Below are 54,729 nucleotides of genomic sequence, written 5' to 3'. Positions count from 1 at the left end.
ATCTAAAAAATATAGAGATTACTGGAAAACTATTGCCGATAAGAAAAACCAGACTGCTTAACCCAAAGCAACCTGGTTCCTCACATTTTATTTATTTCAATTGTCTACTTGACACGGTACGTATCAACCATTGAGATGGTTAAAGCAGCTTTTTGTGTACTTCTATATATTGCTTTATTGAGGAATAAATCGTAGAAGAAAGTCTGTCATTTCTTGAGGAGATTCTTTTTTTCCTTTATTTATCCAGGCTTGACAAGCGCCAAAAATAGCATGCGCAAAATAAATACTGGCATAGTCTTTCTCGAATCCTTTGAGAGCCCTTTCTTCAGCAGTAGGGACAATGAAGTCCTCAGCTATCATACGCTGAAGTTTATGTATCAGAAAATCTTGAATTTCTTTTGATCCATTTGTAGACAATAGAGCTGACAGGAGCTTTTCACGAGTGAGAAAATCAAAGATTTCGAGAAAGGCTCCCTCTTTCTTTCCTTCATATTTATCAAAGATGTATTCTAGTTTATGAAAAAGCTCTTTTTGATAACTATCAATCATCTCATACTTATCTTTGTAGTGAGTATAGAAACTAGAACGGCTAATCCCAGCTGTTTGAACTAGACGAATAGTTGTAATCTCATTGAAATCTTGGTCCTTAAGACATATTACTAAAGCATCTAAAAGTGCTTTTTTAGTTTGCTCGCGCCGTTGATCTTGTGTCATATGTTTCTCCTTTTATACACTTTTAGACGTTGTGTCCAAAAAATAATTCTTTAATATTGATTTTCATATAAATGAGTTTATAATTGATTATATCATAAAAATAAACACACTGTCTAAAAAGGAGAAATATGTTAGCAGAATTAAAGGCTCTTCTTAAAAGTCCAAAGCTATGGATAACTATTATTGGGGTCTCATTGATACCCGCTTTGTATAATCTAATCTTTTTATCTTCTATGTGGAATCCTTATGGCAATGTCAAACATTTGCCAGTGGCGGTAGTAAATAAAGATAAGAGTGCTAGTTTTCAGAATAAAACTCTAAATATTGGTCATGATATGGTAGACAATATGTCTAAAAATAAAAATCTGGACTATCATTTTGTGACTGAAAAGGAGGCACAAAAAGGAATAGATGATGGTAATTACTATATGGTGATTACTTTCCCAGAAAACCTCTCAAGTAATGCAGCAAGCCTTTTGACTAATGATCCTAAGAAACTGGAAATTTCTTATCAAACAACAGCAGGACATAGCTTCGTTTCTTCAAAAATGAGCGATTCTGCCATATCTAAGTTAAAGGATACCGTTTCTAAAAATATTACATCAACTTATGTTGGAGCTGTCTTTAAGAGCATGTCTCAACTTCAGGGTGGTATGGGAACTGCAGCGAATGGGGCCAGTCAATTATATGCAGGTGCAGGTGCACTTCAATCTGGAAGTCAAACCTTATCAAATGGCCTAGGAACTCTTGCTGGTTCGACACAAACATTGGCGACAGGTGTAGATACCTTGAGTTCAGGCGCATCTGCTTATACTTCAGGTGTGTCAACTTTGTCAGGTGCTTTGTCACAGTTAAATAGTAACTCTGAGGCTGTCAATTCTGCTGCAGGTCAATTTGCTTCAGGTGCAGAAGCTATGAACGCTCTGGTAACTGGTGCAGATTCTTTGTCTACAGCACTTAGTCAAATGGCTACAGCAACAAGTTTATCTGAAGAACAGCAAGCACAGTTGTCAACCTTGTCAACTAATTTAACTGATTTGAATACAGCAATTCAAAATCTTAATACAGCAGTAAGTAATACATCATTACCTAGTGGAACATCAACAACATCAGTAGATACAAGTTCAATAGCGACTTATCTTTCAAATATCTCTTCTGCAGCTAGCTCTATAGCCACAGCTAGTGCCACTGACAAAGCGAACGATTTAGCTGCGGTACAAGGAACAGCTGCATATCAGAGCTTGACAGCAGATCAACAAGCAGAGATTACATCAGCAATTAGTAATGCAGGATCGACAGCTAGTAGTTATGCTTCAACTATTGCAACAGATGTGTCAAGTATGTCAACAGCTTTATCTAGCTTGACAGGTACGACAACTACAGGTAGTGGAGATTCAAGTAATTTAGCTACTTTACAAACGTCGATTTCAGGTATTGCTAGTTCAGCCAATGCCCTTCTTCCAGCAGCCTCATCGACTGTATCATCAATGCAATCTAATATTGCTAGTCTCAATTCAGTACTTGTCAATCAATTGTCACCTGGAGCAAGTCAGGTTGCCTCAGGTGTGTCAACAGCTCAAAGTACTTTAGCTACAGGTGCAAGCAATCTCTCAACAGGTTTGTCAACCTACACAGGTGCTGTGTCAACAATTGCCAGTGGCGCTCAAACTCTAGATGCTAATAGTAGTAGCTTGTTGTCTGGATTTGCCAGTCTTCAAAATGGTACAAATGCTCTCAATACAGGTGCCCAACAATTAGCAACCGGAGGAAATACTTTGACAAGTGGATTGACAAGTCTGTCAACAAACCTATCTACATTGTCTGACTCGTTAAATAAGGCTAATCAGCAACTATCTCTTGTTTCGGTAAAATCAGACAATGCAAAAATGGTTAGTGCTCCGCTCAATGAGAAGAAAACAGATAAGGATAAGGTTGACACAAATGGTGTGGGAATGGCTCCGTATATGATTTCTGTTTCTCTTATGGTTGTAGCTCTTTCAACCAATGTCATCTTTGCTAAGAGTTTGACAGGAAGAAACTTTACTAGCCGTTTTGACTGGGCTAAGAATAAGTTATTTATCAATGGTATTATTACGACAATGGCTGCTATTGCCCTTTATATTGCTATTCGATTTGTGGGGGTTGTACCAAATCATCCATTAGCTACATTTGGTATGATTCTCCTTGCAGCATGGACTTTGATGGCTCTGGTTACAGCCCTTGTAGGTTGGGATGATAGATATGGTGCATTTGCTTCCATGATTATGCTACTTTTGCAGCTAGGTTCTAGTGCAGGAACTTATCCGATTGAACTAAGTCCTAAGTTCTTTAAGGTCGTTCAACCATTCCTACCAATGTCTTACTCCGTGTCAGGTCTTCGTCAAACGATTTCTATGACAGGACAAATCTCAAATCAGGTACGCATGCTATTCATTTTCTTACTTATTTTTGTAGTTGTAGGTATTGTTATTTATAGACCAAAGTCTGAGAATGTATAAACTAAAAGTCAGCTCTAATTAGAGCTGACTTTTTTACGTTATTCGATGTAGATATCACCTAGATCAGAGGTAATGGTAAGTGTGTTGTCTTTTGAGTTCTTAAGGTTATTCGTAATCTCTGTTTCTCCCGAATGACTGTCAGCTTGAACATTAACAGTATGATTTTTAAGACTTATTTCAACGTCACCTGAAGTAACATCAAGCTTGTTATGCCCATTAAATACCAAGTTGTTACCGGTATAATCCCCTAATGTAATAGATAAATCAGAGTTAGCGAAAAGCGTATCATTACTTTCAACACTACCGACAGCAAGATGGGCCTTTAAGTTATTAACAGTCATCTCGGTAAATGTTAGGTCACCTACTTTAAGGTCAATATTTGACTGTTTAATTGTGCTATTATTTAAATCTAAATTTCCAGATGCCAAATCTGCCTTTAGAAAATCAATCGTTTGTTTTTTAGGGAGTGTAATGATTATGGTATTGCTTTCGTTGAGAGTAGATAGATTTATTAAATCTTTTAATCCGAATAAGTTGAAATGATTATGGGAAGTTAGAGATTTATCAGAATAATTCTCGTTGATGCTTAATTGACGTTCCTTTACAGTAATGTCAATTGGATTTTTCTTTTTTTGATAATAAGTGATAGTTGCTTTACTAACATTTCCAGTTTTAATAAGGATATTGTAGCTGTTACTTTTTATATCCATTCGATTGAAGTCGTTAACTTCTTTCTTTACAAAATCCAGATCATTTTTGGGCTGATTTTGTAAATCAGTTAAGGCTCCATGGCTGTAGCCCCAAATTGCTAATCCCCCACCTAAGAATACAGAAATGAGAGATATTCCAAGGACGACTTTTTTCCAAGTTTTCATGATTTTCTTCCTTTCCTGATGAGCCATTTAATCAATAGAGTAATTAGCTTTACAATAAGTTTACAGATTTCAAATGAAACCAAAAGTAGTAAGAGCGCTCCCCCAAACATCAACAGTCCTAGACCTACTCCAAACAGTGTTGAAGCCAGTGAAACACTTAAGAGAGAGAAGCTTGTAAAGAAAGTGTAAACACCACTAATGAGTAAGGCAAAGGTAAGAGCTAAGGCAGTCACTATGACTGCGAAAATAATCATAAGAAGTGTCATTAGCATAGCTAAGAAGAATAGTAAAATTGGTAAGGCGACTGGACTGGCTAAAACAGCTAGGATAGCAATCCAAAGGATAGTCGTTTTATTGCGTAAGCTGCTCTTATCCTCAATAATCTTTTCATCAAGCAGACGAGTGATGACTTCATGAGCGGCTTCCTTAGGTGTACCCAATTCTGCAATAACTTGAGCTTCATTTTCAGGTCCAGCCTCCTCAAAGTACTCCATAAAATATTCTAGAGCTTCTTCGTAGTCCTTTTGTGGTAATTTTCGTAGATATTTTGTTAATTTGGCTAGATATTCAGTCTTTGTCATGTCTTAATCTCCCTTCCACAATACCGTCCAGAGTTTCTTTATAGGTTAACCATTCCTTATTAAGAAATTCTAACTGTTCTTTTCCCTCCGAGGTAATACTGTAGTATTTACGTTTTCTACCTTGATATTCTTGACTATAGGTCGTCATATAGCCGGCCTTTTCAAGTTTTTTAAGAATAGGATAAAGTGTTGATTCCTTGATATTAGCTGCAAGTTTTATGGTTTGACTGATCTCATAACCATAGGAGTCTTCTCTATCGATAATAGCCAGTATTAAGAACTCTATCAGGATTGATGATGTTGGAAAATACATAGTCTACTCCTTCGCTTTTAGGATATGTATAAAAATTATATATAATTATTTTACATATTGAGTGTACCTCTTTTAGAAATATATGTCAATATTTTATATATAAAAATTTTATATAATAGGGCTATCTTGTTTTTTATGATAAGATGAAGTTAAGGAGTTCTTATGATTATTAAAGATAAATTGGCTCACTATGAGCCTAAGCCCTTGGGAGAAACTGGTCGCTATGCAGTACTCTTACCTTTGCTATACAATGAAAAAAATGAGAAGTATCAGGTTCTTTATCAAGTACGAAGTGAACATATTTCTCAGCCGGGAGAAGTTTCTTTTCCAGGTGGACATGCCGAAGATGGCGAGACTTTTCAAGAAGCCGCCATACGAGAAACTTGTGAGGAATTAAATATAGTTCCTAATCAAATTGATATTTGGGGAGAGATAGACTATCTTGTTCATCAGGGGAGAACCGTTCATTGCTTTGTAGGAAAACTGAATATAGATAATTGGGAAGATATTTCACCTAATGAAGAAGTGGCTCGTCTGTTTACAGTAGATATTGACACCCTGTTGACAGAAAATCCAGTTTATTATACAGTGACTTCTACCTTGAGTGATGCGAAAGATTTCCCATTTTTCCTGGTAAAAAACAGAGATAGATATAATTTTGGGTACAGTGAACGTCATATTCCTTTTTACAGAAACTTGACAGAAAATATATGGGGGATGACAGCTATGTTTACACATAGATTTACAGATATTTTGAAAGATTTAGATTGAAAATAAAAGATCAACATATTATTGTTGATCTCAGAATGAAGACAAACATCGTTTTTGATGTTTGTCTTTTTTATATTCTTACCTAATTCTCCTATAATCCAATAATATTGAGATATTTGGGTAAAATAACAGGTCTTTCCTACCATCATTTTTACCAATTTTTTGATATTTAGACATGCCAAAGTAAGCCCAACCTTATCTTCCATTTTGGACTTTCCTTTTTCTCTGGTATAACGCAAGTTATGATATTCTTTAGCTGTTCCGAATAAACGTTCTATCGTTTCTTTCCGGTGTTGGTACCGTTCCTTCATCCCACTTTGATGACGGATATCTTCACAGATTTCTAAGGCATCTTTCCAAATATGACTCACAACAACTTTTTGGTGCTGGCGACTTTCAGTACAAATCGCTAACAAGGGACAGGTCTTACAAATTTCGGGATTACTTTTATATTCTCTATAACCTTCACGTGTCGTTGTACGGTAAGTTAATACCTGGTTCTCTGGACAAAGATAGCAGTCAAAATGCTCGTCATAGACAAAGAAAGCCTCTCTTACCTCTTGGCCTAGTGTAAGGGAATACTGGCGTAATCTCTTTTTCTAAAAGAAACTTGGCAATACTAGGTGTTTTGTAGCCTGAATCCGCAATAATGAATTCAGGGGAGAAGGGTTCTAACTTGGCAAACAGAGCAGGGAAGGCCTGACTATCATGGATGTTACCTGCTTCAACTGTATAAGCCAAGGCCCAACCATGTTTATCACAAGCTACCTGAGCATTATAAGCGAAGACTTCCTTGTGTTCTCCCTTGTGAAACCAACCACTATCTGGATCAGTCGTTGATTGTTTCTTAGATTTAGCCTCGCCTTTTTTGGCGGGCTTTAAGAACTTTTTTGCATGCTTCTTCCTGTCTAAATTAATCTCAACATCCAGTTGTTCACTCATGAATTTAGCTTTTTGATCAACAACAACATTTTTGTACTTATGATTATTAGCAGCTGCCTTGATATGTGTCCCATCGATGAAGATTTCTGAGGGATCAATGAGCCCCGCTTCCAAAACTTGATGAAGCACATGACTAAAAATGTGGGCTAACAATTCTTTATTTTGAAAGCGTCGGCTATAGTTCTTACCATAAGTTGTAAAATGAGGTACCTTATCGTCCAGAGATAAGCCAAGAAACCAACGGTAAGCTGTATTTACTTCAATGTCCTTGATAGTTTGGCGCATAGAACGAATGCCATAAAAACATTGAATCAAAGGAATCTTAACTAACAAAACAGGGTCTAGACTAGGGCGACCATTATCTGAAGAATAACTATCCTCAACAACATCATAAATAAAAGAAAAATCAATCGTTTCTTCAACTTTTCTTAGAAAATGGTCTTTAGGCACAAGTTCATCAAGTGTATAGAAACCTACTTGACGACGATTATATTCAGGATTATCTTTGTGAAACATAGGAGTACCTCATCAAATACCTTTTCTTTCATTATACTCCTTTGAAGTAAGAAAAGTCCCCAGAAGTATAACTTCTGAGGACTTTGTCTTCAATCTGAGATCAACATATTATTGTTGATCTTTTTGTTATTAGTTAGATTGTTTAATAGGGGAAAAGAAGTGAAATTCATTTCTGAAATAGGCCATCGGGTAGGTATTTAGCAAGTTTGTCAACTTCATAGTTAGGAGTGACTGTTTATACTTCATTTGATACGAGGAGAGTAGTGTGTTAATAGAGGTTATGATGTTTTGGTTCCATTTTTCCTAAGACTGATAATTCTATTAATTTTTCTTAGGTAGCTCATTATGTTGAAGAGTAAGTAGAGCATATAACTATAAATAGTAATGCTCCAAAAATCTGGGACAATACTGAGACTATAGACAAATAAGACTGTCGCACTAACAAAAATTAAACAGCTGCATATCATTGAAAGTAGAAGATATCCTTTTGAAAATAATAGGCTTTCTACGATTAATGCAAAAGCAGGTAGTAACAGAGTTAAGATGATAATAATAAAGATGAAGCGTTGTGTATCATCCAGCATTAAGTTACCCAATGATTTCCCTAGGTAAGAACGGGAATCACTCCCCCCAGGATAAATCAATTCTCTTGTCAAAGGACTGACTAGGATTAGAGTGTCAAATAGTGAAAAAGCCGCCCATCTCCAAATAGGGAAAGACCATTCTTCCTCAGATAAATCTCTCTGAGTTCTTTCTTCATTTACTTCTAATTTGATTGTCATCAATATGTACCTCATTTGGGAAGTCGTTTTTTTGCTTTAAGATATACCATCCATCTGGTAATTCTGATTTTTTAAGTACCTGTTCTAATTGAGAATGTAAGTCAATTTCTTTAGAAGTGGAACCAGAAGGAAAACTCAATCGGATAGTAAGTTTTTTGTTTCGTAGAGCATCTTTAAGTGAAAAATCATAATAGCCACCTAGCGCTTTAGAATGTTCTTTTTTATAAGAATAGAGCGTTGTGTCTGGTACAGGTTCAATCTGAACAATAATATTTTTCAAATTGTTCTCGCTCCTTAAAGCTTTGGAGATACCACTGATAAATTTTTTATTTCTAGGGTTGATTTTAATAGACTTTTTAACAAAATCGTCCCAATATTCTCTGTCATCAGGTAAAATCTTATATTCACTATTTTGGCGATTAGAATCTGAGTCGCTTTCTGTTGGGCTAGCGATGTAAGGATAGAGTAAATCTTGAATATGGAGAGGCAGTTGAGTTTTTACATGTACTTTTTTGTTATTAATGGTTTCTTGATAGTCAATATGGAAAATCAGGTAATGTTTAACATCATTTTCTTCATTCATACGATAAGTAATTTTATCTGCCCATCCGATGCCTACTATTTGTACTTTTCCTTGAAATCCACGAGTTTTATAAAATCCTTTAATATTTTCTTGAGCATTGTGATAGAAAAAGATGGCAATCATGGTCAATAATAAAATAAAGGGCATAGTGATTTTAAGGTATTTGAAGCTATTTTTTACCATATTAGTTATGACTCTCCTTAACTAGTAGGTTGTAATCTTTTTGACTTTTAACTTCCTCGAGTCGTCCAGTAGTTGTATTAGTACTTGTAAAATACCAATAGATATCCTCGTTATCTGGCGTTAACTCTTTTTGTAGTTTAATAGCGTCATCCAAATTAAGTGAATCAGTTGTTACGATAATTAGGCTAAATCTTTTTTTGAGAGATTGGTCACTGTATTCGTTATCACCTTGATCTTTGTAATCATCAAAATTTCTTTCTTTGGTCCAAATAAGGGGCATGGAGTTGATAGTGAGGGGGGTCATCTTTATTACCTATAGAAAAATTATCCTTTGAAAGGAGATAGCGGTAAGGTTTAGTAAATCCGTGGTATTGACTGACTATCGTTGGTTTGGTTTTAGTTGCCTTATGGGTTCGTAAATTAACATAGAATACCTTTTTGTTGTCATAAGATGAAAATTTAACGAACTCATCTTTACCATCTGAGTACATGGTATTATCCATGGAACCGGGATAGTCATACCCTAGTTTTTTAGCGAGGTCGAGTACATTAATGGTATGTCCTTTTCCAGTGTCTTTACCGAGTTTATAATAGTGGATAATATCATAATTTTTAGAGTTCTTCTTGTGTTTAGGTAGTTTATACCTTGATTCTTGGAAGGCTAAATAGGTGCGACCGACGGCTAATTGACTTCTCTCAAGTGCTTTTTCATTTCCAAACTGAACACCCAAAACGTTAAAGTTTCCAATTTTGATGTTTTGAAAGGATTTTATGGAAACTTTTTTATTAGTATAGTCGTAAAGTCTATCGTCTAATGAATAAGCAGCTTGAATTCTATAACCATAGCGAATGACTGTACCTGTAAGTAGAATGGTTATAAAAATAAGGAGGTAAATATGCCACATACGCCATCTAAACGTTTCTATTTTTGTCATAGGGAGATCCTCTTTGAGTAATAGAAAAACCATGAAAATCTTATTTTCATGGTTTTTAATTCAATTATTTTACTTCAGTAAAGATTACGTGTTTACGCAATTTTGGTGAGTATTTTTTCAATTGAAGACGGTCTGGAGTGTTACGTTTGTTTTTTGAAGTAAGGTACAAGCGTTCACCAGATTCTTTGTGTTCAAGTGTAATATTTACGCGCATGGTATCTCCCTTCTATTATTTAGCTGCGTTAGCTTTAGCGATTTTACGTCCTTTGTAGTATCCTTTAAGTGATACACGGTGTGAACGTGAGTAATCTCCAGTTGTTTCGTCAAATTGTACTGATGGAGCAGTCAATTTGTAGTGTGTACGACGTTTGTTTTTCTTCGCTTTTGAAGTGTGACGTGCAGGTACTGCCATTTCTTTATTTCCTCCGAATTAATATTTATGTTCTTGATTTTAAATCAACTATAACAGAATAACATATCTTTTTTGTAAAGTAAAGTTACTTGACAAAAAACTTTTTAGGAAGTCTCATAGTTAATAGCTATATCAATGGATAATATTTATATATTTCACAGCTATAACTGTAAGTGCTAGAATAGGATTATTATAGTAAGAGAATCAAAAGGAGTAAATAGATATGAGTAAAGTACATTATCATTTTGACCATGTTGGGTCTTACCTTCGTCCGCAAGCTTTAAAAGAAGCACGTGAAAAATTTGCAGATGGGGACATTTCTCAAGATGAATTGTTGAAAGTACAAGATGAGTTGGTTAAAGATTTGGTACACCATGAGGTGGAAAATGGTCTTCAAGTGGTCTCTGATGGTGAATTTGGTCGTTCTTGGTGGCATCTTGACTTCCTTTGGAATTTGACTGGTTTTGAAGCCTATCAACAAGAAGATTCATATAAATTCCATGGAGCTAAGACACGTACAACCAACGTTCGTATCAATGGTAAGATTGCTGAAAACCCTAATCATCCTTTCTATCGCGACTTTGAATATCTTAAATCAGTGACTCCTGAAGGAATTACTCCAAAAGTAACTATTCCAAGTCCATCACTCATCATTAATCGTGACCACCGTAGTGATCTTTATGCTGATTACTATGATTCATGGACAGATTTCCTTGATGATTTGGCTAAAGCTTACCATGATACCATCCAACATTTTTACGATTTGGGTGCACGTTATGTACAGTTGGATGATACGACTTGGGGTTATTTGATTCAACAGTTTGAGAATGAAAAAAATAATCCTGAAAAAACAGCTGAGTTGGCAAAAATTGCTGAAGACGATGTGTATACTATCAACAAAGCCTTAGAAGGTCTTCCAGAAGATTTGACTTTGGCTACACATATTTGCCGTGGAAACTTTAAATCTACATACCTTTTTGAAGGCGGCTATGATTCAGTGGCTAAATATCTTGGTCAATTAAACTATGATATCTTCTTTTTGGAATACGACGATGCGCGTTCAGGTAGCTTCGCTCCACTTCCAACAATTTGGAATAATCGTGATCATGTTGAATTGGTCCTTGGTGTGATTACTTCTAAGGATCCTGCTTTGGAAGATGTAGATGCTGTTATTGCTCGTATCCATGAAGCAGCAAATCTTGTACCACTTAAGAACCTCGGTATTTCAACTCAATGTGGCTTTGCATCGACTGAAGAAGGTAATATTTTGACAGAGCAAGATGAGTGGAATAAGTTGCAACTGATTAAATCAATTACTGATAAAGTTTGGTCATAATAGAACAAGTGTATAGGATGGGGTTAGCCTGTCCTATTTTTAATAGCAAGAAAGGCATCATGGAAGACAAAGAGATAAAACAAAGAATTCTATAGGTTTTTGGAAAAAGGAGAGCCCCTCATAATTTCACTACTTATTTGTTGATGAGTAAGATTAACCATTATACATACCGGGAGTTTTGTTTCTTCTTTCAAAAATCCTCGACCATTTCCCAAATGCCATGCAATTTATGTTAGAATAGAGTGATTATATCTGTAATAACGGAAAAGGAGGGCAGGCCCATTTGAGGTCTGTATCATTATTATGAAACTTCAAAAACCTAAGGGCACGCAAGATATTTTGCCTGCTGATAGTGCCAAATGGCAGTACGTGGAAAATGTTGCACGTGAAACATTTAAAAAATACAATTATGGTGAGATTCGTACACCTATGTTTGAACATTATGAGGTTATTTCACGTTCAGTAGGTGATACAACTGATATTGTGACTAAGGAAATGTACGATTTTCATGATAAGGGAGATCGTCACATCACTCTGCGTCCGGAAGGAACAGCGCCCGTTGTACGTTCTTATGTAGAAAATAAACTTTTTGCGCCAGAGGTTCAAAAACCTGTTAAAGTATATTATATTGGTTCAATGTTCCGTTATGAACGTCCTCAGGCAGGTCGTTTGCGTGAGTTCCACCAATTGGGGGTAGAGTGCTTTGGATCAAAAAATCCAGCAACAGATGTTGAAACCATTGCTATGACCTATCAACTCTTTAATACGCTTGGAATTAAGGATGTTACCCTTCATTTGAATAGTCTTGGAAATACTGAAAGTCGTCTGGCTTATCGTCAGGCCTTGATTGACTATTTGACACCAATGCGTGAGAGTTTATCAAAAGATAGTCAACGTCGTTTGGATGAAAATCCCTTGCGAGTGCTCGATTCAAAAGAAAAAGAAGATAAGCTTGCAGTTGAAAATGCTCCATCTATCCTTGATTATCTAGATGAAGAAAGCCAAGCTCATTTTGACGAAGTGCGTACCATGCTTGAGAGTCTTAACATTCCTTACGTGATTGATACCAACATGGTACGTGGTCTAGATTACTATAATCACACGATTTTTGAATTTATCACTACTATTGATAAGTCTGAATTGACAATCTGTGCGGGCGGTCGTTACGATAGTTTGGTTGAGTACTTTGGTGGTCCAGAAACAGCTGGTTTTGGTTTTGGACTTGGTTTGGAACGTTTGCTCTTGGTTCTTGATAAAAAAGGTATTACTCTTCCTGTAGAAGAAGGTTTGGATGTCTACATTGCAGTTCTAGGTTCAGAAGCCAATGGTAAAGCACTCGAGTTAGCTCAAGCTATCCGTCATCAAGGATTTAAGGCCGAACGTGATTACCTTGGACGCAAGATTAAAGCACAATTTAAGTCAGCAGATGCCTTTAAGGCTAAAACTGTCATCACCTTAGGTGAGAGTGAATTAGAGTCAGGTCAGGTTAGTGTTAAAAATAATACCACTCGAGAGGAAGTAACTGTAAGTTTTGAGGAGCTAACAGAGAATTTTGCAGCAGTTCTGGACCAATTAGAAAAGTAGGAGGCTTATGGTTAGTATAGTTGATATGCTTAAACGAAGTGAAAACTTTAGTTTGGCTTTTAATCGTAGTATGCCTATTCACTTTCAACAACAGTTTTGGCAGTTGATTGCTCTTCTGGATAAACATGAAATTACCTGGTTTAATGACGAGCCTGCAAGTGATCATGCAATGTGTCAACAGTTACTTGGCCAAGTTTGGCGTCAAGATTGCCAAGATGTGGTCTTAAGTTTTGAAACTCAGGAACGTTATTTAGGGTGGCAGGTAGATGAAGAAACTGATGAACTTAGTGTTATTATTGAAGATGTTTATGGTTTCCGATGGAATAGCTTACTTGATTTAGAGACTGCTGATTATCGTTTTGAAGATTTTGAAGAATTTGCTGAAGATTACGTAGATACTAGTGATTTGTTGAAACAATTTGGTAAATAGTTTGATAAAAAAGAAAGTCTATTAAAATTCTAACCCGAAATGGGTGGGGTTTTGATGGGCTTTTTGCTATAATAGTTAAGACTAAAAAATTAACGAAAGAAGTGTAATTATGAAACGTTCTATGTATGCCGGACGTGTTCGAAGCGAACATATCGGAACTACTATTACTTTGAAAGGTTGGGTATCTCGTCGTCGTAACCTCGGAGGTTTGATTTTCATTGACCTTCGTGACCGTGAAGGTTTGATGCAATTGGTTGTTAACCCTGAAAATGCAGATGCAGCTGTTGTTGAAACAGCCGAGAGCCTACGTAGCGAATTTGTTATTGAAGTAACAGGAACAGTTGAAGCACGTGAACAAGCTAATGACAACTTGCCTACAGGTGCTGTTGAACTAAAAGTTGAAGACCTCAAAATCCTTAATACTGCCAAAACAACACCGTTTGAAATCAAAGATGGTGTTGAGGCTAGTGATGATACACGTATGCGTTACCGTTACTTGGATCTTCGTCGTCCAGAAATGTTGGAAAACTTTAAGCTTCGTGCTAAGGTAACTCACGCTATTCGTAATTATCTTGATGACTTGGAATTTATCGATGTCGAAACACCAATGTTGACAAAATCAACACCAGAAGGTGCACGTGATTATTTGGTGCCAAGTCGTGTTAGCCAAGGTCATTTTTACGCTCTTCCGCAAAGTCCTCAAATCACTAAACAATTGTTGATGAATGCTGGTTTTGACCGTTATTATCAAATTGTTAAGTGTTTCCGTGATGAAGATTTGCGTGGAGACCGTCAACCTGAGTTTACACAAGTTGACTTAGAAACATCATTCCTTAATGAGCAAGAAATCCAAGATATTACAGAAGGATTGATTGCCAAGGTTATGAAAGAAACTAAAGGAATTAATGTCACACTGCCATTCCCACGTATGTCTTATGATGATGCCATGAATAACTATGGATCCGATAAGCCAGATACACGCTTTGATATGCTTTTACAAGACTTGACAGATATTGTAAAGGGTGTAGACTTCAAAGTGTTTGCTGAGGCACCAGCTGTTAAGGCAATTGTTGTCAAAGGAAATGCAGATAAGTACTCACGTAAAAGCATTGACAAGTTGACAGAGTTTGCTAAACAATTTGGTGCTAAAGGTCTTGCTTGGGTTAAAATGACTGATGGTGCTCTAGCAGGTCCAGTTGCTAAATTCTTGACAAGTATTGAAGGTAAGTTGACAGATGCTTTACAACTTGAAGAGAATGATTTAGTCCTTTTTGTAGCAGATACTCTTGAAGTTGCTAATAATACACTTGGCGCTTTACGTAATCAAATTGCTAAAGAACTTGACATGATTGATACCACTAAGTTCAACTTCCTTTGGGTTGTTGATTGGCCAATGTTTGAGTGGTCTGAAGAAGAAGGACGTTATATGTCTGCTCACCACCCATTCACCTTGCCAACAGAAGAGTCTGCATCAAATCTTGAAGGGGATCTTTCTAAGGTACGTGCTGTGGCTTATGATATTGTCTTGAATGGTTATGAGCTTGGTGGGGGTAGCCTACGTATCAATCATAAAGACCTACAGGAACGTATGTTGAAAGCCCTTGGCTTCTCTGAAGAATCAGCCTACGAGCAATTTGGATTCCTTCTTGAAGCTATGGACTATGGTTTCCCACCACACGGTGGTTTGGCTATCGGTCTTGACCGTTTTGTTATGCTTCTTGCAGGTAAAGATAATATTCGTGAGGTGATTGCCTTCCCTAAAAATAATAAGGCATCAGATCCTATGACTCAGGCTCCAAGTCTTGTGGCTGATAAACAGTTGGAAGAACTTGCTCTTCATGTAGAATTAGAAAATGAATAAAACACGTCTTCACAAACATGTTAAATTTGTAGCGAAAAAATCTGCGAAGAAGATAGGTGTTTGGCAGGCTATTCGTAGTATTTCTCGTGAAAAATATACTGAGAAGGTCTCAGCATCGTTACTATACGGACTCTTATCATCAATCGCTGTGAATTTCTTTTTTCAACCAGGTCACGTCTATTCAAGTGGGGCAACAGGGTTGGCACAGGTTTTATCAGCATTGAGTGTTAGAACTCTTGGTTTTGAGATTCCTGTATCATTGACTTTTTATGCTATTAATATTCCGCTCTTGATTCTTGCATGGAATAAAATTGGCCATAAGTTTACTATCTTCACCTTCATTACAGTAACAATGAGCTCCCTGTTCATTCAGGTAATGCCTCATGTTACCTTGACTGAGGATCCTTTGATTAATGCTATCTTCGGTGGCTTGGTTATGGGTACAGGTATTGGATTTGGTTTGAAATCTCGTATTTCAAGTGGAGGTACGGATATTGTCAGCCTTACCATTCGTAAGAAAACTGGTCGTGATGTGGGAAATATCTCTCTGATTGTCAATGGGATTATCATGATTTTTGCCGGTATACTTTTTGGTTGGAAATATGCCCTGTATTCAATGGTGACAATTTTTGTCTCAAGCCGAGTAACGGATGCGATTTTTACTAAGCAAAAGAAAATGCAGGCTATGATTGTTACAAGTAATCCTGATCCAGTTGTACGAATGATTCAGAAGAAACTCCACCGTGGAGTAACAATGATCAATGATGCGGAAGGTACTTATAATCATGAAAAAAAAGCAGTTTTGCTGACTATTATTACCCGTGAAGAGTACACTGATTTTAAGTATTACATGAGAAAAGCAGACCCTAAAGCATTTGTTTCTATTGCTGAAAATGTACATATTCTAGGTCGTTTTGTTGATTTAGATGACTAAGTAAAAAGGAAGTTGACGTCTGTTGACTTCTTTTTTACTAGAGAGAATTCTTGACGAAATGTTTACATGACCTTACAATAACAGTATGATTAGATTTTTGATTCCAACTGCAAAAGAAATGAAGACCCTCAATGAAGTTCCGTATCAGAAGATTTCTGAAAAGAGTGTGGTTATTCTCAAAGAAATGGCAAAGTTATCCACAGAAGAATTATCCACAGCTTATAAAATAAAGCCTGAGCAGGCTGAGAAAGAGAAGCAGCGCTGGGATAGAATGTTGGCTGGGGAAGCAAGGAGCTATCCTGCAATAGAGCTTTTTAATGGCTTGATGTATCGCCATATTAAACGTAGTGACTTATCCACATGTGAAAAAGATTTTTTAAGCCAACAGGTATTTATTACATCTTCTTTTTATGGGATTATTCCAGCTTTTTATTCAATTCAAGAACATCGTCATGACTTTCATACGAAGGTTAAGGTTAATGGTCGGTCCTTAAAAAACTACTGGCGTGCTGAATATGATCAATTCCTAGAAGAGAGTCAAGTTCCAGTTGTTTCTTTACTTTCAAGTGAATTTGAAGATGTCTTTAGTCCAGCTCTTCGTAAGCAGTTATTCACAGTTAGTTTTATGGAAGACCGTAATGGTCTTCTTAAGACACATTCAACGATTTCTAAAAAAGCTAGAGGGGCTTTTTTGACGGCTGTAATGAAAGAAAATTGTCAAACCATTGATGACTTACGAAAATTATCCTTTGATGAGTTTCACTATCGTGAAGATTTATCCTCTGAGCATGAGCTGTTCTTTGTTAAAATAGTTTAGAAAAAAGCCTGAGTTTTTTGAACTCAGACTTTTCTTTATATCATATCTTTACGATCGACTTGCTCATAGTTAGTTTGACCATCATTTAACTTGTCCCAAATAACGACTTCTCCTTGATTAAAAGATTTTTTGACATCAATAATACGTTGATTAGACGATCCTCGAAACTGAAGCATAAGGTTCTTTTTAGTAATGTCAAAGCGTCCATCTACGAGAATGTCAATGAGATGAAGAAGCTCGATCTTATCAGGAGTTTCAAGCATCAACTCCTCCCAAGTATAACCAGTCCAAGACCAAATATCTTTTTCCGGGAGTTCCTCACGAATTCGTTTGACTAGGGGAATGAGAATTCCTGTGTTTAGGAAGGGTTCACCACCCAGTAGCGTGAGACCTTGTACGTAAGGTTGAGCTAGGTCCTGCATGATTTGTTCCTCAAGTTCTTTAGTATAGGGCATCCCTGCCTTAAAGGACCAGGTGGCAGCATTATAACATCCCTCGCAATGAAACATACAGCCAGAGACATAAAGTGAGTTACGCACCCCTTCGCCATCGACGAAGTTAAAAGCTTTGTAGTCAATAATGCGTCCTTGACTAAGTTCTTCAGACTTCCATTCTTGAGGTTTTGGTGTATTCCATGTCATAATTCTACTCCAAATCTATCCAATAGCGCTCAGTTTCATTGTGAATATTCTCCAACTGACCACCATTGGCTAAGATAACAGCACGACTAGCAAAATTTTCGATATTACAGGTTATTAGAGCTCTAGTAATATTCTTTTTCTTGGCCATTTGCAAGCCTTGGCGGAGAGATTCTTTAGCATATCCCTTACCTCTTTCAGACGGACGGATAGAGTAGCCAATATGACCACCTTTTTCTAGTAAGTAGTCATTTAATCGGAGACGGAGGTTGAGAAAGCCAAGAGCATGACCTACTTCGTTGAAGCTAACCAGCTGGATAGCAGGAACCCAATTTTCAGGAATATTGAGTCCTGCTTCTGCCTGAAAATTTTCTTCTAGCCACTCTTCATAAATAAAGTTGTCTGCATTCCAAAATCCACCGTCATGGGCAGAATGCTCTCTTTCAAATTCATCCATCATTTCTAAGATAGCTTCTTTATCTGCTTGACTTGGTCGGCGTAAAATCATCTTATTTCTTCTTTCCAGCTTTTTTCAAAAGAGCCTGGACACGTGCTTTTTTATTATTTTTGACGGTTGCATTTTTTTCGTGGTAACGTTCCACTTGCTGCATACCTTTATAATCTAATTGATATTTTCCCATGCTATTCCTTTCTAAAAATGAAATAAGCAAAGCAGTTGGAGGGTATCGTCCAGCTGCTTCTAGTTTGTGATAACATCTCCTATGATATGTTAGATATGTTTTCCTTCATATTTTATAGTTGAGCCATTCATATGTTTGACTCGGGCTGAGATTTCTTTGTGGCGTCCTTTAACCATTGGGCGTGCCTGTGGATTTCCTAAATAACCACATGTGCGTTTTACGACATCAACTGTTTTAGGATCTGTATTGCCACAGTTAGGGCACATGAATCCACGTTCTGTTGGAGTGAAATCCCCTTCAAAGTCACACTTGTAGCATTTATCAATTGGAGTATTAGTACCAAGATAGCCGACACGGTCGTAGGCAAAATCCCAGACAGCTTCAAGTGCTTTAGGGTTTTGTTGGAGGACTGGATATTCACAATAATGGATGAATCCACCAGTTGCCCCAGCTTCTGGGTAATCTTTCTCAAATTCCAACTTTTCAAATGGTGTTGGATTTTTACGAACATCGTAGTGGAAGGAGTTGGTGTAATATTCTTTATCTGTAATATCACTGACAATACCAAATTTTTCAGTATCCAGGCGACAGAAACGATCAGTCAAACTTTCTGATGGTGTTGAATAAACAGAGAAATGATAATCATATTCGTCCGACCAATTTTCACAAGCATTTTTCATAGCTTTAACGATAGCTAAAGTAAATGCCTTGGCTTCTGAATTAGTTTCCCAATCGCTACCATAAAAAACAGATGCTACTTCATAAAGTCCAATGTAACCAAGTGATACGGTTGCACGGCGATGTTTGAAAAGTTGGTCGACACTGTCGCATTTACCTAGACGCTGACCAAAAGCACCATACTGATAAAGGATAGGTGCATTGGCAGGTGTAGCTTCTTTGGCACGTTCAACTCGATAGACGAGAGCATCTTTGGCAATTCCCATTCGTTCCTCAAAGATTTCCCAGAACTTTTTCTTCTCACCCTTAGACTCTAAAGCGATTCTAGGAAGATTAAGGGTTACAACACCAAGGTTCATTCGTCCAGAGTTAACTTCAACACCATTTTCATCCTTCCACCCTTGTAGGAAAGAACGACATCCCATAGGAGCCTTGAAGGAACCTGTCAATTCAATAATTTTATCGTATGAAAGCACATCTGGATACATTCGCTTGGTCGCACATTCAAGAGCTAACTGTTTGATATCATAGTTAGGTGACTCAGGTTCCAAGTTAAGTCCACGTTTCAGGGTGAAAATAAGCTTAGGGAAAATCGCTGTACGATGTTCTGACCCAAGTCCTAAAATACGAACTTGTAGAATAGCTTTTTGAATTTCACGCTCAAACCAGTTGGTTCCCAAACCAAAACCGAGAGAGGTAAAGGGAGTTTGTCCATTCGATGTGAAAAGGGTATTAATCTCATATTCAAGAGATTGCATGGCATCATAGATATCTTTACGCGTTTTAGCACGTGCATAATCTTCTCGTTTATCTTCAGCAACCCAAACCTCAGCATCGGCCAAGTGCTTCTTATAATTTAATTGAGCATATGGAGCTAAAAACTCATCAATACGGTCCGCTGTACAGCCACCATACTGACTAGAGGCGACATTTGCGATGATTTGTGAAATTTGTGCAGTTGCAGTTTGAATGGACTTGGGACTTTCAACTTCCGCATTACCAATTTTAAACCCATTTGCCAACATGCCTTTGAAGTCAATCAAACAACAGTTGGTCATAGGTGTGTAAGGACTATAGTCTAAATCGTGGAAGTGGATGTCTCCTTTTTGATGGGCATTTGCTACATGTGAAGGAAGCATCTTAAGGCCTACAGATTTTCCAACAATTCCTGCGGTTAAATCACGTTGTGTATTGTATAAGTCGCTGTCTTTATTGGCATTTTCGTGGACAACAGCTTGGTCTTTATTGACGAGTTTGTTAATGGTGAAATTGATGTCAGTGGCCTGAGAACGCTCAAAATCACGTTTGGTACGATAGTTAATATATTCTTGAGCGATAGCATATTCGTTGGCTGAGAGCAACTCGTGCTCTACAATGCTCTGAATTTCATATATCTTGACATTTTGAGAAAAGCGATCATTGATTTCAGCCACAATACGATTGGCAATACTCTCCAATTTAACCTCAATTAGAGGTGTAACAGGTGTAATAGCATCACTAGCTTTGAGAATAGCTTCATATATCTTACTTGAATCAAAGGCAACCATACGTCCATCACGTTTGATGACTTTGATATCGGGGTTGACAGTAACCTTTTCTTTTTCTAATGTTATCATCTAAAATTCACCTCGCTACTAATTATAGCACTAGGCAGAAAAAAATCAATATATTGTGGTATATTTTTATTCCAACCACTATATATTGATTTTTTGAGTTATTTTAGAACATAAAGAGTATATCGTTCAATCCCCTTCATAGAAACTTTTTTATAGTTCTTAGAAAGCGTTGATTTAACATCGGAAGGTAAGCGAGTGTTTTCTTGGACAACGATATATTGTGCAGAATCTTGGATAAGTGTATCTGAGATAGCTTTTTTATGGCTAGATTTTGCTGTATTGAGTTCTGGAAGAACAAATTGTGAAGCTGATTTACGACCACTATCCAAATAAATTTTTGCTGTAGAATCATAGACGTAGATGGTTTCGTCTTTCTTAGTTTTTTTAACGATATAATTTGCGACAGTACTGCGTTCAGCATTATTTTCTAAATTAAATAGGAACATGATGATTGGCATAGCAAAAGCAAATGCAAAGACTAGTAGTGGTAAGAAATAGTTTCGACTGAGGAAAATACCAAAAACTTTAAGTGCATGAATCTGGCTAACATTACGACGTCTGTGAGAGGTGCGTTCAGCTCTTTTTTTAGTAGCATCATCTAACGAAAGCGCAGTCAGAACAAGGCCATAAGGTACTATGTTGAGAATACTGTAAAGACCAAAGCTTCGAGAAAATAAGCTGTAAACTACTGTAAAGACAAAACTAATGAGCAGTACCCATTTGATACTTTTATCTTTAGCTTCACCAAGAAGATGATTACCTGTAGTTACGGCACCAATAAGTAGTCCAGATCCTAGAACGGCAAAGATTTGATAAACTAGGGTTAACAGATAGTCGTTATTTTCTACAGCAAGATGTGTAAAGCTGTAGATCAACACTTGGTTGATATAGTCTGATGTAATCTGTAAATTTAAAATAAAGTAAAGGCATAGATACAGTACCAGAATATTACCAAAAATTATACAGAGGACTTGGTAAAAACCACGGAAAAAGTGCTTGTTGACAAGGTTGTAAACGAAAATTGTCACTAGTGACAATATCCAAAAAATGAGTGTTCGCGCTTCAAAGAAGGCTCCAGCAGTGCCAGCCAATCCGTAAAGAATAAAAGCTTCATCACGACTGTGACCAGCAAAGTAACGGGTCAAGAAGAAAATGGCTCCAAGGACAAATGGCATTGCGAATTGGATAGGGTAGAGGCCGCCAAAACCAAGCGTTCCATTAATTACGAAGAAAATAAAGCTAATGAAAGTAGCAATTTCCTTCTTACTTGTCATGTGCATGACAGTCTTGTAAAGAAAACTACCAGAAAGATAGTAGGTAAGAAACTGTATGGGAATTAGCCAAAGTGTTGATCCCAAGCGAAAAGCTAAGGAAACTAAGAAATAATAGAAGAAGCCACCCGTTGTAAAAAAGTCAGAGTAAGGTAGGCTGCCATTGGCAAACATCTTTGCAATGTAAAGGTTTTGGGACTGCATACTATTTGCAAAGTCTGTAAAGCAAGGCACTGAGATGCTAAAAATGCTCAAGATCAGACTAAGAATGAGAATGTGACTCTTATGCTTCCATGGAATCGCAGTTATAGGGGCTTTATCTTTCAGAGAAGAACTCGATTCATTTGTATGCCCTTGAATTGCTACTTCAATTTTCTCATCTTGTTTCTCATCATTTGCATGAGATTGATGGTGGCTTCGATGGTAGCCCTGATAGCTACCCGATTGTAAAGTATTGTCTTCGCTATATTGACTCACAATTAGACTCCTTTATTGTTATTTGGAAAGTTATGAATAAAAGGAAATAATCCCCTGATTGTCTTATTTCCAGTATATCAGATAATACTATTTAGTCAATTTCTCTCTAATTTCTTAAATTAAATTAATAATTACTAAAAAAGGATTGAGAACAAAATCTCAATCCTTTCTCTCCTAGTAACTGATGTGATTTCACCTGCATAGTTATAGTTGTCAAACCCTCAGTCAACTTGATAGAAGTTAGACAATGAACAAAATTGGTAAAATAATTCAGTATGTTCGTCAATACTTTTTAATTCTCATCAATGAAGCTATTGAAGACTTCTTCAATCATATCCCATTCAGCATCTGAGTCTTCAGGGATTGGTTGAAGGTCACCTTCGGTACCATCTTCATTTTCAGTGAAAGAATAAGCTTGAATTTCAATCTCTCCGTTAGCATCTTCTTCTGCACCGGCTGGTACCAAAAGAACATAGTTTTTTCCGAATTCTTCACGTCCATCAATAGTTAACAAGATTTCAAAAAGAGTTTCATTTCCTTGTTCGTCTACTAAGGTAATGACTTCATGGTCATGGTTATGATCGTGATTGTGTGACATATTGTTCTCCTTATTGAAGCAAGAGCCAAATAGTTAGGTAAAGCTAATATACTCGACAATGAGTTTACTAGACTGGCATTGGACTATCGGACTCTATTGTAGTTTCTTAAAACATTCGATCGAGGTAGTTTTGCAGGATAAGTTGGGCGGCTAATTTATCAATAACTTTTTTGCGTTTACCACGGCTGACATCTGCTTGCTCAACCAGCATACGTTCTGCTTGAACAGTTGTTAAGCGCTCATCTTGGTAATCTACAGGAATTCCAAAGATTTCCTTAATTTTGTTACCATAAGCTTTGCTTGCCTCGACACGAGGGCCTTCAGTATTATTCATATTTTTTGGAAGACCAACGACAAACTTGTCTACTTTATACTCTTTAACGAGTTCACCGAGGCGGTCGAAACCAAACTCTTCAGCTTCTTCGTCAATTTTGATAATTTCGACGCCTTGGGCTGTAAAACCGAGAGGATCACTAATAGCAACCCCCACTGTTTTTGAGCCAACATCAAGTCCCATTACTCGCATTAGAGGTCAATTCCATTTCCTTTAAGATAATAGCGAACGAGTTCTTCAACGATTTCATCACGTTCGTATTTACGAATCTGGTTACGGGCGTCATTATAACGCGGAACATAAGCAGGGTCACCGCTCAGAACATAACCGACAATTTGGTTGATAGGATTATAACCTTTCTCAGCCAACGAACGGTAGACATTTGTCAAAGTATTACTGATTTCATCTTTGCTACCGTCGTCTAGGTTGAAACGAACAGTTTCATCTGTAAATCCCATACTGACACCTTCTTTCTATAAGAATTATCTGTTAGTTCTTTATTATAACATAAGTATAGCCAAAAGGGAAAGACGATGAACAAAAAAAGAGACGACTGAAGTCATCTCTCTTAATATCCAATAAGATTAAACGCGTTCAACTTTACCAGATTTAAGCGCACGAGCTGAAGCCCAAACTTTTTTAGGTTTACCATCAACAAGGATAGTAACTTTTTGAAGGTTAGGTTTAACGGCACGTTTAGTTTTGTTCATAGCGTGTGAACGGTTGTTTCCAGAAACAGTTTTACGTCCTGTAAAGTAACATACTTTAGCCATTTCGTGTTTTCCTCCTAGGTAGAATTTATTACGGATGTGCTAGCACCACATACCAAAACATTCTATCATAAGAATTTAGGTTTGACAAGAACTATTTATAATTTCTTTTTATAACAAAATAGTATATGCTTATTATAATAAGAAAAAATCAGTTGAAAAAGGAGAGAAGATGCCAGATAATCTTGCTCTACGCATGCGTCCACGTACAATTTCAGAGGTGATTGGTCAGAAGCATTTGGTTGGTGAAGGTAAAATTATTCGCCGTATGGTAGAAGCGAATATGCTGTCGTCAATGATTCTCTACGGACCACCAGGAATCGGGAAGACCTCAATAGCTAGTGCTATTGCAGGAACAACAAAATTTGCTTTTAGAACCTTTAATGCAACTGTTGATAGCAAGAAACGGCTGCAGGAAATTGCAGAAGAAGCTAAGTTTTCAGGTGGTTTGGTTCTGCTCCTAGATGAAATCCATCGTTTGGATAAAGCTAAGCAAGATTTTTTATTGCCGTTGTTAGAAAACGGTAAAATTATCATGATTGGGGCTACAACTGAGAATCCATTTTTTTCTGTGACTCCAGCCATTCGTAGTCGGGTACAAATATTTGAATTGGAACCCCTTTCCAATACGGATATTAAGGTAGCTATTCAGGGTGTTTTGGAAGATCGAGAACGTGGGTTTGATTTTGATGTCCAGTTAGATGATGATGCTCTAGATTTCATAGCTACAGCTACCAATGGCGATTTACGTTCGGCCTACAATTCCTTGGACTTGGCGGTTATGTCAACTCAACCTTCAGAAGGTGGGGAGCGCCATGTTACTTTAGATACCGTTGAGAATAGTTTGCAACGTAGTTATATCACCATGGATAAAGATGGTGATGGGCACTATGATGTGCTTTCTGCCTTGCAAAAATCGATTCGAGGCTCTGACGTCAATGCCAGTCTTCATTATGCAGCACGTTTGGTTGAAGCAGGAGACCTTCCAAGCCTAGCACGTCGGTTAACTGTGATTGCTTACGAGGATATTGGTTTAGCTAATCCAGATGCACAGGTTCATACTGTCACAGCCTTGGAAGCTGCGCAGAAAGTAGGCTTTCCGGAGGCACGTATTTTGATTGCAAATGTGGTTATTGACTTAGCTTTATCACCTAAGTCAAATTCGGCCTATGTGGCAATGGACGCTGCGCTGGCAGATCTTAGAAAGTCTGGAAATTTACCGATTCCTCGTCATTTGAGAGATGGACATTATGCAGGAAGTAAGGAACTAGGAAATGCGCAAGATTACAAATATCCACATGCTTATCCCGAAAAGTGGGTTAAGCAACAATACCTTCCAGATAAACTAAGAGACGTCAATTATTTCCAACCGAATGAGACTGGGAAATATGAGAGAGCTCTTGGAGCTAACAAAGAGCGAATCGATAAGCTGTCAAAATAACAAGCGAGATAGGTGCTAACGAAAACGATTGCAAAAAAATTGACTTTTCCTCTTGCAATAATTTTCAAAAGTGGTATCATAGGAGCATAGAAATTGCTGTGGTATACGAATCCACATATAAGTGTTGACCGACTAATTTTTGTATTATCGGGAGACAGAGGTCTATTAACAGTGTGCAGGCTGGCTCACCCAGAAGCAACTTAAGTTAGTAGCGAGTCGCCCACCTGCTTTTTTACGTCGCGGGTTCAATACAAACCGTGGATCATCGGTACCAATACAGCATCCAGCCTCCTTAGCTCAGTTGGTAGAGCAGTGGACTCTTAATCCATGGGTCACAGGTTCGAGCCCTGTAGGGGGCATAGAAATACAGAAGAAAAAGCCTTGATTTAAAAGGCTTTTTTGCTTGTCTATAACTGATTTGCCCCATCATTTGCCCCATATTTTTTTATGAGCAATCTTTCCAGACATCTTTGATTTGATTAAATTCCTCAAAAATTTTCTCCTCTAAAGTGTGTCCATATACTTCTACTAACATTGAAATATCTCTATGCCCTAGAATTTTTGCAATAACCCCAAGGTCAAATCCTTTGTGCCAGAGGTAACTTCCATAGGTATGACGTGCTCCTTTTGTCGTGATAATTGGATAAATATCTAATTCATTTAAAAGAACACTCAAAGCTTTATTGACACTAGCAATATCTGGTACCATATGAATATATCCATAATGCTGAAAAATCATTTTATACCTGTTCTTGATACCTAGCTCTTTATTAGCCTTCTCTTGTTCAATTTTTAGGACTTGTAATATCTTAATACATTCTTCGTCTATCGGTACCATACGAATAGACGTTTTGTTTTTTGGAGGGACAAATTTATGAGAAAGGGTATTAAACCTTCTATATGTTTTTAACAGTCCTCTGTCAAAGTCAACTTCATTCCAAGTTAACGCTATTAACTCTCCAAACCTCATCCCTGTTTTTAATAGAAAATAGACGATATAAGGAACAATTGATCGTTGGTAATCAAATTTTCTCTTTACTGCTAAAAGTAAATCCAGATAGTCCTTTTCTGTATGCAAATATTTCTCTTCGGTCATCTGTTGTTCTTTGGATGAAAATAACTCGACATGTTGTGTAAAATCATCTATTAGAACTTTGTCGGCAATTGCCATTTGGATGCTCTGATGGATTCCAGTATTCAATCTACCAAGAAAATTTCTACCAACTGTTTGCCCATACTTATTCATTATTCTTTGGTATTCACTCGCACGAATTTGAGTGACTTTTTTATTTCCAAATAATCTTTCAATTGTGTTTTTACGGAGAAGATATTTTTTCTTTGTCTCTTCCGACCTGCTACTCGGTAGAATTTTTAGTTCAAGCCATTCTTGATATAGATCTACAAGAGAAATATCTCTAGAAATTCTTTTCCCTAAACGAAGTTCTTGCAGAATCGGTTCAGCTTCTGACTCTGCAAGCTTTTTTGTTTTAAAACCGCTATTATGAGCAACAGTCTTTCCTTCGTTACGAATTTCATAGGTCCATAAGTTGCTATCTCCTCGCTTTCGATAACGAACACTTGCCATATTACGCCACCTCTGTTCCTAGAATCTCATTTACAACACTTTTTGGAACAACCATCAAACGTTTGCGATTATAAAATGTATAGCCTCGTGATACAAGTAATTCTCTTGCCTGATGAATGATATCATTCGCTGTATGAGGGCGATAGCCCATTTCAATTAATTCTTTGTTACTAATTAAATTATTGTCCATAGTTATCCTCCTTATTTATTTTCTAAATTCAGAAACTCACCTACAAGTAGTTGTAATTCTGTATTTAATTTAGGGAGATTCTGTATTAATACTTCTTTTAATTCTTCCGCAAATTGGTTCGTTTCTTCTCTCAATAGTTTGCGGACTCTTGTTTTTTTCTTTTTGATGCTGTCTGATTTTAAATTTGGAAAAGCCAATGATAACAGTTCAGGATTGTTGAGAAAGATAATTGTAAATGCTCTTTGCTCTACTCGAATATGTTCTAGCTTATAAAATCCGAAATTATCAAGTCGATTCATAATATCTTGGACCATCTCCTCACCAATCGCTTTGGTTCTGAGTTGGAACTCCAGTCTCCACCAAAACGGATTTACAGCCAAATCTAGCTTCTCTTCGCGCTTGTGAGCAATGATTTCTTTATTCTTATCATATAACCTAACTTGTACATTACTACCGTTAGAACCCCAATATTTCGTCTCTAATTCGCCCCCTCGACCATAGAAGACCTTATGGGTAACACCACCTTTAATATGTTGCAAATTAACGATATCAGGCCTGTTGAAAATGTCAAATGCTAAATCAAAACGAGACAAACGTACCATCAATGAATTCAATCTGGCAAAATACATTAATTGCCTCCATACTTTCATTCCATCAAATTCTTTTAAAGTATTAGGATTGAAATCAATTCGAATTAATTGTTCACCTCCATAAGTGGATAATTGAAAAAATATAATATTGATCGAATCATACTCATTAAAAACTTTAGCTAAAGTAAAGACATCATCTCGAACATTATCATATATTTCAAATGAGTCAACTTTTGTACTTATTGCCTGTTTCAGATTTTTGAAAATTCGTCTTAGGGAACCAGTGTCTGTATCCCAGATAACCGTTAATCTATCAATACTGACATCTAACCTCTGTACTAATTCTCCTATTTCACATCGTTCTTGAATGCTTCTTAAATCTTGTATAGAAACCAACAAAATTGTCCTCCCTTCTTTTAGATTTTTTAGGTCTCAGAAACACTGTCAAATCAACGTTTGCTCGTTCCGTCGTTCTTTGGACGTTGTCCTAAGTGTCCCTTTTTGCTGGCTGTTAGAATAGCCAGCTTTTGCTTGGCTAGAAATTGTCTGGACGGCAGTCTTCGGGACTTCGCCTGACTTCCCGTCAGGCTCGTCCTTTGCCCTTGTCCACACAATTTCTAGCACCAAGGCTTCGAATAGTCATAAGTCATAGTCTCGTCCTCAACTTCCTCCTCACTCACTATTCCTAAACTTATGAACTATTTTGTATCATTTATAACTTATTTACAAGTTATAAATATATTTTATAAAAATTATTTTGGGTAGTCAACTAAAAACTTGATTTGTAAGTTTATAGGTGATAGAATAAGTTAAAAATAAAACACAGGAGTTTATCATGACCTTTATTATTCAAAATTTTGGACCCAATTTGGCACGACTACGCATAGAAAAAGGAGTAAGTCAAACTCAACTTGCAGAAGATTTAGGAATCGGTAAACAGTCCGTCTCTGACTACGAAAAACAAAAAAGCTATCCTACCTTTGCAAATTTAGATAAGATAGCAGAATATTTTGATGCAACTCCAACCCAACTATTTGGAACTAGTAAAGAGATTGAATTAGAAAAGAGTGTTCTTGAATCGAATGAATACTCTGATAAAGTAAGTGAAATTTTAAAAGCTGTCAAATACATCGAACATTTCCTACATACTGATGGACAGCACTTAGAGGATTTACTTTATCTAACAAAAGGCAACCAACTATACACAGAAGATGGAGATGAGTTGTATATTGATCCAACTTCTCAGAAAAGAACATTTCATACTCAATATGAACCTGGTTTTATTGTAGCAAGAGAAAAATCTCCACTAGAACTCTTGATTGAAAATAAGGAATTGTTTGATAAATAGAAAAAAGCGAGGATAACCTCGCTTCAGATTGAAGTTAAAATCTTTAGAAGACACTTTTATAAGGACTTTGTCTTCAATCTGTGAAAAGGAGTGAAAACTCCTTTTCTTTTTTTAAGTCAGACTGAAACTTCCAAATTGTTTATTTATTTTATTGATGTTTCCTATCAAAAGAGATACAATACTTTTGTAATCAAACTATACTATATAGGGGGTATTGAAATGAAATTTTCTAATCGTTTACTGCTATTCCTTGCAGGAGTTGTTTTTGTCCTTTTAGGACTTTTCCTATTTACAAACCCAGTAGCTAATCTTGTTGCTTACAGCTGGTGGATTGCATTTGGTTTACTGGTTTCTTCTATAGCAGCTATTTTAGGCTATTTCTCTGCACCAAAAGAGCTTCGCTCACCTGTTTATCTTTTCCAAGGGTTTGTTAGTCTTCTCTTAGCTCTTTACCTCGTTGCTTATGGCTTTGTGACTCTGCCGGTCGTCATTCCGACCATTGTAGGAATTTGGTTAATTGTAGAAGCCATTATTGCTTTCTTTAAAGGCAATCGTCTAGGATTGATTTTCCCTATTATTGGTAGCAATATCACGTGGGTAGCCTTGCTTGCATTTTTACTAGGTCTAGTGATTCTGTTCAATCCAGTGGCTACAGGTGTCTTTGTCGTTTATGTCATTGCCTTTGCATTTTTAGTTACTGGCTTCACCTACATTATTGAGGCCTTTCGTAAATAGTCTAGTTGCTATTTCTATCGCATTCAAAAAAGCTGGGAAATCATATTCTCAGCTTTTTCGTCTCTTTAATTATCACTTTTTCGCATTCCATTCTGCGTAGAATTGCTCCAAGTATTCTTCCAAAAAGTGATGGCATAGTGCTCTAGCATTCGATAAGTTGCAATAAAAACCGGTCGAGAACGGGGCATCGACTCAATCATACCGAAAATAAAAGAGCGAATGTTATCTGCAAAAAGAAAGCTTAGATTCTTTGCGATTTCAACAAAAAAAGCACTGTTTGTACTGACCCCAAAAAGTTAGACAAGTAATTTAAGTGAAGGATTTAGTTCTGTATTTCACAGGACTAATGTAAGTGGCTCATTTGGACTATCCTCCTGTTTTGTTTTGTCACTTACAGTATAGTCTTTTTAGGCTTTTCTTGTATTTTGAGTTTAACTAATGCATGTTCTTAAAATTTCCTAAGTCTACCAACAGCTCTATCCAAATCTTTTTTTAATCAAAATTTTAAAGTTGTCTAATTTATAGAATATAAGTTTTGTAATAAAACCTCAATCTCTTTGTAAAATATTGTATATTACATAAAAGATTATTGTATGCTATAATTCACCTTGTGTAGCAGTATTTTGTACTACTAAATATAGGAGATTTTATTCTATCTCTATAAAGTAATAAAGGAGTGTAAGCCCATGGAAAATGTTGTTGTCTCAATTTTTGATATTGAAAGTGAAGCCTTTCAGGCCTTTTCAGAATTAAAACAGTTTGGTCAAACTGAAAATACAAAATTAGCTCAGGCTTCAATTGTAAAAGCTGAAAATGGTGTTGTTAACGTCAAAGATAGCTTTGATTTGATGGATTCCCTAGGAGATGATTATTTCGAAGGCGGATTAATTGGTAGTTTAATCGGAATTTTAGGTGGACCACTAGGTGTTCTCTTTGGTTTTGCTGCTGGTGGAGCAATTGGCGCCTCCGTTGGTTCAGACAAAGAATTGGCCAATTCGGTATTAATTACAACCGTTAGTAATAAGTTGACAAATGGCGAAGTAGCTATTATTGCACTTGTACAAGAAAATGATGAATCTGTTTTAAATTCTATTTTTGAAAAGTATCAGGTTCACATTGCTAGGTGGGATGTCGCTACTGTTGCGGCAGAAATAGAGTCAGCTCTCAAAATTCAAGAAGATTTAGAGCATCAAGCTAAAGCTCGCTTAATTGCGGATAAAAAAGAAGCTCGTCGTGAAAAATTTGATAAATTGAAAGCTAATATTAAAGAGAAATTTTCGAAAAAAAATTAACAGACTGAAGAGACTGAGGTAATTAGGAATCGGTAAACAGTCCATCTCTGATTACGAAAAACAAAAAAGCTATCCTACCTTTGCAAATTTGGATAAGATAGCAGAATATTTTAATGCAACTCCAACCCAACTCTTTGGAACGAGTAAAGAGATTGAGTTAGAAAAGAGTGTTCTTGAATCTAATGAATACTCTGATAAAGTAAGTGAAATCTTAAAAGCTGTCAAATACATCGAGCATTTCCTACATACTGATGGACAGTACTTAGAGGATTTACTTTACCTAACAAGAGGCAACCAACTATACACAGAAGATGGAAAAGAGTTGTATATTGATCCAACTTCTCAGAAAAGAACACTTCATACCCAATATGAACCTGGTTTTATTGAAGCAAGAGATAAATCTCCACTAGAGCTCTTAATTGAAAATAAGGAGCTATTAGATTAAATAAAAAAAGCGAGGATATCCTCGCTTTTCTATTGTAAAATCTTATTCTTCATTATCAATCATCAAACACTCTGCCTGTGAGTTGGTACATGAGGTAAATGTGCTCCAAGGTTTTGACAATTCGCGTCACATGAAGTTATTTAAGCATCTCCTTTTCTCTCATTACCATTTTCTGTTATAATAATTTGTACTTCTAGAATAGAAAGGACTTAAGATGACAACTCTTATTAAGCATAAACGTGTAGAATTTTCAGAACTATTTTATGACCTAGTGTTTGTTTTTGCAATTTCAAAAGCAACTGCTTTAATTCACCCTCTTCATAGCGGTGTTGTGGCTTGGGATTCTTTACTTGATTTCTTCATCTCTGTCATGGTTATCATCAATTCCTGGATGATTCAAACCATTTATACCAATCGCTATGGAACAAACTCGTTATTTAACATGGTAATCATGTTTATCAACATGGGACTTATGCTCTTTATGTCCAATATGATTGGATACAATTGGCAACAATGGTTCTTTTATACCTGTTGGGCTGTTGGTACATTGACCCTTACCTTATTTTTTCAATATTTGGTTGAATTTTTTAGAAAATCAACCGATAATACTGATCGGGAAAGTATCAAAGGTTTTCTATGGTTAACAGGTCTAGGAAGTTTAGGAGTCTATCTGGCAGCTCTTTTTCCTATTTACGTTGGAGTCTATATCTTTATTGCTAGTATTCTGCTAACATTTATTGTGCCAATTTTCTTGATTACTAAAGATGAGCATTTCCAGGTAAATCTTCCCCATTTAATCGAGCGCGTCTCCCTTCTTGTGATTATTACGTTTGGAGAGATGGTTGTTGGGCTAGCTAGCTTCTTTACAGTCGAGAATTTCTCGATTTATTCGGTTCTCAATTTCGTTATCATGCTTTCCCTGTTCTTGTTTTATTTTGGCGAATTTGACCATGCTATTGATGAAGGATCTAGTCAAAAGGGATTATTTGTAATTTATAGTCACTATCCTATTTTCATCGGGCTTATGTTGATGACAGTTTCGATGGGTTATCTCCTGAATCCCGAGGCTAATCTTCTCGTTGCAATCAGCTTCTTTTATATCGGAATTGGCCTCTTCCAAGCTGCTGTCCTAGCAAATGGGCCCTATAACAAAAACTATCTTCGCTATCCGAGAAGTTACTACTGTGCTCAAGCGACACTCTATCTGGCTGCCTTGATTCTCTCTTTGCTTTTCGCTTCTAATCCTATAACAGTGTTGAGTATTGCAACCATTTTTACTCTAGCTATAGCCATTCATTTTATTTATTTTTATGTGACACAGAATAAAAAATATTCCAAATCTAACTGGGGGTTCTTTTAATGAGTTTATAACATAAAAAAGCTTTGGGAACCAAGGCTTTATATGATATCAATCACCGACCACGAAAATGTTTAGCTTACAGAACTGCTAGTGAAGCTCTAGAGGATGAGTTCGAGTAAATGTTGCACTTATTCTTGCAATTTATCATTTACTTGATGCACGAACTCGATATTTTTTCGTTAATTTGTTTTTGCCCCACTTTTGCCCCATTTTTAAATCCTGACATTGAAAATACCTAAAAGTATTTCCCTAAAATCAGCTATATTTCAACATTTTTGTTTATTTTCAATATGAAAAGTTCTTACAAATTCATGTAGGGGGCAGCTAAACAATAAGAAAAAGCCTTGAGATTAAGGCTTTTTTGTTTGTCTGAAGCGATTACTTTTCGGTAATGTCTCTGCAAGGTGTACACTTTATGCTATGATATTAGTTAAGGAATGAAATTGAAAAGGAGACAGGTGTTGAAAATAGCAATCATCGGCTATAGTGGTTCTGGAAAGTCGACTTTGGCTAGTTTTTTAGGTCAACATTACAATTGTGATGTACTCCATTTAGATAAAATTCATTTCACATCAAATTGGCAAGAGCGGACAATTGATGAAATGGCTAACGATATATCAAGATTCATGCTACAAAGTGATTGGATTATTGAAGGGAATTACTTGACCTGTCTTTATGAAGAACGCATGAGAGAGGCGGACTGTATTATATATTTCAGCTTTAACAGATTTAATTGTCTCTCTCGGGTTTTCAGGCGATATCTAAAATATAGGGGACATGCACGTCCCAGTATGGCAGAGGACTGTAATGAAAAATTTGACTTTGAGTTTATGAAATGGATTTTATTAGATGGTCGTTCAAATAAATATGTAAAGCAATATAAAGCAGTTATTAAAAAATATCCTGACAAAACAATTGTTATAAAGAATCAAAAGCAGTTGAATCATTATATGAAGCAGATTAATTAATTATTATAACGATTTCCTCATATAAATAGCTGGTAAGTCTATATAAGATGAAAGATTAAAAAGATATAGTAAATCACTAGTTGCAATCTTAGCTGTAACTGTCAGAATATTTTGTAAGAAACGCTTTCAACATTGAACAAAAGGACTTTTTTCTGCTATAATAAACTGTAACGCAAAACTTGTGGGTGAAATTCCCACCGTGAAGTTTTTCAAGAAAGGTGGGGACAGTCTCGTAAAGGTAGAGCTGTCCGTTATCAAAATAATATGACATCAGTAGTTGTTGTAGGTACCCAGTGGGGTGATGAAGGTAAAGGGAAAATAACAGATTTCCTAAGTCAAGATGCCGAAGTGATCGCACGCTATCAAGGTGGAGACAATGCAGGTCACACGATTGTTATCGATGGTAAGAAATTCAAATTGCACTTGATTCCGTCAGGTATTTTCTTCCCAGAAAAAATCTCTGTTATTGGGAATGGTGTAGTGGTCAATCCTAAATCACTTGTCAAAGAGTTGGAATATCTTCATGCGGAAGGTGTGTCAACAGACAGTCTTCGTGTTTCTGATCGTGCGCATGTTATCTTGCCATACCATATTAAACTTGATCAACTGCAAGAAGCTGCTAAGGGTGACAATAAGATTGGTACAACTAATAAAGGCATCGGTCCAGCTTATATGGATAAGGCTGCGCGTGTCGGTATTCGTATTGCAGACCTTTTGGACAAGGAAGTCTTTGCTGAACGTTTGAAGACAAACTTGGCTGAAAAAAATCGTCTCTTTACTAAGATGTATGGGTCTGAAGGACTGTCATTCGATGATATTTTTGAAGAATATTATGCTTACGGCCAACAAATTAAACAGTATGTCACGGATACATCTGTTATCTTGAATGATGCTCTTGACGCTGGCAAACGTGTTCTCTTTGAAGGAGCTCAAGGAGTTATGCTTGACATTGACCAGGGAACGTATCCATTTGTAACGTCATCAAACCCAGTTGCGGGGGGTGTTACAATTGGTTCTGGTGTTGGTCCATCTAAAATCAATAAAGTGGTTGGTGTATGTAAGGCCTATACGAGCCGTGTTGGTGACGGACCATTCCCAACTGAATTGTCTGATGAAGTGGGTGAACGCATCCGTGAAGTTGGTCATGAGTATGGAACAACAACTGGACGCCCACGTCGTGTGGGATGGTTTGACTCAGTCGTGATGCGTCATAGCCGTCGTGTATCAGGAATCACAAACCTTAGCTTGAACTGTATTGATGTTTTGTCAGGTCTTGATACGGTGAAAATTTGTGTAGCTTATGATCTTGATGGTAAGCGCATCGATTACTATCCAGCTAGTCTTGAACAATTGAAACGTTGTAAACCAATCTATGAAGAGTTACCAGGTTGGGAAGAAGACATCACAGGTTGCCGTAGTTTAGATGAGCTTCCTGAAAATGCCCGTAATTATGTTCGTCGTGTTGGTGAATTGGTAAGTGTACGTATTTCTACCTTTTCAGTAGGACCAGATCGTGAGCAAACTAATATTCTTGAAAGTGTCTGGTCAAATATTTAATAACACATTAAGGAAGAATCTAGAAAATAGGTTCTTTTTTTCTGAATCTTAAACCTAGTAAAGGCTGACAGAGGCCAGTAATTGTTAGGGAAAGTGCTTGCTAAATTTTCGACAGTAATAAGGAAGAAGTCTTTCTATTTGATTAGTTTTTCGGTATAATATGGGTTGATTAGATGAAAATGAGTGAGCATTTACTTTATTATTTCAAATGCGGACTCTCAATGTGGTAAAATAAGTAACTATATCTCTTAATATCTTTGACAAGAGGTGGATAATGAAGAAGATTGTATTTGTTTGTTTAGGCAACATTTGTCGTAGCCCTATGGCAGAATTTGTGATGAAAGCACTTAATCAAGAGGAAGCTTTGCAGATTGAGAGTCGTGCAACATCTTCATGGGAACATGGAAACCCAGTTCACCAGGGAACGCAAAAAATTTTAAGAAAATATGCGATTTCTTTTGATCCTTCTAAGAGATCACAGCAGATTAATCAGTTAGATTTTGAATCTTTTGATTTAATTTTAGGAATGGATGAGTCAAATGTTGATGATCTTTTACAATTATCTGCGGGACGTTATGATGATAAGATCAAGCTTTTTCGGTCTGGTGGAGTTCCGGACCCGTGGTATACAGGGGACTTTGAAGAAACATACAAATTGGTAATGGAAGGTTGCCAAGATTGGTTACAATGGATTAAGGATAGACAATGAATTTTAAACAATTAAAAGATTTTGATTTTAAAAATATTGATCTTAAAAATATTGAGATTGATCGTAATCAATTTGAACGTATCGCAGTAGGAGTTATTATTCTTTGCGCATTGTCCTTGTTTTTAGTGACTATAAAAACACAGCACTCTATCAAGGTTGATGGGACTAAAATTACCTATAAAGGTCAAATGCAAAACCACCGTTTAAATGGTCAAGGAACTCTGACTTATGATAATGGCGACACCTATACAGGTGAATTTAAGAATGGTTCCTTTAATGGTCAAGGAACATTCAAATCTCACGAGGGTTGGACCTATGTGGGGGAATTCAAATCTGGTCAAGCTGATGGTCAAGGTAAATTGACTACTGAAAATAAAGTTACCTACAAAGGAAAATTTAAACAGGGGATTTTTAAAGGATGAGAATTAACTGGTTTTCTTATATTCGTGTGACAGGACTTCTCTTAGTTCTTGTTTATCATTTCTTCCCAAGTGTTCTTCCTGGGGGGTTCATTGGTGTTGATGTCTTCTTTACTTTCTCGGGGTATCTGATTACAGCTCTTCTTATTGATGAAGTGTCTAGAACGCATCGTATTGATTATCTTGGTTTTATGCGACGTCGTTTTTACCGGATAGTACCACCGCTTGTATTGATGGTTCTTATCTGCACCCCCTTGGCACTCCTAGTTCGAAATGATTTCATAGCAGGTATTGGACGTCAAATCACCTCTGTTCTTGGTTTTGTGACTAACTATTATGAAATTTGGACCGGAGGAAATTATGAGAATCAGTTTAACCAGCATATTTATCTCCATACGTGGAGTCTGGCTATCGAGGTTCACTACTACATTCTCTGGGGAGCTTTGCTCTGGTTCTTAGCTAAGCGTGTCAAGCACCAAAATCAATTTAGAGGGCTAGTTTTCATAGTTTCGCTTACTTGTTTTGCGGTAAGCTTCTTATCAATGTTTATTAGTGCTTTCTTTGTTGATAGCTTTTCTCGTCTCTACTTCTCATCGATTACCCATGCTTATCCTTTCTTTTTAGGTTCGCTTTTTGCGACGCTTTCAGGTGTGCATGAGACGACTGCTAGGTTCAAGAAAAATATTCGCCTTTGGGATCTGAAAAAGACAGTCCTATATATGGTTGGAAGCTTTGCCCTATTATTATTGTTAGGATTAGTACTTCATTTTGAAGAGCGCCTTACCTATTTATTTGGCTTTGCTTTAGCTAGTTTGTTTACATCTGTCATGATTTATTCGGCGCGTATTCTTCATGAAAAGTTACCTGGGAAATCAGAGCCTGCTGTCATTAGTTATTTGGCAGAGATTAGTTATAGTGTTTATCTTTTCCACTGGCCACTTTATATTATCTTTAGTCAATTAACAAATAATCTTGTTGCTGTAATAGTGACCACTATTTTATCAATTGTCTTTGCAACACTTTCCTACTATATAATAGAGCCATTTATTGCAGGAAGAAAAGCGAATCTTTTTGGTATAGATTTGGATTTGTCTCCTTATCGCAATATTGTGTTTTATGTCTTTAGTGGGCTCACGTTGATTACGGTACTGATTTCGCTCTTTGCACCAGCTGTTGGGAACTTTGAAAAAGATTTACAAGCCAATGGTTTATCGCAAGCTCAGACTAAGATGAAATTAACGCGTGCTAATGCGGAACATAGTCAGGCTACTTCTTTTGGTGTTAATAAGGGAGTGACAATTCTAGGGGATTCTGTTGCGCTTAGGTCGAAGGATCAGATTGAATCGAAAATTGATAACGTCTATATGGATGCAGTTGTCAGCCGTAACTTATCAACAATCAATGATTTGCTTAAGAATTATGCAGATAGTAATGCACTTGCCAAGGATGTTGTTATTGCTGGTGGTGTTAATGAGATTGATGACTATAAAGGGGTTATTAATAAAATGATTAAAAATCTACCTAAAGGCCACCATATCATCTTTGTGACACCATATAATGGTAGTAAGTCTGGAAGTGAAGCTGCATCTTTGGTTCAGTTGCGTAAGTATGAATTGGAGATGGCTAAGAAATACGACTTTGTAACGGTTGCTGATTGGTACCAAGTGGCTAAGGACAATATTTCTATTTGGAATGGCACAGATGGTGTGCATTTTGGCTCCGATAGTGACTCTATTAACCGTGGTGCTAAATTATATACCAATACGATCAAAGAGGCCATTGCCCAAGCTGATAAGTCGCCAGTTAAAGGTGGTAAAAAATGATATAAAGAGAAGGCAGCATCTGTCTTCTTTTTTTTGATGACAAATTTTGACTGCGTTTTTTGTTTTGTGCTAAAATAAGCCTATGGCAAGAATATTAGATAATGATTTATTAGGAGATGAAGAGTATGTTGAGCGTACTCTTCGTCCTCAATATTTTAAGGAATACATTGGTCAAGACAAGGTTAAAGACCAATTAAAAATATTTATAGAAGCAGCAAAACTTCGTGATGAGGCCTTGGATCACACTCTTTTGTTTGGACCTCCAGGTTTAGGTAAGACAACTATGGCATTTGTCATTGCTAATGAGATGGGTGTTAATTTGAAGCAAACATCTGGACCTGCTATTGAAAAAGCTGGTGATTTGGTTGCTATACTCAATGACCTAGAGCCAGGAGATATCTTATTTATTGATGAGATTCATCGGATGCCAATGGCAGTTGAAGAAGTTCTTTATAGTGCCATGGAAGATTACTATATTGATATCATGATTGGTGCTGGTGAGACAAGTCGTAGTGTCCATCTTGAGTTACCTCCTTTCACCTTGGTCGGTGCAACTACACGAGCAGGTATGTTGTCAAATCCTTTGAGGGCTCGATTTGGGATTAATGGTCATATGGAATATTACGAGTTACCTGATTTGACAGAAATTGTAGAACGAACATCGGAAATTTTTGAAATGACCATAACACCAGAAGCCGCTTTGGAATTAGCTCGTCGTAGTAGAGGGACGCCACGTATTGCCAACCGTCTACTTAAGCGCGTGCGGGATTACGCACAAATTATGGGTAATGGTATCATTGATGATAAGATTGCGGATAAGGCATTGACGATGTTGGATGTGGATCGCGAAGGACTAGACTATGTTGACCAAAAAATTCTCCGAACTATGATTGAAATGTATGGGGGAGGACCCGTTGGCCTAGGTACTTTGTCAGTGAATATTGCTGAAGAGCGAGAGACGGTAGAAGATATGTATGAGCCCTACCTTATCCAGAAAGGTTTTATTATGCGTACACGAACAGGACGTGTCGCAACGGCTAAAGCCTATGAGCACATGGGATATGATTATAAGGAACAGAACAGTTAAGAATGCGACAATCCATCCAATCTAAAGGATGGATTTTTGATTTTGTAAAAAATAAGGAAGAAAAAGGAAAAATTTTAAAAAAAACCTTGCAATGAGTGGGTTCTTTTGTTATTATATTATGGTGCTGTAAATACAGCGCTTAGCTATGATACAAGAGGTTGCGACACGCCTGGTTGCACTGCCACGCAATCCGTGTTGGTTTTCTTGAGGAGCTAGCCTATTATCTTAAATAGACGAAAGAGGAGAAAAAATGGCAAACAAAAAAATTCGTATCCGTTTGAAAGCTTACGAACACCGTACGCTTGATACAGCGGCAGAAAAAATCGTAGAAACTGCAACTCGCACAGGTGCGACAGTTGCTGGACCAGTTCCACTTCCAACTGAACGTAGTCTCTACACAATTATTCGTGCGACTCACAAATATAAAGATTCTCGCGAACAATTTGAAATGCGTACACACAAACGTCTTATTGACATCATCAACCCAACTCAAAAAACAGTTGACGCTTTGATGAAACTTGATCTTCCAAGTGGTGTGAACGTAGAAATCAAACTTTAATTTAAGGCTTGATTTGATTGAGCATAAAAAACGCTCGTTAAAAACTTTTTTGAGCATAAAAAACGCTCATAAAAAACTTTTTGAAATACAATAAAGTAAAGGAAATATTTTCTCATGACAAAAGGAATCTTAGGGAAAAAAGTGGGAATGACTCAAATCTTCACTGAAGCAGGTGAATTTATCCCTGTTACTGTCATCGAAGCTACTCCAAACGTTGTGCTTCAAGTTAAAACTGTTGAAACAGACGGTTACGAAGCAGTTCAAGTTGGTTTTGACGACAAACGCGAAGTATTGAGCAACAAACCTGCCAAAGGCCACGTAGCGAAAGCTAACACAGCTCCTAAGCGCTTCATTCGTGAATTCAAAAACATTGAAGGCTTGGAAGTTGGATCAGAAATCACTGTTGACACATTCGAAGCTGGAGATGTTGTTGACGTAACTGGTACTTCAAAAGGTAAAGGTTTCCAAGGTGTTATCAAACGCCACGGTCAATCACGCGGACCTATGGCTCACGGTTCTCGTTACCACCGTCGTCCAGGTTCAATGGGACCTGTTGCGCCTAACCGTGTTTTCAAAAACAAACACTTGGCAGGACGTATGGGTGGCAACCGTGTGACAATTCAAAACCTTGAAGTTGTACAAGTTATCCCAGAGAAAAACGTTATCCTCATCAAAGGTAACGTACCAGGTGCTAAGAAATCTCTTATCACTATCAAATCAGCAGTTAAAGCTGCTAAATAATAAGAAAGGAGAAATCAGTTAAAAATGGCAAACGTAAAACTATTTGACCAAACTGGTAAAGAAGTTAGCTCAGTTGAACTTAACGACGCTATCTTCGGTATCGAACCAAACGAATCAGTAGTATTTGATGTCGTAATCAGCCAACGCGCTAGCCTTCGCCAAGGTACTCATGCGGTAAAAAACCGTTCAGCAGTATCAGGTGGTGGACGTAAACCATGGCGTCAAAAAGGAACTGGACGTGCTCGTCAAGGTTCTATCCGCTCACCACAATGGCGTGGCGGTGGTATTGTCTTCGGACCAACTCCACGTTCATACGGATACAAACTTCCACAAAAAGTTCGTCGCCTTGCATTGAAATCTGTTTACTCAGCTAAAGTTGCAGAAGATAAATTTGTAGCAGTTGAAGCTCTTTCATTTGCAGCTCCAAAAACTGCTGAATTCGCAAAAGTTCTTTCAGCTCTTAGCATCGATTCAAAAGTACTTGTTATCGTTGAAGAAGGAAACAAATTCGCTGAACTTTCAGCTCGTAACCTTGCAAACGTAACTGTTGCAACTCCTGCAACTGCAAGTGTACTTGACATCGTAAACGCAGATAAACTTCTTGTTACTAAAGAAGCTATCTCATCAATCGAGGAGGTTCTTGCATAATGAATTTGTATGACGTAATCAAAAAACCTGTTATCACTGAGAAATCTATGGTTGCTCTTGAAGCAGGAAAATACACTTTCGAAGTTGATACACGTGCACACAAACTCTTGATCAAACAAGCAGTTGAAGCTGCATTTGAAGGTGTTAAAGTTGCTAGCGTGAACACTGTAACTGTTAAGCCAAAACAAAAACGTGTTGGACGTTACACTGGTTTCACTTCAAAAACTAAAAAAGCTATCATCACTCTTACAGCTGATTCAAAAGCAATCGAGTTGTTTGCAGCTGAAGCTGAATAATCAAAGGAGAAATTAACGTGGGTATTAAAGTTTATAAACCAACGACAAATGGCCGTCGTAACATGACTTCTTTGGATTTCGCAGAAATCACTACAAGCACTCCTGAAAAATCATTGCTTGTTTCTCTTAAGAACAAAGCTGGTCGTAACAACAACGGTCGTATTACTGTACGTCACCAAGGTGGCGGACACAAACGTCACTACCGTTTGATTGACTTCAAACGTAATAAAGATGGCGTTGAAGCAGTTGTTAAAACTGTTGAATATGATCCAAACCGTACTGCAAATATCGCTCTTGTACACTACACTGACGGGGTTAAAACTTACATCATCGCACCTAAAGGTCTTGAAGTAGGTCAACGTATCGTTTCAGGTCCAGATGCGGATATCAAGATTGGTAACGCTCTTCCACTTGCAAACATCCCAGTTGGTACAGTTATCCACAACATTGAGCTTCAACCAGGTAAAGGTGCTGAACTTATCCGTGCCGCTGGTGCTTCTGCTCAAGTTTTGGGTCAAGAAGGTAAATACGTGCTTGTTCGTCTTCAATCAGGCGAAGTTCGTATGATTCTTGGTACATGTCGTGCAACAATCGGTACTGTCGGTAACGAACAACAATCACTTATCAACCTTGGTAAAGCTGGTCGTAATCGCTGGAAAGGTGTTCGCCCAACAGTTCGTGGTTCTGTAATGAACCCTAATGATCACCCACACGGTGGTGGTGAAGGTAAAGCACCAGTTGGACGTAAAGCGCCATCTACTCCATGGGGTAAACCTGCGCTTGGTCTTAAAACTCGTAACAAGAAAGCTAAATCTGACAAACTTATCGTTCGTCGTCGTAACGAAAAATAATTTAGTCGCTTAGCACATATTATCCGCCAACTCGGTAGCGCTCAGCGCAAGCCGCTGTGGTACATTTAATTTAAAGGAGAAAACTACAAAATGGGACGTAGTCTTAAAAAAGGACCTTTCGTCGATGAGCATTTGATGAAAAAAGTTGAAGCTCAAGCAAATGACGAAAAGAAAAAAGTAATCAAAACTTGGTCACGTCGTTCAACGATTTTCCCAAGTTTCATCGGATACACTATCGCAGTTTATGATGGACGTAAACACGTTCCTGTTTACATCCAAGAAGACATGGTAGGTCACAAACTTGGTGAATTTGCACCAACACGTACTTACAAAGGTCACGCAGCTGACGATAAGAAAACACGTCGTTAATAGGAGGAGGACACAATGGCAGAAATTACTTCAGCTAAAGCAATGGCTCGTACAGTGCGTGTTTCACCTCGTAAAACACGTCTTGTTCTTGATCTTATCCGTGGTAAGAACGTTGCTGATGCAATCGCAATCTTGAAATTCACTCCAAACAAAGCAGCTCGTATCGTTGAGAAAACTCTTAACTCTGCTATCGCTAATGCAGAAAATAACTTTGGTTTGGAAAAAGCTAACTTGGTAGTATCTGAAACATTCGCAAACGAAGGACCAACAATGAAACGTTTCCGTCCACGTGCGAAAGGTTCAGCTTCACCAATCAACAAACGCACAACTCACGTAACAGTAGTTGTGTCAGAAAAATAAGGAGGTAAACTCGTGGGTCAAAAAGTACATCCAATTGGTATGCGTGTCGGGATCATCCGTGACTGGGATGCGAAATGGTATGCTGAAAAAGAATACGCAGATTACCTTCACGAAGATTTGGCAATCCGCAAATTTATTCAAAAAGAACTTGCAGACGCTTCAGTTTCAACTATTGAAATCGAACGTGCTGTAAACAAAGTTATTGTTTCACTTCACACTGCAAAACCAGGTATGGTTATCGGTAAAGGTGGATCAAACGTTGACGCTCTTCGCGCTCAACTTAACAAATTGACTGGAAAACAAGTACACATCAACATTGTTGAAATCAAGAAACCTGATTTGGACGCTCATCTTGTTGGTGAAACTATTGCTCGTCAACTTGAGCAACGTGTTGCTTTCCGTCGTGCACAAAAACAAGCTATCCAACGTACAATGCGTGCTGGAGCTAAAGGAATTAAAACTCAAGTATCTGGTCGTTTGAACGGTGCCGATATTGCCCGTGCAGAAGGATACTCTGAAGGTACAGTTCCACTTCATACACTTCGCGCTGATATCGATTATGCTTGGGAAGAAGCTGACACAACTTACGGTAAACTTGGTGTTAAAGTTTGGATCTACCGTGGAGAAGTTCTTCCGGCTCGTAAAAACACTAAAGGAGGCAAATAACAAATGTTAGTACCTAAACGTGTTAAACACCGTCGTGAATTCCGTGGAAAAATGCGCGGTGAGGCTAAAGGTGGTAAAGAAGTAGCATTCGGTGAATACGGACTTCAAGCTACAACTAGCCACTGGATTACAAACCGTCAAATCGAGGCTGCTCGTATTGCCATGACTCGTTACATGAAGCGTGGTGGTAAGGTTTGGATTAAGATCTTCCCACACAAATCATACACTGCTAAAGCTATCGGTGTACGTATGGGTTCTGGTAAAGGGGCACCTGAAGGTTGGGTAGCACCAGTTAAACGTGGTAAAGTAATGTTCGAAATCGCAGGTGTACCTGAAGAGGTTGCACGTGAAGCACTTCGTCTTGCTAGCCACAAATTGCCAGTTAAAAGTAAATTCGTGAAACGTGAAGCAGAATAAGGAGAAGACATGAAACTTGAAGAAATCAAAAAGTTTGTTGCTGAGCTTCGTGGCTTGTCTCAAGAAGAGCTTGCTAAAAAAGAAAACGAACTTAAGAAAGAACTTTTCGACCTTCGTTTCCAAGCTGCAGCAGGTCAACTTGATCAAACTGCTCGTTTGAACGAAGTGAAGAAACAAATTGCACGTGTTAAAACAGTGCAATCTGAAATCAAATAATAGATTGGGAAAGGAGCAATTCTAATAATGGAACGTAATCAACGTAAAACCCTTGTTGGACGCGTAGTATCTGACAAGATGGATAAAACAATCACAGTTGTAGTTGAAACGAAACGTAACCACCCAGTCTATGGTAAACGTATCAACTATTCTAAAAAATACAAAGCACATGATGAAAACAACGTTGCTAAAGAAGGCGATATCGTTCGTATCATGGAAACTCGCCCACTTTCAGCTACAAAACGCTTCCGTCTTGTAGAAGTTGTGGAAGAAGCTGTTATTATCTAATAAAACTAAAAGGAGACAATTGAAATGATTCAACAAGAAAGTCGCTTGAAAGTTGCTGATAATAGCGGTGCTCGTGAAATCTTGACTATCAAAGTTCTTGGTGGTTCAGGACGTAAATTCGCTAACATCGGCGACGTAATCGTTGCAACTGTAAAACAAGCTACACCAGGTGGAGCTGTTAAAAAAGGTGATGTTGTTAAAGCTGTAATCGTTCGTACTAAAACTGGTGCTCGTCGTCCAGACGGTTCATACATCAAGTTTGATGACAATGCTGCAGTAATCATCCGCGATGACAAAACTCCTCGTGGAACTCGTATCTTTGGCCCTGTTGCACGTGAATTGCGTGAAGGTGGATACATGCGTATCGTATCTTTGGCGCCAGAAGTACTTTAATCTAACGAAACACAAACTTAGTCCCCTGGCTCAGCTAGGGTGCCCATAGGGCGTAAGAAATAATAGGAGAAATACTCAATGTTTGTAAAAAAAGGCGATAAAGTTCGCGTTATTGCTGGTAAAGACAAAGGAACTGAAGCAGTAGTTCTTAAGGCTCTTCCAAAAGTAAATAAAGTTGTTGTTGAAGGTGTTGCAATCATCAAAAAACACCAAAAACCATCAGCTGAAAACCCTCAAGGTGCTATCGTGGAAAAAGAAGCACCAATCCACGCTTCAAACGTTCAAGTTCTTGACAAGAACGGTGTTGCTGGACGTGTAGGTTACAAAGTTGTTGACGGCAAAAAAGTTCGTTACAACAAAAAATCAGGCGAAGTGCTTGACTAATCACGAAGGAAAGGAGAAAGTATTAAATGGCTAACCGTCTTAAAGAAAAATACACTAACGAAGTAATTCCTGCTTTGACTGAAAAATTTAACTATTCTTCAGTTATGGCTGTGCCAAAAGTTGATAAAATCGTTATCAACATGGGTGTTGGTGAAGCTGTAAACAACGCTAAAACTCTTGAAAAAGCTGCTGCTGAGTTGGCACTTATTTCAGGTCAAAAACCATTGATTACTAAAGCTAAGAAATCAATCGCTGGCTTCCGTCTTCGTGAAGGTGTAGCGATCGGTGCTAAAGTTACCCTTCGTGGTGAACGCATGTACGAATTCTTGGATAAATTGGTATCAGTTTCACTTCCACGTGTTCGTGACTTCCATGGTGTTCCAACTAAATCATTTGATGGACGTGGTAACTACACACTTGGTGTTAAAGAACAACTTATCTTCCCAGAAATCAACTTCGACGATGTTGATAAAGTGCGTGGTATGGATATCGTTATCGTAACTACTGCTAACACTGACGAAGAAGGTCGTGAATTGCTTAAAGGCCTTGGAATGCCTTTTGCAAAATAATCTAGGAGGTAAATAAATTGGCTAAAAAATCAATGATTGCTAAGAACAAACGCCCTGCGAAGTTCTCTACGCAAGCTTACACTCGTTGCGAACGTTGTGGACGTCCACACTCAGTTTATCGCAAATTTAAACTTTGCCGTGTTTGCTTCCGTGAATTGGCTTACAAAGGTCAAATTCCAGGTGTTACCAAAGCTTCTTGGTAAAATGATGATGCATTCGAATTAGATTATCTTCTTTGAATGTATTAAAAATATTATTTGAGCCCAGCTCAATCATTAACTAGCAAGTGAACAATTCAAACTACTAGTAAGAGGAGAAAATATAAAATGGTTATGACTGACCCAATTGCAGATTTCTTGACACGTATTCGTAACGCTAACCAAGCTAAACACGAAGTACTTGAAGTACCTGCATCAAACATCAAAAAAGGTATTGCTGATATCCTTAAACGTGAAGGTTTTGTAAAAAACGTTGAAGTTATTGAAGATGATAAACAAGGTATCATCCGTGTGTTCTTGAAATATGGACAAAACGGTGAACGTGTTATCACTAACTTGAAACGTATTTCTAAACCAGGTCTTCGTGTTTACTCTAAACGTGAAGATGTTCCTAAAGTTCTTAACGGACTTGGAATTGCGATTATCTCTACATCAGAAGGTCTTTTGACTGATAAAGAAGCTCGTCAAAAGAACGTTGGTGGAGAAGTTATCGCTTACGTTTGGTAAGAAGCTGATACTAAGCACTTATATCAAATGATTTGTGCGAGTTTCGTTGATTAAATTCGATGAAACTCATCCCCGTGAAAACTAGTCACTTTGTGGCTTGATAATCTAACAGGAGAATTAAATACTATGTCACGTATTGGTAATAAAGTTATTACTTTGCCTGCTGGTGTTGAAGTAACAAACAACAATAATGTTGTTACTGTTAAAGGACCTAAAGGCGAACTCACTCGTGAGTTTAATAAAAACATTGAAATCAAAGTTGAAGGCAACGAAGTTACACTTCACCGTCCAAACGACTCAAAAGAAAACAAAACAATCCACGGTACTTCACGTGCCAACTTGAACAACATGGTTGTTGGTGTTTCTGAAGGTTTCAAAAAAGAACTTGAAATGCGCGGTGTCGGATACCGTGCCCAACTCCAAGGTTCAAAACTTGTTCTTTCAGTTGGTAAATCTCACCAAGACGAAGTTGAAGCTCCAGAAGGTATTACTTTTGAAGTACCATCTGCAACTTCAATCGTCGTTAACGGTATTAACAAAGAAGTTGTTGGTCAAACAGCAGCTTACATCCGTGGCCTTCGTTCACCAGAACCTTACAAAGGTAAAGGTATCCGTTACGTTGGTGAATACGTACGTCGTAAAGAAGGTAAAACTGGTAAATAATAGGATATTATCCTTGTGGCAGTTCTTTCAGGATTGTCTATTTACCAAAAGCTCTCATGAGCAAGCATTATAAATAAGAGGTGAAAATTGTGATTTCGAAACCAGATAAAAACAAACTCCGCCAAAAACGCCATCGTCGCGTTCGCGGAAAACTCTCTGGAACTGCTGATCGCCCACGTTTGAACATTTTCCGTTCTAATACAGGCATCTACGCTCAAGTTATTGATGACGTAGCGGGTGTAACGCTCGCAAGTGCATCAACTCTTGATAAAGAAGTTTCTAAAGGAACTAAAACAGAACAAGCCGTTGTTGTCGGTAAACTTGTTGCTGAACGCGCAGTAGCTAAAGGTATTTCTGAAGTGGTGTTTGACCGCGGTGGATATCTCTATCACGGACGTGTTAAAGCTTTGGCTGACTCAGCTCGTGAAAACGGATTGAAATTCTAATAGGGAGGACACTTAATAATGGCATTTAAAGATAATGCAGTAGAACTTGAAGAGCGCGTAGTTGCTATCAACCGTGTTACTAAAGTTGTAAAAGGTGGACGCAACATGCGTTTTGCTGCTCTTGTTGTTGTTGGTGACCGTAATGGTCGCGTAGGATTTGGTACTGGTAAATCTCAAGAGGTTCCAGAAGCTATCCGTAAAGCAGTTGAAGCAGCTAAGAAAAACCTTATCGAAGTTCCTATGGTTGGTACAACTATTCCTCACGAAGTTCGTTCAGAATTTGGTGGAGCGAAAGTATTGTTGAAACCAGCTGTTGAAGGGGCTGGGGTTGCCGCTGGTGGTGCAGTTCGTGCCGTCATCGAATTGGCTGGTGTTGCTGATGTAACATCTAAATCTCTTGGTTCAAACACTCCAATCAACATCGTTCGTGCGACTGTTGAAGGATTGAAACAACTTAAACGTGCTGAAGACGTTGCTGCTCTCCGTGGCATCTCAGTATCTGACTTGGCATAAGAAAGGAGATTATAATGGCTCAAATTAAAATTACTTTGACTAAGTCTCCAATCGGACGCAAACCAGAACAACGTAAAACAGTTGTTGCTCTTGGACTTGGTAAATTGAATAGCTCAGTTGTTAAAGAAGACAACGCTGCTATCCGTGGTATGGTCAACGCAGTTTCTCACTTGGTAACTGTTGAAGACGTTAAATAAAAAATGATTTAAGTCGTAAGGGTTGCCTTGCGACTTAAACTGAATTTCATGTATAGGCGAGTTTTTAATCAAGCTACCTTACTTGGTTAGAGGCGCTAGCATTTTACAAAAAGAGGAGAAAATTAATAATGAAACTTCATGAATTGAAACCTGCTGAAGGTTCTCGTAAAGTCCGTAACCGTGTAGGTCGTGGTACTTCATCTGGTAACGGTAAAACTTCAGGCCGTGGTCAAAAAGGTCAAAAAGCTCGTAGTGGTGGTGGCGTACGTCCAGGATTTGAAGGTGGACAAACTCCATTGTTCCGTCGTCTTCCAAAACGTGGATTCACTAACATCAACGCTAAAGAATACGCACTTGTAAACCTTGATCAATTGAACGTCTTTGAAGATGGTACAGAAGTAACTCCAGCAGTTCTTAAAGAAGCTGGAATCGTTCGTGCTGAAAAATCAGGCGTTAAAGTTCTTGGTAATGGCGAATTGACTAAGAAATTGACTGTTAAAGCAGCTAAATTCTCTAAATCTGCTGAAGCAGCTATCATTGCTAAAGGTGGTTCAATTGAAGTCATCTAATGAGGGGTAACTCATTATGTTCTTTAAACTATTAAAAGACGCATTGAAAGTCAAAAACGTTCGTAATAAGGTTCTATTTACAATCTTCATTATTTTCGTTTTTCGTGTAGGAACTCATGTAACTGTTCCTGGTATCAATGCGGAAAGTTTGAAACAATTAAGTGATTTACCTTTCTTGAACATGCTTAACTTGGTGTCAGGTAATGCTATGAATAACTTCTCTATCTTCTCGATGGGGGTTAGTCCTTACATTACGGCATCAATCATTGTCCAACTTTTGCAGATGGATATCTATCCAAAATTTGTGGAGTGGGGTAAACAGGGTGAAGTTGGCCGCCGTAAATTAAATCAGGCGACTCGTTATATTACTCTTGTTTTAGCATTTGTTCAATCGATTGGTATTACAGCTAGTTTCAATACACTCTCATCAATTTCATTGGTTAAGACACCTAATGTTTCAACCTATTTGTTGATTGGGACAATTTTAACTGCTGGTAGCATAATTGTGACATGGCTTGGTGAACAAATTACTGATAAGGGCTTTGGTAATGGTGTGTCAATGATTATCTTTTCTGGTATCATTGCTTCCATTCCAAAGATGTTCTCAACAATTTATGAGGATTTCTTTGTCAATGTTCGTTCAGGAGAATTGACTCGTTCATATATCATCGTCGCATTGTTGATTGTGGTAGGTTTGGCGATTGTCTTCTTTACGACATTTGTACAACAAGCAGAATATCAAATTCCAATTCAATATACGAAATTGGTTCAAGGGGCTCCAACGAGTTCATACTTACCTTTGAAAGTCAATCCAGCTGGTGTTATTCCCGTTATCTTTGCTAGCTCGATTACGACAATTCCAAGTACGATTCTTCCATTCTTCTCGAAGGTTTCGTGGTTATCTCATTTACAAGGACTACTCTCGTATAATACACCTAGTGGAATGATTACCTATGCGATATTGATTATCTTGTTCTCATTCTTCTACACATTTGTCCAAGTTAATCCTGAAAAAACTGCTGAAAATCTTCAAAAGAATGGGTCTTACATTCCTAGCGTTCGTCCAGGTCGTGAGACTGAAAAGTACATGTCTTCATTACTTAAGAGATTGGCAACAATCGGGGCTGTATTTCTCGCATTTATTTCATTGGCTCCAATTGCGGCTCAACAGTTTATGCACCTCACAAGTTCAATTGCACTTGGTGGTACATCACTCTTGATCTTGATTTCAACTGGTATTGAAGGTATGAAACAACTTGAAGGTTACCTTTTGAAACGTCAATATGTTGGATTTATGAATCTCGAAGACTAAGTCTTCTCATGAACAATCGAGAGGGAAAGAAAGATTGCTTTCTGCCCCTTCTCTTTTGTTTTTTGATAACTCTACCAAGTCTATTAAATCTTGATAGAGTTATTTGAAAACAAAAATAAGGAGTTCGTAAGATGAATCTTTTAATTATGGGTCTACCAGGCGCTGGTAAAGGGACACAAGCTGCAAAAATCGTTGAAGAATTTGGTGTAGCTCATATCTCAACTGGTGATATGTTCCGTGCTGCTATGGCTAACCAAACAGAAATGGGAACTTTGGCAAAATCATTCATCGATAAAGGTGAATTGGTTCCAGATGAAGTGACAAACGGGATTGTAAAAGAACGTTTGGCTCAAGACGACATTAAGGAAAAAGGATTCCTTTTGGATGGTTTTCCTCGCACGATCGAACAAGCTCATGCCTTGGATCAAATCTTGGTTGATCTTGGTTTGGAGCTTGATGGAGTAATCAATATCGAAGTGGATCCATCTTGCCTTCTTGAACGCTTGAGTGGTCGTATTATTCACCGTAAAACAGGTGAAACTTACCATAAAGTATTCAACCCACCAGCTGACTACAAGGAAGAAGACTATTACCAACGTGAAGATGACAAACCTGAAACGGTAAAACGTCGTCTTGATGTTAACATTGCTCAAGGTGAGCCAATCATTGCACACTATCGTGAGCTTGGCCTTGTATCAGATATTCAAGGTAATCAAGATATTGAAGATGTATTCGCTGATGTTAAAAAAGCGATTGCAGCAATTAAATAATTATTTAATCTTACTTGCGTATCAGACTCAAGCATGATATAATACTTTAGTCTGACTTATAATTGTTACCTCTGTGCTCAGAGGAAATCAAATCGAAATTTTAGGGGGTACTTTTGCGTGGCAAAAGAAGACGTGATTGAAATTGAAGGTAAAGTTGTAGAAACTATGCCTAATGCTATGTTTACTGTTGAATTGGAAAATGGACACCAAATTTTGGCGACAGTTTCTGGTAAAATCCGTAAAAACTACATTCGTATTTTGGTCGGTGACCGTGTGACTGTTGAAATGAGTCCTTATGATTTGACACGTGGACGCATCACATACCGCTTTAAATAATCGAAATAATTGGAGGGATTAAAACATGAAGGTAAGACCATCGGTTAAACCAATTTGCGAATACTGTAAAGTTATTCGTCGTAACGGTCGTGTTATGGTAATTTGTCCAACAAATCCAAAACACAAACAACGTCAAGGATAATATAGAAAGGAGAAATCATGGCTCGTATTGCTGGAGTTGACATTCCAAACGATAAACGTGTAGTAATTTCACTTACTTACGTATACGGTATCGGACTTGCAACATCTAAGAAAATCTTGGCTGCTGCAGGCGTTTCTGAAGACATCCGCGTTAAAGATTTGACAAATGATCAAGAAGACGCTATCCGTCGCGAAGTGGATGCAATCAAAGTTGAAGGTGACCTTCGTCGTGAAGTTAACCTTAACATCAAACGTTTGATGGAAATCGGTTCATACCGTGGTATCCGTCACCGTCGTGGACTTCCTGTCCGTGGACAAAACACTAAAAACAATGCCCGCACTCGTAAAGGTAAAGCTGTTGCGATTGCAGGTAAGAAAAAATAATTAAAATAAAATAGGAGGTAAAAACATTGGCTAAACCAACACGTAAACGTCGTGTGAAAAAGAATATCGAATCTGGTATTGCTCACATTCACGCTACTTTCAATAACACTATTGTTATGATTACAGATGTGCATGGTAACGCTGTAGCATGGTCATCAGCTGGTGCTCTTGGTTTCAAAGGTTCTCGTAAATCTACACCATTTGCTGCACAAATGGCTTCAGAAGCTGCTGCTAAATCTGCACAAGAACATGGTCTTAAAACAGTTGAAGTAACTGTTAAAGGTCCTGGTTCAGGTCGTGAGTCTGCTATCCGTGCTCTTGCTGCTGCAGGTCTTGAAGTAACAGCAATCCGTGATGTAACACCTGTACCACATAATGGTTGTCGTCCTCCAAAACGTCGTCGTGTGTAATCTTTAATAACAATAGTACACAAGGTTCGTTTCGAGGGAGTATAATAAATGATTGAGTTTGAAAAACCAATAATAACAAAAATTGATGAAAATAAAGATTACGGCAAATTTGTCATCGAACCACTAGAACGTGGTTATGGTACAACTTTGGGTAACTCTCTTCGTCGTGTACTTTTGTCATCACTTCCAGGTGCTGCCGTAACATCAATTAAGATTGATGGAGTACTTCACGAATTTGATACCGTACCAGGCGTCCGTGAAGACGTGATGCAAATCATCCTTAATGTTAAGGGTCTTGCTGTAAAATCTTACGTCGAAGACGAAAAAACAATTGAACTAGATGTTCAAGGTCCAGCTGAAGTAACTGCTGGGGATATCTTGACTGATAGTGATATTGAAATTGTTAACCCTGATCATTATCTTTTTACTATCGCTGATGGGGCTTCATTGAAAGCAACCATGACAGTAGCTACAAACCGTGGTTATGTTCCAGCAGATGAAAACAAGAAAGATGATGCTCCAGTGGGAACATTGGCTGTAGATTCAATCTACACACCAGTGAAGAAAGTCAATTATCAAGTTGAACCTGCTCGTGTAGGTAGTAACGATGGTTTTGATAAATTGACAATCGAAATCATGACAAACGGAACAATCATTCCTGAAGATGCCCTCGGTCTTTCAGCTCGTGTTTTGATTGAACACTTAAACTTGTTTACTGACCTTACTGATGTGGCTAAAGCTACAGATGTAATGAAGGAAACTGAGAAAGTGAACGATGAAAAAGTGCTTGACCGTACCATCGAAGAACTTGATTTGTCCGTCCGCTCATATAACTGTTTGAAACGTGCCGGTATTAATACCGTTCATGATTTGACAGAAAAAACTGAGCCTGAAATGATGAAAGTCCGTAACCTTGGTCGTAAATCTCTTGAAGAAGTTAAAGTTAAATTAGCTGATCTTGGACTTGGACTTAAAAACGATAAATAATAATATAGGAGGATAACATGGCTTACCGTAAACTTGGACGCACAAGCTCACAGCGTAAAGCGGTTCTTCGTGATTTGACTACAGATCTTATCATTAACGAAGCAATCGTTACAACTGAAGCACGTGCTAAAGAAATCCGTAAAACAGTTGAAAAAATGATTACTCTTGGTAAACGTGGTGATTTGCACGCACGTCGTCAAGCAGCTGCATTTGTACGTAACGAAATTGCATCTGAAAGCTATGATGAAGCAACTGACAAATATACTTCAGTAACTGCTCTTCAAAAACTTTTCTCAGAAATTGCACCTCGTTATGCTGAACGTAACGGTGGATACACTCGTATCCTTAAAACAGAACCACGTCGTGGCGATGCTGCCCCAATGGCAATCATCGAACTTGTTTAATTTTTATCAATTTTGTTGAGTGTTATGATGATGGAATAGCTTTGCTTTTCTTAGTCTAGCTCTGGTCTACCGCTGGGCATTCGCCTAGCGGGAACACTCATCATAAAATGGGAATAAATAAGCATGTAACGCTTGTTTACGAAAGATAATACGGTTGTTTTTCGTAAGCAGGCGTTTTTTAGTGGCTCTTTGTCAACTGTAGTGGGTGACGAAAAGCTAACATCTAGAGAGAACCTGATAGGTTTTCTCTTTTTGTATGTTCAGAGTGATGAAAACACGCTTCCTAAAGTTAATAAAGTTTCTAAAACCGAAGCCCAGACGTTTAATATCTTTGATAAGCTTATTGGTTCCCTCCAATTTTGCATTTGAGTAATGTGTTTCTAGCGCATTTTTGATGTATGGTTTGTGTCTAAGGAAGGTCCTAAAGACAGTTTTGAAGTAATGATTAACCTTGCTTATATTCTCCTCTATGAGCT

71 protein-coding genes, 1 tRNA gene, 1 other RNA gene and 2 pseudogenes are annotated in these 54,729 nt (G+C 37.7%); 51 read left to right on the top strand and 24 right to left on the bottom strand.

Translation table 11 applies throughout. From position 1 onward, the window contains the following. Positions 1-174: 174 nt before the first annotated feature. Positions 175-714, bottom strand: coding sequence for a TetR/AcrR family transcriptional regulator (locus PCY14_RS07170; protein ID WP_002888160.1), 540 nt, complete (start codon positions 712-714; stop codon positions 175-177). A 128-nt stretch (positions 715-842) separates the two neighbouring features. Here PCY14_RS07170 and PCY14_RS07165 point away from each other — a divergent pair, with 128 nt between their 5' ends. Then, the gene (locus PCY14_RS07165; RefSeq protein ID WP_042772022.1) at positions 843-3,212 is read left to right on the top strand and encodes a YhgE/Pip domain-containing protein; all 2,370 of its coding nucleotides are present in this window, start codon (positions 843-845) and stop codon (positions 3,210-3,212) included. 38 nt (positions 3,213-3,250) lie between these two features. On the opposite strand, the gene PCY14_RS07160 is transcribed toward PCY14_RS07165, so the two are convergent. Genes PCY14_RS07160 through PCY14_RS07150 form a run of 3 tightly spaced genes read right to left on the bottom strand, consistent with a single transcriptional unit; the run spans position 3,251 to position 4,981 of the window. Next, positions 3,251-4,087, bottom strand: a complete 837-nt coding sequence (locus PCY14_RS07160; RefSeq protein WP_239499741.1) for a DUF4097 family beta strand repeat-containing protein — start codon at positions 4,085-4,087, stop codon at positions 3,251-3,253. Beyond that, positions 4,084-4,668: a DUF1700 domain-containing protein gene (locus tag PCY14_RS07155; protein WP_021152677.1), complete on the bottom strand. Its 585-nt coding sequence runs from the start codon at positions 4,666-4,668 to the stop codon at positions 4,084-4,086. Before PCY14_RS07155 ends, PCY14_RS07160 begins: the two co-directional genes overlap by 4 nt. Next, complete coding sequence (locus tag PCY14_RS07150) at positions 4,655-4,981, bottom strand: PadR family transcriptional regulator (RefSeq protein ID WP_002888166.1); 327 nt, start codon at positions 4,979-4,981, stop codon at positions 4,655-4,657. Before PCY14_RS07150 ends, PCY14_RS07155 begins: the two co-directional genes overlap by 14 nt. A 162-nt stretch (positions 4,982-5,143) precedes the next feature. Here PCY14_RS07150 and PCY14_RS07145 point away from each other — a divergent pair, with 162 nt between their 5' ends. Next, the gene (locus PCY14_RS07145) at positions 5,144-5,752 is read left to right on the top strand and encodes a CoA pyrophosphatase (RefSeq protein WP_164376600.1); all 609 of its coding nucleotides are present in this window, start codon (positions 5,144-5,146) and stop codon (positions 5,750-5,752) included. Here PCY14_RS07145 and PCY14_RS07140 read toward each other — a convergent pair. The 6 genes and pseudogenes from PCY14_RS07140 to rpmF form a co-directional block, all read right to left on the bottom strand. After that, positions 5,668-7,210: pseudogene (locus tag PCY14_RS07140) on the bottom strand (IS1182 family transposase). The gene PCY14_RS07145 and the pseudogene PCY14_RS07140 overlap by 85 nt on opposite strands. A gap of 278 nt (positions 7,211-7,488) precedes the next feature. After that, entirely contained in the window at positions 7,489-7,992 is a 504-nt protein-coding gene (locus tag PCY14_RS07135; protein ID WP_042772021.1) for a hypothetical protein, read from the bottom strand. Next, entirely contained in the window at positions 7,967-8,758 is a 792-nt protein-coding gene (locus PCY14_RS07130) for a hypothetical protein (RefSeq protein WP_021152674.1), read from the bottom strand. Before PCY14_RS07130 ends, PCY14_RS07135 begins: the two co-directional genes overlap by 26 nt. Before the next feature lie 245 nt (positions 8,759-9,003). Further along, entirely contained in the window at positions 9,004-9,693 is a 690-nt protein-coding gene (locus PCY14_RS07125; protein ID WP_301363329.1) for a hypothetical protein, read from the bottom strand. Positions 9,694-9,757: 64 nt separating this feature from the next. After that, entirely contained in the window at positions 9,758-9,907 is a 150-nt protein-coding gene (rpmG, locus tag PCY14_RS07120) for a 50S ribosomal protein L33 (protein ID WP_002262412.1), read from the bottom strand. A 15-nt stretch (positions 9,908-9,922) separates the two neighbouring features. After that, complete coding sequence (gene rpmF / locus PCY14_RS07115) at positions 9,923-10,105, bottom strand: 50S ribosomal protein L32 (RefSeq protein WP_002885630.1); 183 nt, start codon at positions 10,103-10,105, stop codon at positions 9,923-9,925. Positions 10,106-10,328: 223 nt separating this feature from the next. Between rpmF and PCY14_RS07110 the strand changes: the two genes are divergently transcribed. The 6 genes from PCY14_RS07110 to yaaA all read left to right on the top strand — a co-directional run bounded on the left by PCY14_RS07110 (position 10,329) and on the right by yaaA (position 17,067). Further along, positions 10,329-11,441, top strand: a complete 1,113-nt coding sequence (locus PCY14_RS07110) for a vitamin B12 independent methionine synthase (protein ID WP_002887481.1) — start codon at positions 10,329-10,331, stop codon at positions 11,439-11,441. A 303-nt stretch (positions 11,442-11,744) separates the two neighbouring features. Beyond that, positions 11,745-13,025, top strand: a complete 1,281-nt coding sequence (gene hisS, locus PCY14_RS07105) for a histidine--tRNA ligase (protein WP_301363328.1) — start codon at positions 11,745-11,747, stop codon at positions 13,023-13,025. Positions 13,026-13,032: 7 nt separating this feature from the next. After that, positions 13,033-13,455, top strand: coding sequence for a hypothetical protein (locus tag PCY14_RS07100; RefSeq protein ID WP_021146614.1), 423 nt, complete (start codon positions 13,033-13,035; stop codon positions 13,453-13,455). A gap of 109 nt (positions 13,456-13,564) precedes the next feature. Continuing rightward, complete coding sequence (gene aspS / locus PCY14_RS07095; RefSeq protein ID WP_021146613.1) at positions 13,565-15,316, top strand: aspartate--tRNA ligase; 1,752 nt, start codon at positions 13,565-13,567, stop codon at positions 15,314-15,316. Next, positions 15,309-16,250 (top strand): YitT family protein, encoded by a 942-nt coding sequence (locus PCY14_RS07090; protein ID WP_002887485.1) that lies wholly within the window; start codon positions 15,309-15,311, stop codon positions 16,248-16,250. Before aspS ends, PCY14_RS07090 begins: the two co-directional genes overlap by 8 nt. Positions 16,251-16,335: 85 nt before the next feature. Further along, positions 16,336-17,067, top strand: a complete 732-nt coding sequence (gene yaaA, locus PCY14_RS07085) for a peroxide stress protein YaaA (RefSeq protein WP_008536044.1) — start codon at positions 16,336-16,338, stop codon at positions 17,065-17,067. Between the two features lie 35 nt (positions 17,068-17,102). Here yaaA and nrdG read toward each other — a convergent pair whose 3' ends face one another. The 9 genes from nrdG to rpmB all read right to left on the bottom strand — a co-directional run bounded on the left by nrdG (position 17,103) and on the right by rpmB (position 24,093). Beyond that, entirely contained in the window at positions 17,103-17,708 is a 606-nt protein-coding gene (nrdG, locus tag PCY14_RS07080) for an anaerobic ribonucleoside-triphosphate reductase activating protein (protein ID WP_008536045.1), read from the bottom strand. 4 nt (positions 17,709-17,712) lie between these two features. Then, positions 17,713-18,213, bottom strand: a complete 501-nt coding sequence (locus PCY14_RS07075; RefSeq protein ID WP_002887489.1) for a GNAT family N-acetyltransferase — start codon at positions 18,211-18,213, stop codon at positions 17,713-17,715. Position 18,214: 1 nt separating this feature from the next. Then, positions 18,215-18,346 carry a hypothetical protein gene (locus tag PCY14_RS07070; RefSeq protein ID WP_021146612.1) on the bottom strand — a complete coding sequence of 44 codons (132 nt, stop codon included), beginning with the start codon at positions 18,344-18,346 and terminating at the stop codon, positions 18,215-18,217. 89 nt (positions 18,347-18,435) lie between these two features. Then, positions 18,436-20,640 carry an anaerobic ribonucleoside-triphosphate reductase gene (gene nrdD / locus PCY14_RS07065; RefSeq protein ID WP_008536047.1) on the bottom strand — a complete coding sequence of 735 codons (2,205 nt, stop codon included), beginning with the start codon at positions 20,638-20,640 and terminating at the stop codon, positions 18,436-18,438. Between the two features lie 98 nt (positions 20,641-20,738). Next, positions 20,739-22,388, bottom strand: coding sequence for a hypothetical protein (locus tag PCY14_RS07060; protein WP_008536048.1), 1,650 nt, complete (start codon positions 22,386-22,388; stop codon positions 20,739-20,741). 292 nt (positions 22,389-22,680) lie between these two features. Continuing rightward, positions 22,681-22,986, bottom strand: coding sequence for a DUF1292 domain-containing protein (locus PCY14_RS07055; protein WP_002887079.1), 306 nt, complete (start codon positions 22,984-22,986; stop codon positions 22,681-22,683). Between the two features lie 106 nt (positions 22,987-23,092). Further along, positions 23,093-23,512 carry a Holliday junction resolvase RuvX gene (gene ruvX / locus PCY14_RS07050; protein WP_008536052.1) on the bottom strand — a complete coding sequence of 140 codons (420 nt, stop codon included), beginning with the start codon at positions 23,510-23,512 and terminating at the stop codon, positions 23,093-23,095. After that, positions 23,512-23,778, bottom strand: coding sequence for an IreB family regulatory phosphoprotein (locus PCY14_RS07045; protein ID WP_002885737.1), 267 nt, complete (start codon positions 23,776-23,778; stop codon positions 23,512-23,514). The genes ruvX and PCY14_RS07045 overlap by 1 nt, the downstream gene beginning before the upstream one ends. Before the next feature lie 126 nt (positions 23,779-23,904). Further along, complete coding sequence (gene rpmB / locus PCY14_RS07040; RefSeq protein WP_002885786.1) at positions 23,905-24,093, bottom strand: 50S ribosomal protein L28; 189 nt, start codon at positions 24,091-24,093, stop codon at positions 23,905-23,907. Between the two features lie 169 nt (positions 24,094-24,262). On the opposite strand from rpmB, the gene PCY14_RS07035 reads away from it, so the two are divergent. From PCY14_RS07035 to PCY14_RS07025, 3 genes are all read left to right on the top strand, one after another. Next, positions 24,263-25,531 carry a replication-associated recombination protein A gene (locus PCY14_RS07035; protein WP_301363324.1) on the top strand — a complete coding sequence of 423 codons (1,269 nt, stop codon included), beginning with the start codon at positions 24,263-24,265 and terminating at the stop codon, positions 25,529-25,531. A gap of 90 nt (positions 25,532-25,621) precedes the next feature. Beyond that, positions 25,622-25,817, top strand: a non-coding RNA gene (gene ssrS, locus PCY14_RS07030) — 6S RNA. After that, a tRNA-Lys gene (locus PCY14_RS07025) sits at positions 25,818-25,890 on the top strand. A gap of 86 nt (positions 25,891-25,976) precedes the next feature. Here the strand turns inward: PCY14_RS07025 and PCY14_RS07020 are convergent. Genes PCY14_RS07020 through PCY14_RS09885 form a run of 4 tightly spaced genes read right to left on the bottom strand, consistent with a single transcriptional unit; the run spans position 25,977 to position 28,523 of the window. Then, positions 25,977-27,116 (bottom strand): site-specific integrase, encoded by a 1,140-nt coding sequence (locus PCY14_RS07020; RefSeq protein WP_003091984.1) that lies wholly within the window; start codon positions 27,114-27,116, stop codon positions 25,977-25,979. 1 nt (position 27,117) lies between these two features. Next, positions 27,118-27,306: a DUF3173 domain-containing protein gene (locus PCY14_RS07015; protein ID WP_000369785.1), complete on the bottom strand. Its 189-nt coding sequence runs from the start codon at positions 27,304-27,306 to the stop codon at positions 27,118-27,120. Positions 27,307-27,317: 11 nt separating this feature from the next. After that, positions 27,318-28,295 (bottom strand): replication initiation protein, encoded by a 978-nt coding sequence (locus PCY14_RS07010; RefSeq protein WP_048788676.1) that lies wholly within the window; start codon positions 28,293-28,295, stop codon positions 27,318-27,320. A 45-nt stretch (positions 28,296-28,340) separates the two neighbouring features. Beyond that, complete coding sequence (locus PCY14_RS09885) at positions 28,341-28,523, bottom strand: hypothetical protein (protein WP_311043116.1); 183 nt, start codon at positions 28,521-28,523, stop codon at positions 28,341-28,343. A gap of 208 nt (positions 28,524-28,731) precedes the next feature. Between PCY14_RS09885 and PCY14_RS07005 the strand changes: the two genes are divergently transcribed. From PCY14_RS07005 to rplQ, 40 genes are all read left to right on the top strand, one after another. Continuing rightward, the gene (locus tag PCY14_RS07005; RefSeq protein ID WP_070475379.1) at positions 28,732-29,244 is read left to right on the top strand and encodes a helix-turn-helix domain-containing protein; all 513 of its coding nucleotides are present in this window, start codon (positions 28,732-28,734) and stop codon (positions 29,242-29,244) included. A 219-nt stretch (positions 29,245-29,463) separates the two neighbouring features. Beyond that, positions 29,464-29,979, top strand: a complete 516-nt coding sequence (locus tag PCY14_RS07000; protein ID WP_126430101.1) for a DUF308 domain-containing protein — start codon at positions 29,464-29,466, stop codon at positions 29,977-29,979. Positions 29,980-30,665: 686 nt separating this feature from the next. Then, the gene (locus PCY14_RS06995; protein ID WP_002916827.1) at positions 30,666-31,271 is read left to right on the top strand and encodes a DUF1269 domain-containing protein; all 606 of its coding nucleotides are present in this window, start codon (positions 30,666-30,668) and stop codon (positions 31,269-31,271) included. Positions 31,272-31,299: 28 nt separating this feature from the next. Continuing rightward, positions 31,300-31,716: a helix-turn-helix domain-containing protein gene (locus tag PCY14_RS06990; RefSeq protein ID WP_071788307.1), complete on the top strand. Its 417-nt coding sequence runs from the start codon at positions 31,300-31,302 to the stop codon at positions 31,714-31,716. Between the two features lie 214 nt (positions 31,717-31,930). Then, positions 31,931-33,076: a low temperature requirement protein A gene (locus PCY14_RS06985; protein ID WP_301363322.1), complete on the top strand. Its 1,146-nt coding sequence runs from the start codon at positions 31,931-31,933 to the stop codon at positions 33,074-33,076. 461 nt (positions 33,077-33,537) lie between these two features. Then, positions 33,538-34,044: a DNA topology modulation protein gene (locus PCY14_RS06980; protein ID WP_008536055.1), complete on the top strand. Its 507-nt coding sequence runs from the start codon at positions 33,538-33,540 to the stop codon at positions 34,042-34,044. Positions 34,045-34,308: 264 nt separating this feature from the next. Then, positions 34,309-35,601 (top strand): adenylosuccinate synthase, encoded by a 1,293-nt coding sequence (locus PCY14_RS06975; protein ID WP_164376613.1) that lies wholly within the window; start codon positions 34,309-34,311, stop codon positions 35,599-35,601. A 274-nt stretch (positions 35,602-35,875) separates the two neighbouring features. Then, positions 35,876-36,310: a low molecular weight protein-tyrosine-phosphatase gene (locus tag PCY14_RS06970; protein WP_008536057.1), complete on the top strand. Its 435-nt coding sequence runs from the start codon at positions 35,876-35,878 to the stop codon at positions 36,308-36,310. Next, entirely contained in the window at positions 36,307-36,732 is a 426-nt protein-coding gene (locus tag PCY14_RS06965) for a membrane protein (RefSeq protein ID WP_002887499.1), read from the top strand. Before PCY14_RS06970 ends, PCY14_RS06965 begins: the two co-directional genes overlap by 4 nt. After that, the gene (locus PCY14_RS06960) at positions 36,729-38,552 is read left to right on the top strand and encodes an acyltransferase family protein (protein WP_021146606.1); all 1,824 of its coding nucleotides are present in this window, start codon (positions 36,729-36,731) and stop codon (positions 38,550-38,552) included. The genes PCY14_RS06965 and PCY14_RS06960 overlap by 4 nt, the downstream gene beginning before the upstream one ends. A gap of 82 nt (positions 38,553-38,634) precedes the next feature. Continuing rightward, positions 38,635-39,639, top strand: coding sequence for a Holliday junction branch migration DNA helicase RuvB (gene ruvB, locus PCY14_RS06955; protein ID WP_008536059.1), 1,005 nt, complete (start codon positions 38,635-38,637; stop codon positions 39,637-39,639). Between the two features lie 250 nt (positions 39,640-39,889). Beyond that, complete coding sequence (rpsJ, locus tag PCY14_RS06950) at positions 39,890-40,198, top strand: 30S ribosomal protein S10 (protein WP_002885653.1); 309 nt, start codon at positions 39,890-39,892, stop codon at positions 40,196-40,198. Between the two features lie 114 nt (positions 40,199-40,312). Next, positions 40,313-40,939 carry a 50S ribosomal protein L3 gene (gene rplC / locus PCY14_RS06945; protein WP_002885755.1) on the top strand — a complete coding sequence of 209 codons (627 nt, stop codon included), beginning with the start codon at positions 40,313-40,315 and terminating at the stop codon, positions 40,937-40,939. Between the two features lie 24 nt (positions 40,940-40,963). Beyond that, positions 40,964-41,587: a 50S ribosomal protein L4 gene (gene rplD / locus PCY14_RS06940; RefSeq protein ID WP_021152651.1), complete on the top strand. Its 624-nt coding sequence runs from the start codon at positions 40,964-40,966 to the stop codon at positions 41,585-41,587. Next, entirely contained in the window at positions 41,587-41,883 is a 297-nt protein-coding gene (locus PCY14_RS06935; protein ID WP_002885771.1) for a 50S ribosomal protein L23, read from the top strand. The genes rplD and PCY14_RS06935 overlap by 1 nt, the downstream gene beginning before the upstream one ends. 17 nt (positions 41,884-41,900) lie before the next feature. Next, a complete protein-coding gene (gene rplB, locus PCY14_RS06930) occupies positions 41,901-42,734 on the top strand; it encodes a 50S ribosomal protein L2 (RefSeq protein ID WP_021152650.1) in 834 nt (277 codons plus the stop codon). A 90-nt stretch (positions 42,735-42,824) separates the two neighbouring features. Then, entirely contained in the window at positions 42,825-43,103 is a 279-nt protein-coding gene (gene rpsS / locus PCY14_RS06925; RefSeq protein ID WP_000533765.1) for a 30S ribosomal protein S19, read from the top strand. 15 nt (positions 43,104-43,118) lie between these two features. Then, positions 43,119-43,463, top strand: coding sequence for a 50S ribosomal protein L22 (gene rplV / locus PCY14_RS06920; protein ID WP_002887063.1), 345 nt, complete (start codon positions 43,119-43,121; stop codon positions 43,461-43,463). A 12-nt stretch (positions 43,464-43,475) separates the two neighbouring features. Beyond that, complete coding sequence (rpsC, locus tag PCY14_RS06915) at positions 43,476-44,129, top strand: 30S ribosomal protein S3 (RefSeq protein WP_002887507.1); 654 nt, start codon at positions 43,476-43,478, stop codon at positions 44,127-44,129. A gap of 3 nt (positions 44,130-44,132) precedes the next feature. Then, the gene (gene rplP, locus PCY14_RS06910; RefSeq protein WP_002887508.1) at positions 44,133-44,546 is read left to right on the top strand and encodes a 50S ribosomal protein L16; all 414 of its coding nucleotides are present in this window, start codon (positions 44,133-44,135) and stop codon (positions 44,544-44,546) included. Between the two features lie 9 nt (positions 44,547-44,555). Next, positions 44,556-44,762: a 50S ribosomal protein L29 gene (gene rpmC, locus PCY14_RS06905; RefSeq protein ID WP_002885754.1), complete on the top strand. Its 207-nt coding sequence runs from the start codon at positions 44,556-44,558 to the stop codon at positions 44,760-44,762. Positions 44,763-44,789: 27 nt separating this feature from the next. Then, the gene (rpsQ, locus tag PCY14_RS06900; RefSeq protein ID WP_002885836.1) at positions 44,790-45,050 is read left to right on the top strand and encodes a 30S ribosomal protein S17; all 261 of its coding nucleotides are present in this window, start codon (positions 44,790-44,792) and stop codon (positions 45,048-45,050) included. A 24-nt stretch (positions 45,051-45,074) separates the two neighbouring features. Next, positions 45,075-45,443: a 50S ribosomal protein L14 gene (rplN, locus tag PCY14_RS06895; RefSeq protein WP_002885711.1), complete on the top strand. Its 369-nt coding sequence runs from the start codon at positions 45,075-45,077 to the stop codon at positions 45,441-45,443. A gap of 78 nt (positions 45,444-45,521) precedes the next feature. Continuing rightward, on the top strand, positions 45,522-45,827 hold the full coding sequence (gene rplX, locus PCY14_RS06890; protein ID WP_002885874.1) for a 50S ribosomal protein L24: 306 nt from the start codon (positions 45,522-45,524) through the stop codon (positions 45,825-45,827). Positions 45,828-45,853: 26 nt separating this feature from the next. After that, positions 45,854-46,396 (top strand): 50S ribosomal protein L5, encoded by a 543-nt coding sequence (gene rplE, locus PCY14_RS06885; RefSeq protein ID WP_002887058.1) that lies wholly within the window; start codon positions 45,854-45,856, stop codon positions 46,394-46,396. 17 nt (positions 46,397-46,413) lie between these two features. Continuing rightward, positions 46,414-46,599: a type Z 30S ribosomal protein S14 gene (locus tag PCY14_RS06880; protein ID WP_001085699.1), complete on the top strand. Its 186-nt coding sequence runs from the start codon at positions 46,414-46,416 to the stop codon at positions 46,597-46,599. Between the two features lie 123 nt (positions 46,600-46,722). Then, entirely contained in the window at positions 46,723-47,121 is a 399-nt protein-coding gene (rpsH, locus tag PCY14_RS06875; protein WP_002887509.1) for a 30S ribosomal protein S8, read from the top strand. 126 nt (positions 47,122-47,247) lie between these two features. After that, on the top strand, positions 47,248-47,784 hold the full coding sequence (gene rplF / locus PCY14_RS06870) for a 50S ribosomal protein L6 (protein ID WP_002887510.1): 537 nt from the start codon (positions 47,248-47,250) through the stop codon (positions 47,782-47,784). A gap of 89 nt (positions 47,785-47,873) precedes the next feature. Beyond that, positions 47,874-48,230 (top strand): 50S ribosomal protein L18, encoded by a 357-nt coding sequence (gene rplR / locus PCY14_RS06865; RefSeq protein ID WP_002885810.1) that lies wholly within the window; start codon positions 47,874-47,876, stop codon positions 48,228-48,230. An 18-nt stretch (positions 48,231-48,248) separates the two neighbouring features. Then, positions 48,249-48,743: a 30S ribosomal protein S5 gene (gene rpsE / locus PCY14_RS06860; RefSeq protein WP_002887512.1), complete on the top strand. Its 495-nt coding sequence runs from the start codon at positions 48,249-48,251 to the stop codon at positions 48,741-48,743. A gap of 14 nt (positions 48,744-48,757) precedes the next feature. After that, positions 48,758-48,940: a 50S ribosomal protein L30 gene (gene rpmD / locus PCY14_RS06855; RefSeq protein WP_002885773.1), complete on the top strand. Its 183-nt coding sequence runs from the start codon at positions 48,758-48,760 to the stop codon at positions 48,938-48,940. A 128-nt stretch (positions 48,941-49,068) separates the two neighbouring features. Further along, the gene (gene rplO, locus PCY14_RS06850; RefSeq protein ID WP_164376612.1) at positions 49,069-49,509 is read left to right on the top strand and encodes a 50S ribosomal protein L15; all 441 of its coding nucleotides are present in this window, start codon (positions 49,069-49,071) and stop codon (positions 49,507-49,509) included. A 16-nt stretch (positions 49,510-49,525) separates the two neighbouring features. After that, entirely contained in the window at positions 49,526-50,821 is a 1,296-nt protein-coding gene (gene secY, locus PCY14_RS06845; RefSeq protein ID WP_002887516.1) for a preprotein translocase subunit SecY, read from the top strand. Positions 50,822-50,952: 131 nt separating this feature from the next. Further along, positions 50,953-51,591 carry an adenylate kinase gene (locus PCY14_RS06840; protein ID WP_008536073.1) on the top strand — a complete coding sequence of 213 codons (639 nt, stop codon included), beginning with the start codon at positions 50,953-50,955 and terminating at the stop codon, positions 51,589-51,591. A 117-nt stretch (positions 51,592-51,708) separates the two neighbouring features. Continuing rightward, entirely contained in the window at positions 51,709-51,927 is a 219-nt protein-coding gene (infA, locus tag PCY14_RS06835) for a translation initiation factor IF-1 (protein ID WP_001040189.1), read from the top strand. Positions 51,928-51,952: 25 nt separating this feature from the next. Further along, positions 51,953-52,069: a 50S ribosomal protein L36 gene (gene rpmJ, locus PCY14_RS06830; protein WP_000868345.1), complete on the top strand. Its 117-nt coding sequence runs from the start codon at positions 51,953-51,955 to the stop codon at positions 52,067-52,069. A gap of 17 nt (positions 52,070-52,086) precedes the next feature. Continuing rightward, positions 52,087-52,452 (top strand): 30S ribosomal protein S13, encoded by a 366-nt coding sequence (gene rpsM / locus PCY14_RS06825; protein ID WP_002885820.1) that lies wholly within the window; start codon positions 52,087-52,089, stop codon positions 52,450-52,452. Between the two features lie 26 nt (positions 52,453-52,478). Continuing rightward, positions 52,479-52,862, top strand: a complete 384-nt coding sequence (gene rpsK / locus PCY14_RS06820) for a 30S ribosomal protein S11 (RefSeq protein ID WP_002885718.1) — start codon at positions 52,479-52,481, stop codon at positions 52,860-52,862. A gap of 48 nt (positions 52,863-52,910) precedes the next feature. After that, positions 52,911-53,849, top strand: a complete 939-nt coding sequence (locus PCY14_RS06815; protein WP_002887521.1) for a DNA-directed RNA polymerase subunit alpha — start codon at positions 52,911-52,913, stop codon at positions 53,847-53,849. Between the two features lie 17 nt (positions 53,850-53,866). Beyond that, a complete protein-coding gene (rplQ, locus tag PCY14_RS06810; protein ID WP_002887523.1) occupies positions 53,867-54,253 on the top strand; it encodes a 50S ribosomal protein L17 in 387 nt (128 codons plus the stop codon). Between the two features lie 223 nt (positions 54,254-54,476). Here rplQ and PCY14_RS06805 read toward each other — a convergent pair. After that, a pseudogene (locus tag PCY14_RS06805) lies at positions 54,477-54,729 on the bottom strand (transposase); the annotation flags it as partial.

Origin of the sequence: Streptococcus sp. SV2, from assembly GCF_030440175.1 — a bacterium.
GTDB classification, from domain to species: Bacteria; Bacillota; Bacilli; order Lactobacillales; family Streptococcaceae; genus Streptococcus; species Streptococcus raffinosi.
Note: the sequence above shows the minus strand (reverse complement) of the source record. Positions and strands in the feature narration are given on the sequence as shown.

Bases quoted from the DNA above. Each gene is read 5' to 3' on its own strand.
- PCY14_RS07170 (WP_002888160.1), bottom strand. From the start codon at position 714: ATGACACAAGATCAACGGCGCGAGCAAACTAAAAAAGCACTTTTAGAT.
- PCY14_RS07165 (WP_042772022.1), top strand. From the start codon at position 843: ATGTTAGCAGAATTAAAGGCTCTTCTTAAAAGTCCAAAGCTATGGATA.
- PCY14_RS07160 (WP_239499741.1), bottom strand. From the start codon at position 4,087: ATGAAAACTTGGAAAAAAGTCGTCCTTGGAATATCTCTCATTTCTGTA.
- PCY14_RS07155 (WP_021152677.1), bottom strand. From the start codon at position 4,668: ATGACAAAGACTGAATATCTAGCCAAATTAACAAAATATCTACGAAAA.
- PCY14_RS07150 (WP_002888166.1), bottom strand. From the start codon at position 4,981: ATGTATTTTCCAACATCATCAATCCTGATAGAGTTCTTAATACTGGCT.
- PCY14_RS07145 (WP_164376600.1), top strand. From the start codon at position 5,144: ATGATTATTAAAGATAAATTGGCTCACTATGAGCCTAAGCCCTTGGGA.
- PCY14_RS07135 (WP_042772021.1), bottom strand. From the start codon at position 7,992: ATGACAATCAAATTAGAAGTAAATGAAGAAAGAACTCAGAGAGATTTA.
- PCY14_RS07130 (WP_021152674.1), bottom strand. From the start codon at position 8,758: ATGGTAAAAAATAGCTTCAAATACCTTAAAATCACTATGCCCTTTATT.
- PCY14_RS07125 (WP_301363329.1), bottom strand. From the start codon at position 9,693: ATGACAAAAATAGAAACGTTTAGATGGCGTATGTGGCATATTTACCTC.
- rpmG (WP_002262412.1), bottom strand. From the start codon at position 9,907: ATGCGCGTAAATATTACACTTGAACACAAAGAATCTGGTGAACGCTTG.
- rpmF (WP_002885630.1), bottom strand. From the start codon at position 10,105: ATGGCAGTACCTGCACGTCACACTTCAAAAGCGAAGAAAAACAAACGT.
- PCY14_RS07110 (WP_002887481.1), top strand. From the start codon at position 10,329: ATGAGTAAAGTACATTATCATTTTGACCATGTTGGGTCTTACCTTCGT.
- hisS (WP_301363328.1), top strand. From the start codon at position 11,745: ATGAAACTTCAAAAACCTAAGGGCACGCAAGATATTTTGCCTGCTGAT.
- PCY14_RS07100 (WP_021146614.1), top strand. From the start codon at position 13,033: ATGGTTAGTATAGTTGATATGCTTAAACGAAGTGAAAACTTTAGTTTG.
- aspS (WP_021146613.1), top strand. From the start codon at position 13,565: ATGAAACGTTCTATGTATGCCGGACGTGTTCGAAGCGAACATATCGGA.
- PCY14_RS07090 (WP_002887485.1), top strand. From the start codon at position 15,309: ATGAATAAAACACGTCTTCACAAACATGTTAAATTTGTAGCGAAAAAA.
- yaaA (WP_008536044.1), top strand. From the start codon at position 16,336: ATGATTAGATTTTTGATTCCAACTGCAAAAGAAATGAAGACCCTCAAT.
- nrdG (WP_008536045.1), bottom strand. From the start codon at position 17,708: ATGACATGGAATACACCAAAACCTCAAGAATGGAAGTCTGAAGAACTT.
- PCY14_RS07075 (WP_002887489.1), bottom strand. From the start codon at position 18,213: ATGATTTTACGCCGACCAAGTCAAGCAGATAAAGAAGCTATCTTAGAA.
- PCY14_RS07070 (WP_021146612.1), bottom strand. From the start codon at position 18,346: ATGGGAAAATATCAATTAGATTATAAAGGTATGCAGCAAGTGGAACGT.
- nrdD (WP_008536047.1), bottom strand. From the start codon at position 20,640: ATGATAACATTAGAAAAAGAAAAGGTTACTGTCAACCCCGATATCAAA.
- PCY14_RS07055 (WP_002887079.1), bottom strand. From the start codon at position 22,986: ATGTCACACAATCACGATCATAACCATGACCATGAAGTCATTACCTTA.
- ruvX (WP_008536052.1), bottom strand. From the start codon at position 23,512: ATGCGAGTAATGGGACTTGATGTTGGCTCAAAAACAGTGGGGGTTGCT.
- PCY14_RS07045 (WP_002885737.1), bottom strand. From the start codon at position 23,778: ATGGGATTTACAGATGAAACTGTTCGTTTCAACCTAGACGACGGTAGC.
- rpmB (WP_002885786.1), bottom strand. From the start codon at position 24,093: ATGGCTAAAGTATGTTACTTTACAGGACGTAAAACTGTTTCTGGAAAC.
- PCY14_RS07035 (WP_301363324.1), top strand. From the start codon at position 24,263: ATGCCAGATAATCTTGCTCTACGCATGCGTCCACGTACAATTTCAGAG.
- PCY14_RS07020 (WP_003091984.1), bottom strand. From the start codon at position 27,116: ATGGCAAGTGTTCGTTATCGAAAGCGAGGAGATAGCAACTTATGGACC.
- PCY14_RS07015 (WP_000369785.1), bottom strand. From the start codon at position 27,306: ATGGACAATAATTTAATTAGTAACAAAGAATTAATTGAAATGGGCTAT.
- PCY14_RS07005 (WP_070475379.1), top strand. From the start codon at position 28,732: ATGACCTTTATTATTCAAAATTTTGGACCCAATTTGGCACGACTACGC.
- PCY14_RS07000 (WP_126430101.1), top strand. From the start codon at position 29,464: ATGAAATTTTCTAATCGTTTACTGCTATTCCTTGCAGGAGTTGTTTTT.
- PCY14_RS06995 (WP_002916827.1), top strand. From the start codon at position 30,666: ATGGAAAATGTTGTTGTCTCAATTTTTGATATTGAAAGTGAAGCCTTT.
- PCY14_RS06985 (WP_301363322.1), top strand. From the start codon at position 31,931: ATGACAACTCTTATTAAGCATAAACGTGTAGAATTTTCAGAACTATTT.
- PCY14_RS06975 (WP_164376613.1), top strand. From the start codon at position 34,309: ATGACATCAGTAGTTGTTGTAGGTACCCAGTGGGGTGATGAAGGTAAA.
- PCY14_RS06970 (WP_008536057.1), top strand. From the start codon at position 35,876: ATGAAGAAGATTGTATTTGTTTGTTTAGGCAACATTTGTCGTAGCCCT.
- PCY14_RS06965 (WP_002887499.1), top strand. From the start codon at position 36,307: ATGAATTTTAAACAATTAAAAGATTTTGATTTTAAAAATATTGATCTT.
- PCY14_RS06960 (WP_021146606.1), top strand. From the start codon at position 36,729: ATGAGAATTAACTGGTTTTCTTATATTCGTGTGACAGGACTTCTCTTA.
- ruvB (WP_008536059.1), top strand. From the start codon at position 38,635: ATGGCAAGAATATTAGATAATGATTTATTAGGAGATGAAGAGTATGTT.
- rpsJ (WP_002885653.1), top strand. From the start codon at position 39,890: ATGGCAAACAAAAAAATTCGTATCCGTTTGAAAGCTTACGAACACCGT.
- rplC (WP_002885755.1), top strand. From the start codon at position 40,313: ATGACAAAAGGAATCTTAGGGAAAAAAGTGGGAATGACTCAAATCTTC.
- rplD (WP_021152651.1), top strand. From the start codon at position 40,964: ATGGCAAACGTAAAACTATTTGACCAAACTGGTAAAGAAGTTAGCTCA.
- PCY14_RS06935 (WP_002885771.1), top strand. From the start codon at position 41,587: ATGAATTTGTATGACGTAATCAAAAAACCTGTTATCACTGAGAAATCT.
- rpsS (WP_000533765.1), top strand. From the start codon at position 42,825: ATGGGACGTAGTCTTAAAAAAGGACCTTTCGTCGATGAGCATTTGATG.
- rplV (WP_002887063.1), top strand. From the start codon at position 43,119: ATGGCAGAAATTACTTCAGCTAAAGCAATGGCTCGTACAGTGCGTGTT.
- rplP (WP_002887508.1), top strand. From the start codon at position 44,133: ATGTTAGTACCTAAACGTGTTAAACACCGTCGTGAATTCCGTGGAAAA.
- rpmC (WP_002885754.1), top strand. From the start codon at position 44,556: ATGAAACTTGAAGAAATCAAAAAGTTTGTTGCTGAGCTTCGTGGCTTG.
- rpsQ (WP_002885836.1), top strand. From the start codon at position 44,790: ATGGAACGTAATCAACGTAAAACCCTTGTTGGACGCGTAGTATCTGAC.
- rplN (WP_002885711.1), top strand. From the start codon at position 45,075: ATGATTCAACAAGAAAGTCGCTTGAAAGTTGCTGATAATAGCGGTGCT.
- rplX (WP_002885874.1), top strand. From the start codon at position 45,522: ATGTTTGTAAAAAAAGGCGATAAAGTTCGCGTTATTGCTGGTAAAGAC.
- rplE (WP_002887058.1), top strand. From the start codon at position 45,854: ATGGCTAACCGTCTTAAAGAAAAATACACTAACGAAGTAATTCCTGCT.
- rpsH (WP_002887509.1), top strand. From the start codon at position 46,723: ATGGTTATGACTGACCCAATTGCAGATTTCTTGACACGTATTCGTAAC.
- rplF (WP_002887510.1), top strand. From the start codon at position 47,248: ATGTCACGTATTGGTAATAAAGTTATTACTTTGCCTGCTGGTGTTGAA.
- rpsE (WP_002887512.1), top strand. From the start codon at position 48,249: ATGGCATTTAAAGATAATGCAGTAGAACTTGAAGAGCGCGTAGTTGCT.
- rpmD (WP_002885773.1), top strand. From the start codon at position 48,758: ATGGCTCAAATTAAAATTACTTTGACTAAGTCTCCAATCGGACGCAAA.
- rplO (WP_164376612.1), top strand. From the start codon at position 49,069: ATGAAACTTCATGAATTGAAACCTGCTGAAGGTTCTCGTAAAGTCCGT.
- secY (WP_002887516.1), top strand. From the start codon at position 49,526: ATGTTCTTTAAACTATTAAAAGACGCATTGAAAGTCAAAAACGTTCGT.
- PCY14_RS06840 (WP_008536073.1), top strand. From the start codon at position 50,953: ATGAATCTTTTAATTATGGGTCTACCAGGCGCTGGTAAAGGGACACAA.
- rpmJ (WP_000868345.1), top strand. From the start codon at position 51,953: ATGAAGGTAAGACCATCGGTTAAACCAATTTGCGAATACTGTAAAGTT.
- rpsM (WP_002885820.1), top strand. From the start codon at position 52,087: ATGGCTCGTATTGCTGGAGTTGACATTCCAAACGATAAACGTGTAGTA.
- PCY14_RS06815 (WP_002887521.1), top strand. From the start codon at position 52,911: ATGATTGAGTTTGAAAAACCAATAATAACAAAAATTGATGAAAATAAA.
- rplQ (WP_002887523.1), top strand. From the start codon at position 53,867: ATGGCTTACCGTAAACTTGGACGCACAAGCTCACAGCGTAAAGCGGTT.